42 protein-coding genes and 4 pseudogenes are annotated in these 48464 nt (G+C 60.6%); 25 read left to right on the forward strand and 21 right to left on the reverse strand.

Annotated elements, in window-relative coordinates; genetic code table 11:
- The first annotated feature begins 52 nt into the window (after nt 1-52).
- From GWG67_RS31295 to GWG67_RS31305, 3 genes are all read left to right on the forward strand, one after another.
- A complete protein-coding gene (locus tag GWG67_RS31295) occupies nt 53-988 on the forward strand; it encodes an MBL fold metallo-hydrolase (protein WP_275173302.1) in 936 nt (311 codons plus the stop codon).
- A 15-nt stretch (nt 989-1003) separates the two neighbouring features.
- Nucleotides 1004-2005 (forward strand): alpha/beta hydrolase, encoded by a 1002-nt coding sequence (locus tag GWG67_RS31300; protein ID WP_275173304.1) that lies wholly within the window; start codon nt 1004-1006, stop codon nt 2003-2005.
- Between the two features lie 355 nt (nt 2006-2360).
- Entirely contained in the window at nt 2361-3137 is a 777-nt protein-coding gene (locus GWG67_RS31305; protein ID WP_275173305.1) for an outer membrane protein, read from the forward strand.
- Nucleotides 3138-3217: 80 nt separating this feature from the next.
- On the opposite strand, the gene GWG67_RS39140 is transcribed toward GWG67_RS31305, so the two are convergent.
- The 4 genes and pseudogenes from GWG67_RS39140 to GWG67_RS31320 form a co-directional block, all read right to left on the reverse strand.
- Complete coding sequence (locus GWG67_RS39140; protein WP_369335506.1) at nt 3218-3394, reverse strand: LuxR C-terminal-related transcriptional regulator; 177 nt, start codon at nt 3392-3394, stop codon at nt 3218-3220.
- 63 nt (nt 3395-3457) lie between these two features.
- On the reverse strand, nt 3458-3769 hold the full coding sequence (locus GWG67_RS31310; protein ID WP_245313336.1) for a phasin family protein: 312 nt from the start codon (nt 3767-3769) through the stop codon (nt 3458-3460).
- Nucleotides 3770-3825: 56 nt separating this feature from the next.
- Entirely contained in the window at nt 3826-4689 is an 864-nt protein-coding gene (locus tag GWG67_RS31315; protein WP_275173306.1) for an alpha/beta fold hydrolase, read from the reverse strand.
- Nucleotides 4690-4698: 9 nt separating this feature from the next.
- Nucleotides 4699-7205 (reverse strand): annotated as a pseudogene (locus tag GWG67_RS31320) (alpha/beta hydrolase).
- Between the two features lie 135 nt (nt 7206-7340).
- On the opposite strand from GWG67_RS31320, the gene GWG67_RS31325 reads away from it, so the two are divergent.
- From GWG67_RS31325 to GWG67_RS31345, 5 genes are all read left to right on the forward strand, one after another.
- Nucleotides 7341-8267 carry an alpha/beta fold hydrolase gene (locus tag GWG67_RS31325; protein WP_275173308.1) on the forward strand — a complete coding sequence of 309 codons (927 nt, stop codon included), beginning with the start codon at nt 7341-7343 and terminating at the stop codon, nt 8265-8267.
- Nucleotides 8264-8857 carry a hypothetical protein gene (locus tag GWG67_RS31330; protein WP_275173310.1) on the forward strand — a complete coding sequence of 198 codons (594 nt, stop codon included), beginning with the start codon at nt 8264-8266 and terminating at the stop codon, nt 8855-8857. Before GWG67_RS31325 ends, GWG67_RS31330 begins: the two co-directional genes overlap by 4 nt.
- 90 nt (nt 8858-8947) lie before the next feature.
- On the forward strand, nt 8948-9595 hold the full coding sequence (locus tag GWG67_RS31335; protein ID WP_275173312.1) for a CoA transferase subunit A: 648 nt from the start codon (nt 8948-8950) through the stop codon (nt 9593-9595).
- Between the two features lie 3 nt (nt 9596-9598).
- Complete coding sequence (locus GWG67_RS31340; RefSeq protein ID WP_275173314.1) at nt 9599-10249, forward strand: 3-oxoacid CoA-transferase subunit B; 651 nt, start codon at nt 9599-9601, stop codon at nt 10247-10249.
- Nucleotides 10250-10260: 11 nt separating this feature from the next.
- Nucleotides 10261-10719, forward strand: coding sequence for a MaoC family dehydratase (locus GWG67_RS31345; protein WP_275173315.1), 459 nt, complete (start codon nt 10261-10263; stop codon nt 10717-10719).
- An 18-nt stretch (nt 10720-10737) separates the two neighbouring features.
- Here GWG67_RS31345 and fabI read toward each other — a convergent pair whose 3' ends face one another.
- The 6 genes and pseudogenes from fabI to GWG67_RS39145 all read right to left on the reverse strand — a co-directional run.
- The gene (gene fabI, locus GWG67_RS31350; RefSeq protein ID WP_275173316.1) at nt 10738-11526 is read right to left on the reverse strand and encodes an enoyl-ACP reductase FabI; all 789 of its coding nucleotides are present in this window, start codon (nt 11524-11526) and stop codon (nt 10738-10740) included.
- Nucleotides 11523-12737 (reverse strand): acetate/propionate family kinase, encoded by a 1215-nt coding sequence (locus GWG67_RS31355; protein ID WP_275173318.1) that lies wholly within the window; start codon nt 12735-12737, stop codon nt 11523-11525. The genes fabI and GWG67_RS31355 overlap by 4 nt, the downstream gene beginning before the upstream one ends.
- A gap of 5 nt (nt 12738-12742) precedes the next feature.
- Nucleotides 12743-13705 carry a phosphate acetyltransferase gene (locus GWG67_RS31360; protein ID WP_275173320.1) on the reverse strand — a complete coding sequence of 321 codons (963 nt, stop codon included), beginning with the start codon at nt 13703-13705 and terminating at the stop codon, nt 12743-12745.
- A gap of 23 nt (nt 13706-13728) precedes the next feature.
- Nucleotides 13729-15954 (reverse strand): DUF3141 domain-containing protein, encoded by a 2226-nt coding sequence (locus tag GWG67_RS31365; RefSeq protein WP_275173322.1) that lies wholly within the window; start codon nt 15952-15954, stop codon nt 13729-13731.
- 592 nt (nt 15955-16546) lie between these two features.
- A complete protein-coding gene (locus GWG67_RS31370; RefSeq protein WP_369335507.1) occupies nt 16547-17188 on the reverse strand; it encodes a ferritin-like domain-containing protein in 642 nt (213 codons plus the stop codon).
- An 86-nt stretch (nt 17189-17274) separates the two neighbouring features.
- A pseudogene (locus tag GWG67_RS39145) lies at nt 17275-17382 on the reverse strand (ferritin-like domain-containing protein); the annotation flags it as partial.
- Between the two features lie 31 nt (nt 17383-17413).
- Between GWG67_RS39145 and GWG67_RS31375 the strand changes: the two are divergent.
- A pseudogene (locus tag GWG67_RS31375) lies at nt 17414-17854 on the forward strand (integrase); the annotation flags it as partial.
- 425 nt (nt 17855-18279) lie between these two features.
- Nucleotides 18280-20142, forward strand: coding sequence for a sensor histidine kinase (locus tag GWG67_RS31380; RefSeq protein WP_275173325.1), 1863 nt, complete (start codon nt 18280-18282; stop codon nt 20140-20142).
- 488 nt (nt 20143-20630) lie between these two features.
- Here GWG67_RS31380 and GWG67_RS31385 read toward each other — a convergent pair whose 3' ends face one another.
- Nucleotides 20631-21092, reverse strand: a complete 462-nt coding sequence (locus GWG67_RS31385) for a DUF992 domain-containing protein (protein ID WP_342761068.1) — start codon at nt 21090-21092, stop codon at nt 20631-20633.
- 376 nt (nt 21093-21468) lie between these two features.
- A pseudogene (locus GWG67_RS31390) lies at nt 21469-21666 on the reverse strand (IS66 family transposase); the annotation flags it as partial.
- Between the two features lie 197 nt (nt 21667-21863).
- Here GWG67_RS31390 and GWG67_RS31395 point away from each other — a divergent pair.
- Both GWG67_RS31395 and GWG67_RS31400 read left to right on the forward strand, forming a co-directional pair.
- Entirely contained in the window at nt 21864-22073 is a 210-nt protein-coding gene (locus GWG67_RS31395; RefSeq protein ID WP_275173327.1) for a hypothetical protein, read from the forward strand.
- A gap of 122 nt (nt 22074-22195) precedes the next feature.
- The gene (locus GWG67_RS31400; protein ID WP_275173329.1) at nt 22196-22417 is read left to right on the forward strand and encodes a hypothetical protein; all 222 of its coding nucleotides are present in this window, start codon (nt 22196-22198) and stop codon (nt 22415-22417) included.
- 184 nt (nt 22418-22601) lie between these two features.
- On the opposite strand, the gene GWG67_RS31405 is transcribed toward GWG67_RS31400, so the two are convergent.
- The 6 genes from GWG67_RS31405 to GWG67_RS31430 form a co-directional block, all read right to left on the reverse strand.
- A complete protein-coding gene (locus GWG67_RS31405) occupies nt 22602-23237 on the reverse strand; it encodes a response regulator transcription factor (RefSeq protein WP_275173331.1) in 636 nt (211 codons plus the stop codon).
- Between the two features lie 156 nt (nt 23238-23393).
- Nucleotides 23394-24020: a response regulator transcription factor gene (locus tag GWG67_RS31410; protein ID WP_275173333.1), complete on the reverse strand. Its 627-nt coding sequence runs from the start codon at nt 24018-24020 to the stop codon at nt 23394-23396.
- Nucleotides 24021-24085: 65 nt separating this feature from the next.
- A complete protein-coding gene (locus tag GWG67_RS31415) occupies nt 24086-25279 on the reverse strand; it encodes an ATP-binding protein (protein ID WP_275173335.1) in 1194 nt (397 codons plus the stop codon).
- 671 nt (nt 25280-25950) lie between these two features.
- Nucleotides 25951-26763, reverse strand: coding sequence for an outer membrane beta-barrel protein (locus GWG67_RS31420; RefSeq protein WP_275173337.1), 813 nt, complete (start codon nt 26761-26763; stop codon nt 25951-25953).
- 201 nt (nt 26764-26964) lie between these two features.
- A complete protein-coding gene (gene arcA, locus GWG67_RS31425; protein ID WP_275173377.1) occupies nt 26965-28227 on the reverse strand; it encodes an arginine deiminase in 1263 nt (420 codons plus the stop codon).
- A 25-nt stretch (nt 28228-28252) separates the two neighbouring features.
- Nucleotides 28253-29686, reverse strand: a complete 1434-nt coding sequence (locus GWG67_RS31430; RefSeq protein ID WP_275173339.1) for a basic amino acid/polyamine antiporter — start codon at nt 29684-29686, stop codon at nt 28253-28255.
- A gap of 491 nt (nt 29687-30177) precedes the next feature.
- On the opposite strand from GWG67_RS31430, the gene GWG67_RS31435 reads away from it, so the two are divergent.
- The gene (locus tag GWG67_RS31435) at nt 30178-30681 is read left to right on the forward strand and encodes a DUF1269 domain-containing protein (protein ID WP_007601211.1); all 504 of its coding nucleotides are present in this window, start codon (nt 30178-30180) and stop codon (nt 30679-30681) included.
- Between the two features lie 6 nt (nt 30682-30687).
- On the opposite strand, the gene GWG67_RS31440 is transcribed toward GWG67_RS31435, so the two are convergent.
- Entirely contained in the window at nt 30688-31401 is a 714-nt protein-coding gene (locus GWG67_RS31440) for a Bax inhibitor-1/YccA family protein (RefSeq protein ID WP_275173340.1), read from the reverse strand.
- 626 nt (nt 31402-32027) lie between these two features.
- Here GWG67_RS31440 and GWG67_RS31445 point away from each other — a divergent pair.
- The 12 genes from GWG67_RS31445 to GWG67_RS31500 all read left to right on the forward strand — a co-directional run bounded on the left by GWG67_RS31445 (nt 32028) and on the right by GWG67_RS31500 (nt 46818).
- Nucleotides 32028-33467 (forward strand): basic amino acid/polyamine antiporter, encoded by a 1440-nt coding sequence (locus GWG67_RS31445; protein WP_275173342.1) that lies wholly within the window; start codon nt 32028-32030, stop codon nt 33465-33467.
- A gap of 30 nt (nt 33468-33497) precedes the next feature.
- On the forward strand, nt 33498-33737 hold the full coding sequence (locus tag GWG67_RS31450) for a hypothetical protein (RefSeq protein WP_275173343.1): 240 nt from the start codon (nt 33498-33500) through the stop codon (nt 33735-33737).
- Nucleotides 33738-33768: 31 nt separating this feature from the next.
- The gene (locus GWG67_RS31455; RefSeq protein WP_275173345.1) at nt 33769-34893 is read left to right on the forward strand and encodes an AI-2E family transporter; all 1125 of its coding nucleotides are present in this window, start codon (nt 33769-33771) and stop codon (nt 34891-34893) included.
- Between the two features lie 11 nt (nt 34894-34904).
- Nucleotides 34905-35504 (forward strand): hypothetical protein, encoded by a 600-nt coding sequence (locus GWG67_RS31460; protein WP_275173347.1) that lies wholly within the window; start codon nt 34905-34907, stop codon nt 35502-35504.
- Nucleotides 35505-35990: a DUF992 domain-containing protein gene (locus tag GWG67_RS31465; protein WP_275173349.1), complete on the forward strand. Its 486-nt coding sequence runs from the start codon at nt 35505-35507 to the stop codon at nt 35988-35990.
- 151 nt (nt 35991-36141) lie between these two features.
- Entirely contained in the window at nt 36142-36699 is a 558-nt protein-coding gene (locus GWG67_RS31470; RefSeq protein ID WP_275173351.1) for an HdeD family acid-resistance protein, read from the forward strand.
- 332 nt (nt 36700-37031) lie between these two features.
- Entirely contained in the window at nt 37032-37322 is a 291-nt protein-coding gene (locus tag GWG67_RS31475; protein ID WP_275173353.1) for a hypothetical protein, read from the forward strand.
- Between the two features lie 54 nt (nt 37323-37376).
- Nucleotides 37377-38621, forward strand: a complete 1245-nt coding sequence (locus GWG67_RS31480; RefSeq protein WP_275173354.1) for an efflux RND transporter periplasmic adaptor subunit — start codon at nt 37377-37379, stop codon at nt 38619-38621.
- Entirely contained in the window at nt 38618-41770 is a 3153-nt protein-coding gene (locus GWG67_RS31485; protein WP_275173355.1) for an efflux RND transporter permease subunit, read from the forward strand. Before GWG67_RS31480 ends, GWG67_RS31485 begins: the two co-directional genes overlap by 4 nt.
- A gap of 160 nt (nt 41771-41930) precedes the next feature.
- The gene (locus GWG67_RS31490) at nt 41931-43295 is read left to right on the forward strand and encodes an amidohydrolase family protein (RefSeq protein ID WP_275173357.1); all 1365 of its coding nucleotides are present in this window, start codon (nt 41931-41933) and stop codon (nt 43293-43295) included.
- Between the two features lie 129 nt (nt 43296-43424).
- On the forward strand, nt 43425-45140 hold the full coding sequence (locus GWG67_RS31495) for an alpha/beta-hydrolase family protein (RefSeq protein WP_275173359.1): 1716 nt from the start codon (nt 43425-43427) through the stop codon (nt 45138-45140).
- Between the two features lie 886 nt (nt 45141-46026).
- Entirely contained in the window at nt 46027-46818 is a 792-nt protein-coding gene (locus GWG67_RS31500; RefSeq protein WP_275173361.1) for a Crp/Fnr family transcriptional regulator, read from the forward strand.
- Nucleotides 46819-47098: 280 nt separating this feature from the next.
- Here the strand turns inward: GWG67_RS31500 and GWG67_RS31510 are convergent, their stop codons facing one another.
- On the reverse strand, nt 47099-47581 hold the full coding sequence (locus tag GWG67_RS31510; RefSeq protein ID WP_275173365.1) for a phasin family protein: 483 nt from the start codon (nt 47579-47581) through the stop codon (nt 47099-47101).
- 515 nt (nt 47582-48096) lie between these two features.
- A partial coding sequence (locus GWG67_RS31515; protein WP_275173367.1) for a hypothetical protein occupies nt 48097-48464 on the reverse strand: 368 nt, incomplete at its 5' end.

Genomic DNA, 48464 nt, shown 5'->3' on the forward strand with positions numbered 1-48464 from the left:
GCGGCGCTGGCAATCAGGCCGGCTCAGTCACGACCTGGAGTGGAGGACCTTGATGACGCAAGCGACGAAAACCTATCGCGTTGGCGATGCAGCCGTCACGCGGATCGATGAGTTGCGGCTTGCCGCATTCAAGTTCGACGCCCTCTATCCTGACGCCGAGCCGGACGCGCTGGAGCGCCATCGCGACCAACTCGAGGCAGGCTCGTTCGATCCTGCGACCGGCATCTTCATTCAAAGCATCCACAGCTGGCTGGTCAAAACCCCGCACCACACGATTTTGATCGACACGGCGACCGGCAACGACAAGAACAGGCCCGACATCCCGCCGCTCCATCATCTAAACGAGCCCTTCTTGGCGCGGCTGGCCGCGGCGGGCGTCACCCCGGAACAGGTTGACTACGTTCTACTCACTCATGTCCACGCTGACCACGTCGGCTGGAACACGCGACTCGTCGACAATCGCTGGATCCCGACGTTCCCGAATGCGACCTACGTCTTCTCCCGGATCGAGCAGGCCTATGGCGAGCGCCTCGCGGCGGGCACGGAGCCCGCAGGGGCAGCCCGCCCGGACCCTGCCCTCGGCCCGGCAGTGCGCAAGCCGGCTGACCGTGTCTATGACGACAGCGTGCGGCCGGTGATCGAGGCAGGGCTTGCCCAGCTCATCTCCGTGAATGGTGAGGAGGTCCTCGACGGCATCTCCTTCATTCCGACGCCCGGCCACAGCATCGATCACGCGTCGATCCGCCTCGTGTCACGGGGCGAGCAGGCGCTTTTTGCCGGCGACGTGATGCACCATCCGCTGCAGGTATATGAGCCTTCGCTCAATTCCTGCTTCTGCGAATTCCCTGAGGCCGCCTTGCGCTCGCGCGCCGCCGTGCTCGAGGACGCAGCCGAGCTTGGCGCAACCGTCTTCACCACCCATTTCGCACAATCGTCCGTCGGACGCATCGACCGCCGCGGCGATCGCTTCGCCTGGCACTTCGTCTGATCAAGGAGACCGATCATGGACCAACAAACTTACGCGCGGGCAGACGGGCCCGACATCGTGGTCGAGGATCTCATGATCCCGAGCGACACGGCCGGCATCTCGCTTCACTTGCGCAACAAGCGACAAGCGGCGCTCAAGACGTTTTCCGCCGAGCGAACCATCCTGATGATGCATGGCGCGACCTATTCGTCGGAAAGTCTGTTCGACACGCCGCTCGGCGGCGTCTCCTTCATGGATTATCTCGCCGGGCACGGCTACGACGTCTTTGCACTCGACGTACGCGGCTATGGCGGATCGACGCGTCCGCCCCAAATGGATGCGCCGCCGGAGGACTCCGAGCCGCTTGTGCGCACCGAAATCGGCGTGCGCGATCTCGCCAGCGCAGTTCAATACATCCTGAAGCAGCGCAACATCACGCGGCTCAATCTGGTCGCCATGTCCTGGGGCGGCTCCGTGGCCGGTGCTTACACGACAGACAATAACGACAAGATCGTAAAGCTCGCGCTGGTGGCGCCGCTATGGTTGCTGAAGGGCCCGGCTCCGATCGATGCGGGCGGCCGGCTCGGGGCCTATCGCAACGTCCCTGTTCTGGACTTCAGGGAGCGCTGGCTTTCGGCAGCGCCCGAAGCAGCGCGACCAAGTCTAATTCCAGCAGGCGGCTTCGAACTGTGGGCGAACATCTCGCTCGCAACAGACCCGCAGGCTACCGCAGGAGCTCGTCCGCTCATGCGTGCCGTGAACGGCCCGATCCTGGACATCCGCGAATACTGGGCCGCCGGCAAGGCCCTTTACAACCCCAGCGCCATTCGCGTGCCCGTGCTTCTGGTCCACGCCGAATGGGACCGCGACGTGCCCATCAGCTCGACACAGGATCTCTTCCTCTCGCTGAAACAGGCGCGATATCGACGATGGGTCGAGATCGGCGAAGGCACGCACATGGTTCTGCTGGAGAAGAACCGGTTGCAGGCATTCGCCGCAATTAGCCAGTTTCTCTCGGAACAGCACGAGCATGACTAGCGCGGTCCTGGCGCGGATCCCGCCGCGAGAACACAGTGCTTCGCCTGATACTTCCACAATGAGGCGCAATCGTCTGACGACTTCAAGAACAATCCGCGCATCGACATGCGGCTCGACCGCCCGGCCACGTGAGCGAGGGCCGGGGACGGGCCAAATGGCGACATCCAAGCGCAACTCCAGGACCTGGACTCCTGGTTGATTGGTCAATGCCTCTGTCACAACCACAGCATGCTTATTGCTGAATTTACCCGAGTGTTGCCGCCTGGGCACGTCGCATGCTCGTCGGATCAGCTAGATTCGAGCCGGGAATGCCGGACACCAGAAAAAGAACCGGTGTCGTTCGGGTGAAACGTGGATGGAGCGAAAATATGAAGAAGTGATGTTAAGCGGCATGGCCTTGCTGGCCGTGAGCATGGCGGCCCCCGCCTCAGCGGCTGATCTGGCTGCTAAACCTTACGTCAAGGCCCCGCCCCCGGTGGTCGCGCCGATCTATGATTGGACCGGATTCTACATCGGCGCAAACGGCGGTTGGGGGCAAAGCCACGGTTGTGTGGATTTCGTGACGCCCGCAGGGACAGTCGCAGGTGGTTGCGCGGATCGCTCCGGGGGTCTTGTGGGCGGCCAGATTGGGTACCGCTGGCAAACCAATCAATTTGTGCTCGGCCTGGAAGCGCAAGGAGATTGGGCCGAGATCAAGAACACGCGCGTCAGTCTGATCGATCCATTGATTTCGACCACAGGCAAAATTGACGCAATCGGTCTCTTCACGGCGCAACTCGGTTGGGCGTGGAACGCCTCGCTGTTCTACGTGAAGGGCGGCGCCGCCGTGACCCGTAACCGATTCGATATATTCAACAACGTCACCGGGGTCGGCCTGGCATCGGCTGGCCACACGCGCTGGGGCGGGGCCCTTGGTGTTGGCTGGGAGTACGGCTTCACGCCCAATTGGTCGTTCGGTATCGAATACGACCATCTCTGGATGGGGCGTGACAACGCCGGCTTCGCAGGCGTGGTTACTCCTGGAGGGTTTGTCCTCACCGGCGGTGGGATCAGTCAGGATGTGGACATGGTCACGCTTCGGTTGAACTACCGCTTCGGTGGATACGGCGCACCGGTCGCGGCCAGATATTGATGGCACCCACCTTGGCCAACCAAAAGCCCCGGCACGCCGGGGCTTTTTCGTGTTCGATCGCGTCAAACTGGTCACATTCGTTAAGCAAGCAATCCGAGCCGCTGAGCTATGGTGACCAGCTGTGCCAGAGACCGCACGTTCATCTTCTTCGTCGCTCGATGACGATGTGCCTTGATTGTCCGCTCCGTCGCTCCCACTTCACGCGATCTGCCTGTTGAGTCGTCCGCGCACGACAAGCTCGAATACTTGACGTTCACGTGCAATCAGTGTCGCCAGCATCGCCTGCATCTGCTGCAGCGCGCGTCCGCGACGAGCGTCGCTCAATTCTTCGGTGCAAACGCTTCGGTCGCCGCCTTCATGGCAGACTCGCCCATGCTTCTGGTTTGCTCGGTGAGCAATCGCATTTGGGCCTGGAAGAAATCAGACTGGATCTCGAGGGCGTCCTTCATGTCCTTGGCCTGCATGAGCTTGTCGCCGAGGTCGAACGTCGCGGTGACGTTGCGCTGCATGTAGCCGCAGAACTCCTTAGCGCCGCTTGCAATCGGCAGCTTCGAGGCACTTAAGCCCATTTCCAGCTGCTCGAAATATTCGGCGTTGGCCTTCCGCAGGCGAACAAGCGTCTCGGCGAGCATCGTGCGGATACCCGCTGCGGATGGATTGCTATCGGCCATGGTGTCATTCCTCCTTGTTACGCAGCAAGTCCCCCGAACCACGCACCAAAATAGCCGGCGTAGAGCGCGGGCATTTCAAGGTTCATCGAATGTCCGATACCGGGCACCACGACGAGGCGACAGTCTGGCATTGCCGCGGCCATCGCATGAAGATCGGCGGGGGGGATCCAGCCGTCCCGTTCGCCCCACAATACCAGATGCGAATGCCCGATCTGCGGCATGCGGCTCTCCAATTCCCGGCTCTCCCGCTCGCGCGTGAGATTGACGGGTGTCCCGATCCAGATGCCTTCGGAGACGCCGAAGCTTTGTTCGATAATCCGCTCGAACAGCGCCTGGATGTCCGCGCCCCCTGGACGGAATTGCGGGACCTTATTCGGCGCCATGCTTTCTGGGATAAACAGGGATGAGGCCGCGGTCGCCATCACCGAACGGGTCAACTCTTTGCTCGCCATCATGGCTCGGAACAGTCCGATCTGATCGGTATTGAAGGCCATCCCCAGCGGCGTGACCGGATCAAGCGCGAACACCCGTCCGAAACGGCGCGGTTGCATCAGCAGCATACGGGCCGCAATGATGCCGCCGGTCGAATGCGTTGCAAGATGGCAATAGTTGATATCCAGGGTGTCGAGCGCAGCCAGCATGTCCTTTGCGTGCTGCAGCATCGTGTAGTTGGTATAGTCGACCGTAGGCTTCGGCCGGTCGCTGTCGCCGCAACCGCGCCAGTCGATGCCGATGACGCGAAGACCAGAAGGAAACAGCGGGGCAGCGAGTTCGATCCAGTCCTTGCTGGCGAGATTGCCGTGGATGAAGACGACGGTGACGTCGCCTCGTCCCCACTCCCGCCAGCCCAGCTGGACTTCGCCTGCCTGCACCCTCGGCATCAACCGGCCCTACTTGTTGAGGCCGGCGGTAGGCGCGGCCCCGGGCGGTGTCGGAGCCACCGGCAAGGCCGAGACCACCGCCCCCTTGAGCATGCGGTCGGTCCCGAGCGGCGATGACGTGTCGACGCTTCCCCGCGTCACGAAATCACGACATCGGACGAGTATTCGACCGGATTGTCTGTGTGAATGAAATGCCCGCTCTCCGGATAGATCTTGAGGATCGGCCGATTGCCCGCATTGGTCATGCGCGTCATGAACGGCGTGATGGCGTCGCGTCCGAGGTCTGTCAGCCCGTTGAATGCCGGCGTCGGGATGAACGGCTCCTTGTCGCCGAATGCGAGGAAGATCGGCGCCTTGATCTGCGTGAGCCGCTCGTACAGGTTCTTCGGATCATCCTGCTGCAGCTCGGCGCCGATCGTGTAGATGTCGTAGATAAAGATGTTACACCACTGCTCCAGCTCCTTTGCATTGCCCTTGGTCAGTCCGACGCGCTGCTCGGTGTGGAGGCGGGCATATTCGCTGTCGCTGAAGAAATAGCCGCTTTTGGCAGCCGACACCGCGCCGGTCTCCGGGTCACGCTTCTTGAAGTAGAAGAAGTCACGGATGTTCTGCTCGTCACGCGCCTTCTCCGCGGCAAGGATGCCCGTCTGGTCCCAGGTCGCCCTCCATTTGCCGAAGTCATGATCGAAGGCCGGGTCGAACAGTGGCGCCTTTTTGCCCTTGGCGATGGTGATCTCGCGCGGATATTCCTCGAGACCTGACGGCGCCTCCAGCGCCAAGCCCTGCACTGCATCCGGCCAGGTCAGGGCATAGCCCATCACGAACTGACCGCCGAGCGAATGGCCGAGATAATACGCCTTCTTGACGCCGAGCTGGTTGACGACGAGGTCGTAGATGACCTCGCGCATGTCCTGCATCGTGCGCGCCGGACTCTTGTCGAGATTGCCGGGCCCGGACATGCCGTAATGCGGCAGGTCGGGCACGATCACGCGAAGGCCGCTGCGCAGCGCATACTGCATGATATTGCCGTAGTGACCGCCGAAAGCGCCTTTGCCATGGATGACGACGAGGACCTTCGGATCCTTGTCCGTGCCGGCATATTCATCCATGTAGCCGATCTGCCAGGAATTGCCGCCCTTGTCCTTGGCATTGGCGTATTTGACCGGATAGGGGTAGGTCACGAACTCCTTCCAGAACGACTTTTTGGGGTCGATGTTCTCTGCGACGCCGGGCACCCGATAATTCTTGTCAATGAATTTCTGCGCGCGGTCGAGGCTCGCCACATCATCCATGAACGCAACGAACTTCGGATCATTCTTGCGCTGGTTGATGATCGGAAACACACCATAGTGGGCGACCGGGCTTTCCTGAGCAATAAGGTCCGCGCCAGGCACGCGATCGACTGCCTTCTGAGCCAGCTTGAAGTTCAGCCACAGGTCATTCGTGATGTGCATCACCAGCGTCCGCGCCTGGATGCGGCCGAGATAAGGGTTGATGTTGTGCGTTTCGCCGACACGGTTGCGCCAGACCAGGTCGACCGCATCGTAAAGCTTGGCACGGTTGACGACGTTCAACGCCGCCTTTTCGTTCGGGGGGTCCCAATAGAAGATTTCGGGCTGGACGGCGCCCCAATTCTGGGTCGTACGGAAGGCAAAGTCATAGCCCGTCATGCCGAGGATCGACCAGCCGAACGCCACGCCCGGCATCGGATGCTTCTCTTTGGCCAGCTTGTAATAATCACCCTTGGTGTCCTGCCACACCGGATCGGATTCGATCGCTGCCGTCATCATCTGGAATGTCCAGTTGCCGACCGGATCTTCGCCATCCGATTGCGTGGTGCCGCCGATCGGCATCATTGCGCCGATATATTCGGGATGCATCACGCCCCAGACATAGGTCTGCGTGCCGCCCATGGAAACGCCGGACACCAACGCAACGCGCGCGACCTTCAGCCCGTCGCGCAGCATCCGGTAGTTGGCCTGGACCATGTCGTAGTAACTGTACTGCGGAAACTTTACGCCGAGACCGTCCGAAGGTTTGCTGGCGCCCCAGGTCCCAAGCGGATCGACCATGATGACATAGTAGCGATCCGTATCGATCGGCCGGCCCGGGCCGATAATTGGCACGGTGCCTGACAAGGCTGCTCCTTTGACCCACTGCTCGTACATGTCGGTGGAGTCGCCGGAATAATATGAGTTGATGACAACGGCATTGGTGATCTCACCGGCGGCGTTGCGGCGCGGCGTACCGACCGCGATATAGGCCGTGTGCACTTTCCCGGCGCCAAGCGATTCCAGGGTGACACCGCCCTCCCCGCCATTCTCCCACTTCGAGGGATCGGCGAGATCGTACTTGCCGCCAAGTCGGAAATTCGCGATCTCATAGGTCTTCTTCAGCCCGTCATGCTGCATCTGCGATGAGCGGCGCGTGAAGGGCTGCGCGACCGCGAGCGATGTCCCGATCAACAGCAACAGCAGGCTGATGAGATATCGCCGCATGACATGTCTCCCGATCATGGCGAATTCCTCCGGCAGGCTTTGATTTTTGCCGAAAGCTAGGAGCGGACGCGGCGCGACCTTTGATCTAGCGCAAGGGAATTCGAACTGCCCGCGCGAGAATTTTGAGGACGAATTACATGCCGGGTCGCCGCGATGCCTTTCCTCACCCACGGCTCCTACCGGATCCGGTATGAGCTCGACGGTCCTGCGACGGCACCGGCCTACGTGCTGGTCAATGGACTGACTCAATATTCCGAACTGTGGACCGCTTATCGCGACGCGCTCATCGCACGGGGCTTTCGCGTCGCGACATTCGATCTGCTCGGCCAGGGCGCCTCCGACAAGCCCACGCTTTTCATCAATCAGGACGACCATGTCCTTGCGCTGCATCGCTTGATCGAGATGCTCGGTGAAGGTCCGGTCTTCCTCAGTGGAATCAGCTTCGGCGGCCTGATCGCGCTGCGCTACGCGATCGAGCATGGGGCGCGCCTCTCGGGTCTGGTGCCAATGAGTTGCTTTGCCGAGCTTTCGCCTCAACTTCTCCTGATCGGCAACGCACTACGCACCGGCCTAATTCTGGGTGGAACCGGCTATCTCCAGGATCTGCTGCTGCCGATGAATCTGTCCGATGAATGGTTGAAGCCGCTGTTGGACAAGCTCGACGGGGTCAAGCGGCAGGGCTGGCTGGTAAATGACCTCTACGCGTTGCAGAACCTGATGGAGTCGTTCCTCGACTTCCAGCCGCTGACGCCGCAACTCGCCTCGATCGCCGTCCCAACCATGATCCTGAACGGAGAGTTCGACTTCCTGACGCCGCGCGCCCTCCACGAGACCCTGCGAGTCGGAATCCCCAACAGCGCGCTCGTGATCATCCCGGGCGCCTATCACGCTTTCACGTTGGAAAAGGGTGCACTCACAGCCGACCTGCTCGCGCGCTTCGCCGATGACGTGCTGGCAGGACGCTGGGAGGGTAACAAGGCGGTCCGGATTGCGCCGGAAGATCCTGGCGGTGAGCTCACTCCATTTCCCGCCGGGTACGACCATCTGCGCGCCATCCCCGTTCAGAAGACGCTGCGATGAGCGGATTTCTCGGACCACTCGACTCCGAAGGTCGCGTGCCGCCGAGCCAGCAGACCCGCATCGCCGCTTTCCTGATCTCGGCCCATGGCGCCCTCGCAAGACAGTTCGCCCTCGCCCTGCCGGCTAAGTTCGAGGCCGGCTGGCAGACAGAATTGAACGCTCAGTTCTACCGCGAAAGCGAGATCGTCTCGCTTTTGATGCGGGCAACCGCATGGGTGCCGGATCTCACCCTGGGTTACATGGCCGTGTCCTGGGAGGCCGCCTGGCTTCCGACGCCGAACGAAGGCATGGCCGATCGCTCTCTCTGGCAAGCAGTCCATCTTGCCACGCTCGCGCACGCCCTCCACGCCGCAATCCGGCCAGCGGCGTTGTTACCGGTCGAGGCAAACGCGAATGACCCCTTCGTGATGGCGTTGCGCCGCATCGAGTTCGAGAGCGGGCGTCTGTTGCAGGCACAAATCCTGTTCCTGAAAGGTCCCGACCTATTACCCTTCCGCGACACCGTCAGTACAGTCCTGGAAAGCCGACACACCGAACTGCGCAAGCTCTGGCACGACACGCTCGCGAGCCTGGGAATCGTCCGCGAATGATGCGGAGCCTTGACGCAGATCAAAGCACCGCGACTTCCGCCCTCCAGCATTCATTGACCGTCCTGCACGCGCCGACCGGAGTTCTCCCTCATGAAGGCCATTTCCCTCGAAGAAGCCGTCGCAATGATCCCGGCCGGCGCGAGTGTCATGGTCGGCGGGTTCATGGGTGTCGGAACACCAGAGCGCCTGCTCGACGAGGTGGTTCGGCAGAAGAAGAGCGGCCTCTCGCTGATCTGCAACGACGCGGCGATCCCCGGCAAGGGCGTCGGCAAGCTGTTCGATGCTGCGCTGGTCGCGCGATTGACCGCAACGCATATCGGTCTGAATCCGAAAGCACAGCAGCAAATGTTGGCGAACCAGATCGTCGTCGATCTGGTACCCCAGGGAACCTTCGTCGAGCGCATTCGTGCGGGTGGATGCGGGCTGGGTGGAGTTTTGACGCCAACCGGCGTCGGCACGCTGGTTGCGCAGGGCAAGCGCGAGATCGAAGTCGACGGAAAGCCTTTTCTGCTTGAGACAGCCTTGCGTGCACAGTTTGCGCTGGTGCACGCCTTCCTTGCCGACTACCTCGGCAACTTGGCGTACGCGCTGACCTCGCGCAACTTCAATCCAGTCATGGCGATGGCCGCCGACACCGTGATCGTCACGGCTGAGAACATCGTGCCTATCGGCGTGATCGCGCCCGACCACGTCGTGACGCCGGCGCCGCTGGTCGACTACCTCATTACAAACGGGTGACGCATGGATCCGCAGACCATCATCGCCCGGCGCGTCGCCAAGGAACTTCGGAGCGGCGACCTCGTCAATCTCGGCATCGGTATCCCGACGCTGGTCGCAAGCTACGTGCCAACGGACTTGAAAGTGTTCTTCCAGTCGGAAAACGGTCTGATCGGAACGGGGCCCATCCCCGAGCAAGGCCTGGCGCATCCAACGCTAACGGACGCAGGGGGGCGCCCAATCAGTGCGCTGCCCGGGGCCTCCACCTTCGACAGCGCGATGTCTTTCGGACTGATCCGTGGCGGCCATGTCGACGTCACGGTGCTTGGCGGCCTTCAAGTCGATGCCCATGGCCATCTGGCCAACTGGATGATCCCGGGCAAGATGGTTCCTGGCATGGGCGGCGCCATGGATCTCGTCAGCGGCGCCAAGCGGGTCATCGTCGCCATGCAGCACGCAGCAAAGGGCAAGTCGAAGATTGTTGCGAAGTGCAGCTTGCCGCTGACCTCGGCGCGGCCGGTGAATCTGGTCGTCACCGACTTGGCTGTGATCGGCTTTGCCGACGGCAGAGCGACGCTTCTTGAGACCGCGCCGGGCGTCACGATCGGCGAAGTGATGGCTGCGACGGAAGCCGACCTCCTCGTCGGCGACCATGTCCCGGAGATGATGATCTGAAGGTGAAGGACATGCGGATAATTGGCGATTTCGATGAGATAAGATCCGCGGTCGGCACCGAAATCGGCGCCAGCGACTGGATCGAGGTGACGCAGGACCGGATCAACAAGTTTGCGGAGGCGACCTGCGATGAACAGTGGATCCATGTCGACCAGGAGCGCGCAAGGACGGAAATGCCCGGCGGCACCACCATCGCCCACGGCATGTTGTCCCTGGCGTTGGCGCCGATGTTCATCCGCTCTGTGATGGGGTTGAAAGGCCTCCGAAATACCCTGAACTACGGCGCCGACAGGATCAGGTATCTTTCGCCGGTCCCGGCGGGATCGAAGCTGCGCGGCCGCGTTAGCGTTGCTGAGACGGAGGACGTGCCTCCCGATGGGCTGCGCGTGAACTATCATCTGGTCATCGAGATCGAAGGCGGCAAACGACCGGCCTGCGTCGCCGAGTTGATCGCCCTGCACTATCGTTGAGTCGCGTTCCCGTCCTCATCAATCGATGATGTGATAACCGCCATCAATATAGAGAACGCTTCCCGTAATGAGCTTGGCGCCGTCGAGTGCGAGAAATGCCGTGGCGTTGCCGACGTCGTCAATGCTGACGAGACTGCGCGCCGGCGCCTTGGATTGCGCCTTGTCCATCAGTTCGTCGAAGTCGGGAATGCCTGATGCCGCTCGCGTGGCCAGCGGTCCGGGCGAGATCGCGTGCACGCGGATTCCCCTCGGACCCAGCTCGGCGGCGATGTAGCGCACCGAGGCCTCGAGCGCTGCCTTGGCTACGCCCATGACATTGTAGTTCTCGACCACCATCTGGCTGCCATAATAGGTCATGGTAAACATGGTGCCGCCGTTTTTCATCAGCGGCTCGGCCAGATGAGCCATGCGCATGAAGGACCAGCAAGAGACCTCCATCGTCTTCAGGAAACCGTCGCGGCCGACGTCCACCACACGTCCGTGCAAGGCTTCCTTCGGTGAGAAGGCGATCGAATGCAGCAGGAAATCGAGTTGGCCCCAGTCCCTCTCGATCCGGGCAAACACGTCTTCAGTCTGCCCCTCCGTCATGACGTCGAGGGGCATGAAAATAGACGCCTCGAGTGCCTGCGCAAGAGGCTCGACGTGCTTCTTCGCGCGCTCGTTCAGGTAGGTGACGGCGACATCCGCGCCGAGGGCGCGAAAGGCCTTGGCGCACCCCCATGCGATCGACTGGTCGTTGGCGATGCCTACGACGAGGCCTTTTTTCCCCTTCAGGGCAATCTTGGAATCTGGAAACACTGGAATCATGATGCCCTCTCCTGCCTTTGATTGTTCGCTGTTCTCTTCATCAGCAGCGCCAGTGTGTGCTGCGCGATCATCAGCTCCTCGTCGGTCGGAACCACATAGACTGGGATGCGACTGTCGGAGCCCGAGATCAGCTGTGCGTCGCGCAAATTCTCGGCGGCGCTGAGGGTGACGCCGAGCCACGCGAGCTGGCGAACGACATGCGCGCGAATTGTTGCGGAATTTTCGCCGATACCGGCTGTAAAGACAAACGCGTCCAGCCCCTGCAGCGCCGCGGCAAGCATCCCGGCATTGAGGCCGATGCGATAGCTGAAATATTCAATCGCCAGTCTAGCTCTCGGATCCTCACTGCTCTCCAGCTCCCGCATATCGTTGCTGACGCCGGATAACCCTTTCAAGCCGCAATCGCGGTAAAGGAAGTTCTGGACGTTGGAGGCTGACATCCCCTTCTCGGAAATGAGATAGAGCACGACCCCGGGGTCGACCTGACCAGGGCGGGTTCCCATCGGAAGCCCATCGAGAGCGGTGAAGCCCATGGTGCTTTCGACGCTTTGTCCCGCGCTGAGAGCGCACATCGAGGCGCCGCTTCCGAGGTGAGCGACGATCACCCGACCATTCGCGATTTTCGGCGCGACCTTTGGCAAGGTCTTCGCAATGTATTCGTAGGAGAGACCGTGAAAGCCGTAGCGGCGCACGCCCTCAGCATAGAGCTGATGCGGGATCGCATAGTGATCGGCGACCGCGCTGTGCGTACGATGAAATGCCGTATCGAAACAGGCGACCTGCGGAAGCTCCGGGAAATTGGCCAGGATCGATCGGATCGGGGCCAGATTATGCGGTTGATGCAACGGCGCGAGCGAGATGAACCGCTCCAGCCGGGTCACCACACCATGGTCGACTAGAATCGGCCGGTCGTAGTCCGGGCCGCCGTGAACGACGCGATGACCGACCGCGATCGGGTGAATGCGCATCTCGTCCCGCAACCAGGCGCCGGCGATGTCCATCGCGGCCGGAACATCGGGCACCGCCTCGATCGGATAGGCGCGATCCGCAAGCGGATCGCCGGTGGAGCCACTCGCACGCAGACGCGGGCGGCTGCCGATCCCATCCATCTGCCCTTTCAGCTGTCGCCGCAATATTCCGTCACCCTCGATCGAGTAGACCTGGAACTTGACGCTGGAGGAGCCGGCATTGACCACAAGGATGGTGTCCATGGCGTTCACGCGGCAATCGTTGGAGCACGCCGGCGCCGGGCATGGGCATACAGCGCTGCGACCGCGCACGAGGCCATCCGCGCGCGCGCCGAATCCGCGCGTGACGTCAGGACGACCGGGACCCGGGCTCCGAGCACGATGCCCGCGCCGTCCGCCTTGGCGAAATAGGCGAGATTCTTTGCCAGCATGTTGCCGGCCTCCAGGTCGGGAACGACGAGGATCTGCGCGCGACCGGCGACCTCGGACCTGATCCCCTTGATCCGCGCCGCCTCCACGTCGATCGCGTTGTCGAAAGCCAGAGGTCCGTCGAGGATCCCTCCGGTGATCTGCCCGCGGTCCGCCATCTTGCAGAGTGCTGCCGCCTCGATCGTAGACGGAATCTTCGAGGTCACGGTTTCAACCGCTGACAGGATTGCCACGCGCGGCGATTTGCCGAACCCAGCTTCCACATACAGATCAATCGCGTTCTGGATGATGTCGCGTTTGGCGTCCAGATCAGGGAAGATGTTGATGGCCGCGTCCGTCACGAAGATGGTTTCCGCATAGGCCGGCACGTCCATCACGAAGACATGGCTGATACGGCGGTCGGTGCGCAGGCCTCCGGCCTTCGCGGTGACCGCGCGCATCAACTCGTCCGTATGCAAGCTGCCCTTCATCAACAGCTCACCTCGGCCGGCGTGGATCAGCTCTACCGCCTTTGCAGCGGCTTCGTCGCTATGTGCTGCGTCAACAAGCTCGAAGGCCGCGATGTCGAGACCATACCTGGCGGCCGTATCCCGGATCTTCCTTTCAGGTCCGACCAGGAGCGGCCGGATAATGCCGGCCTGTGCACTATCGACAGCGCCGCGCAATGAGCTTTCATCGCACGGATGCACAACGATGGTTGGGGCCGGCGGCACGGCCTGCGCGGCCGCGATCAAGCGGTCGTATTTGCTCGGGGACTGTGCCTGCGACGTGTCGGCCGACATGAGCCGGTTCCTTCCAGACAGTGTTACGATGCCTTCGCCTTGGGGTCGAAAGGGGCAACGTTCGACGCCCTCCCCGACGTTTCGGCGTCGAGACCGAACAGCTGTGCGACACGCTGCAGGCGGCTGGCGCGCTCGCCTGTGATGTCCTCGCTGGCCGACAGCACCTCGCTCATCGTCGTGAAAGCCGCGCGACGTTGATTGACATCGTCGGGAAGCAACTTCGGGATAACGGCTAGCGCCGCCTCGCAATCGAGCAGCAGCATGAAGAACTGCTCGCGAACCAGCATCTTAAATTCGGCAAGCGTTAATCGCGCTCCGCTGTCGTCGCGACGAGCCTGACGCAACGCCTCGATGCTGCGTTCATCCACCATTCCTCTCGCCGAGCCGATATAAAGCAGGGCACGGATGGCCGCCTCGCGAAGCCCCCCTTCGCCAATCCTGGATCGGAGCTCGGCGATCCGTTTGTCGAGCATGGCACGGTGTTCGGCCGTCATCTCGCGCCGGCGCGACGGTTCAGCTTTCGGATCTATGCCGACCGCCGCCTGTAGCGCCGGCGAGCCGTAGACGTTGAGGAAGATCGCCTCGCTCATCGCTTCCTGCGAATCGCGCCAGCTGTCCAGCGCATGAACGATCTGCTTGGAGACCTGCTCCTGAAATGCCAGGAACGGATTGTCGTTCGAAACCGGCTTGCGGTTCTCTTCTAGCTCTTCCGCTGCCGATTTCACCGCTTTCATCCACGGATTTTGGCTGCTGAACGCCTCGTACTGCGTCCGTAGCGGATGCAGATTGCGCATCATCTCCGCCGTCTGCGGCGCCACCATGCCCTTGATCCAGGGCTGCACGAACTTGCGGTAGGCGGCAAGATTGAGCTCCGAGACGCGTTTTGCCGCGGCAAAGCGCCGCTCGTCCTCAGGCGAATTGCCACCCATGGCCCGAATATCGTCTAGCGTCCGGGCCTCACAGCGCATCACCCACTGGCCTACAACGAGATCGGAACTAGTGGTTTCTTCGTCCTTGGCTTCGAACGTCGCTTCGTAAAGGCCGGGCGGGAGTACATCGATCAGATCGATGTTGCTGGAAAATTCAGCATGCTCCTTCTTGGCGACGCCACCTGAAACGAAGATGCCGAGATGGCCGACGTTCTCGTGAACTGTATAGACGATCGTCTGCCCATAGGCCCTGATGTCATCCACATCGGCATAGCATTCGAGGACCCAACCCAGCGCCTGCTGTGGCGGAGTGATGTTGTCGCCCTTGGAGCAGAACACCACGATCGGCGAACTGATGTTGCGCAGATCTACCTCCTGCCCGTCGGACATGGTGATATTGCCGGCGGCCAAGTTGTTGCCGACGAAGAGTTCGTCGACAATGAATTGAATCTCCTCGGCGTTGAGATTGACGTGCCCACCCCACCAGCGCTCGAACTCCAGGTAGCGATCGGCTTCGGTATCGACCTTCGAATAGACATTGTACTGCTTGGTCCAGAGCGTGTTCGAGGGGTTCTGGCTTTCGAAGTTCTGCACCAGCCAGGCACCATCGAACTTCCCGCCGCCGAGATCGCTAACGAGCGCGGTTAGCCAGCTGCCGCCCAGCAGGCCGCCCGAATATCGCATCGGATTTTTGCCATGCACGCCCGCCCAGTACGCGAGAGGCGCACCGGCGATGATCAGCGGCCCGAACAGTTCGGGCCGCACCGAAGCCAGGATCATGACCGCCCAGCCGGCCTGACAATTGCCGATGACGCAGGGTTTCCCGTCGGCTTCCGGGTGACGACTGATCACTTTTTCGATGAACAGTGCCTCGGCACGCGCGATACGCTCGATCGTCTGGCCCGGCACCGGCTCCGGCAGGAAGCCGATGAAGTAGCAAGGATGTCCCGCCTTCATCGCGACGCCGATCTCGCTGTCGGCCTTGAACCCGCCGATGCCTGGACCGTGCCCGGCGCGTGGATCAATCACGATGAACGGCCGCCGCGTGGAATCGATCTCGAGACCGGCTGGCGGGACGATGCGGACAAGCGCGTAATTGACGGGGTCGTCCAGCTTGCGGCCATCGATGATCAGTTCGGCCGCATATTGCAGAACGTGTGGCGCGGTTTGGGCGACGTGCTCCCGATATTGGTCGCCGCGCCGGCGCATCACATCGAGGAAGAGTATGCTCCGTTGCCCAGCATCGACCATGTATTCAACCGCCGAGGCGACGAGACCAGACATCGGACCACCGGGCAATCCAGGTACTTCCATCTGCATGCTCCGACCTCAGTGTCGTATGAATGCATCCAAAGCCTGCCGCAGCTGCAGGCCCTTGATATAGGTCAATGCTTGACGGCCGGTACGCCGGCCCAGTCGTGTCACGTCCGTCATCCCGCCCGAATGTGTCGAGTTGACTGCCGAGATTCAGGCCGCCCGCCTTTTGCGGTGCCCTTGATACAGATCAAACGGGCAGCCGACCGCCCCGTTCATAGACGAGCCTCAGGCCGATGTGTTTTCCGGCTTCCGAACCGAGACCTCGCATGTCGGACATCGCTAAATACGGCGTGATGGAGCACTTGCGGGACGGCAGCACGGCCCAAATCCGACCGTTGCGGCCGGCCGACGAGGCCGCTCGTCCTCGACGCGCTGGATCAGACCAGCGACAAGGAACGCGCCTTCTTCATGGATGCCGACTTTAGAAATCACGGCGCGCTAGTGTCCGAAGTCGGGCAACGCGGGGCGGTTCACTTGCGAGCGCGCCGGTATCGATGGCCTGACGTTTCACGATCTGCGCGGCACGGCCGTGGTTCCCTTGCGATCGCGGGCGCCAGCGTGCGTGATTCATGTCGCTGTCGTCTTCTCGTTCTGCTCAGAATCGCCGGAAACGTGTCCTGCGAGCTGGCCGACAATCGCCCCTCAGGCGACATACTTGAAGCGCGGGCCTCCGTGCAGTCCCTGGTGTGGACCTGACTCGATCGGCGCGCCCAGGGACGTCCTTGATCGCCTGTTCAAGTTCGTCGCGCATCAGACCGATGGCGTCCTCGATTTGCCCGGGAGCGCCGTCAAAGACGCCTTGCAATGCGCGCAGCAGCTTGGAATAGGCGGCGTCGCAAGCATCCGCCAATCCGCCGACTTTCCCATCGAACTGCTGAAGCGGGGGGTCATCGACCATCTGGATGACGTCTCTCGCATCATCAATGGCGATGGTTTGCGCGGGATCAAAGCTGAATTTGAGTGGAGAGGCCGGATCCGGCATGATCTTCATCCCCTTCGCCAGTTCCTCGAATGTGTAATAGTGGGCAACGCCGGTTGCGCTGGCCGGCGAGGTCGGCGTGCCCTCCCCTTGCTCCACGATCGTGTTGATTGCCACCACGGCACTATCGACGTCGGTGACGGCCACCGCTCCGAGTGGCCCGGCCACCTGCCTGCTGGGGTTTCCCGTGAAGATGGAATTACCTTGCCGCACGATCTCCGCGCGGATCGCTGCATAGAACTGTCCAATCGTCCTGATCTGCGGCGGGAACCCAACAGTACGGTTTTGACCGGAATCTTCAGGGGAGTCTCCGGCTCTTCGATCACCATGAAGGTCTGCTCGACCAGATTCCTGGAATAGCGCTTGAGGTGCACCACCAAGCTCGACTCGATTCCCATCGGCAGATGGTCCGTATAGCTTGGGACGAATGATGCGTTCGCAATTTGCGGCACCCCGCCGATTGCATTGAGGATGTTGCAGGCGAAACCAAAGGGAGGCAAGAAGAAGGCCTTCGATATTCCGCTGTCGCGACAGATGATCCTTTGCCTCGTCCGCGCAATCCGGTTCGGCAGACAGATGTATCCTGGGCAAGCACAGGAATTGGTCTTTCCGGCCGACAGCGGATCGGGGCATTTAGCGGAAACAAAAGAACACCGGGACATGCTATCGAAGTGGGGCAACGACCTCCGCCAAGCCTTCCGTACGATCGCAGCATCGGCAGGTGTCTCGGAAATCGACGCCAAGCTGCTGATGAACCATGCCATTCCCGGAGTAAACGGAGGCTACATTACGCGGCACAAGCTTCTCGAAGATCATCTGCGAAGCCAGCAGCGGGCGATCAGCAGCGCCGTATTTTCTGCGTTGGGCGCATCGATGATTCAAGAACGTTCCTTGCAGGCATGGCTCGGAAGAGGTGGCAGCCGACTGGGACTCAACGGGCCCCTTCCGATAGAAAACAAGGTGCAGCTGTACCGGCTGCTCGAATTGAACAGGGATCAATCTGGATCTCTGCGCGTTGAAATTTCGACGGTTCTGCGCTGGCGCGTGGATCGGTCCAATCCATCATGGGCAAGTTTGAGCTAGCTCCAGCTAATACGGTCCATGCTCACGGTGCCGACAACCACGCCTGCACACCTTCGGCCCACACTGGCCGATCGGCACCTGAGAATCGCTGGTTAATCGCAGACAAGACGAGGACTCGCTGCCCGCCAGCTTCCGCTTCTGGAGACGTGCTCCAGCTTGGGACGCCCCAGTGCTTTTCCAGATCCGACTTTCCGGTAGCCCTCTTTCGTCTGTCAATCGTCTGGTCGAGCCGTTACGGTTCCTATTCAATCGGAGAACGGAGCACCATGCGTTTGGCGGCACCATGGCGACCTTTTTTTGCGCGGACCTTCACCGCTGCGCTGGCCATTGCATGGTTGCTGGCGACCCCGTGTCAAAGTCAAGCGGCTGGTCCAACGCCGAAACGCATTCTGATGCTGCATTCATACGGTCTTCGCTTCCAGCCGTGGGCCGACTATTCCGAGGCCCTTCGCGCCGGAATAAGCCAACGTCCTTTCGTGACCTTTCAGGACCATTCGCTTCTGAATGCCCGGACGGCCAGCGACAAATCAGACGCAGCATTTGTCGACTACCTTCGTGCGCTCAACCATGATCAGCAGCCCGACCTTATCATCGCTATCGGCTCGCCCGCCGCGAATTTCGTGCAGGCGCACCGGAAGGACCTTTTTCCGACAACCCCAATGCTCTTCACGTTGGTAGAGCGTCGCCGGGTGGACCTCGACAAGCTGACCGAATACGACACGGTGGTGGCGGTTGCCAACAACGACGTCGCTTTTTTTGATAACGTTGTGCGCGTCCTGCCCCAAACAAAGACCATCGCCATTGTTGTGGGAGCTTCGCCGGGCGAAACATTTTGGCGGAACGAATTGGCCAAATCCACCGCGCTGTTTGCCGACCGCGTGCAGTTTCGGTGGTACGATGAGCTTTCCTTTGAGGATATGCTCAAAGACGCGGCCAACCTCCCGCCACACAGCGCCATTTTTTGGCTTGGCTTGACTATCGATGCGGCGGGAGTGGCCTATGAAGGCAATAGCGCGTTCTCACGGCTTTTTGACGCCGCCAACGCACCGATCTTTTTCCACGATTCGATCTTTTTCGGTAAGGGCATCGTCGGCGGTCCAATGCAGGTCATTGCCGGGCAGGGCAAGAAGGCCGCGGAGGTCGCCCTCCGCATCCTTGACGGTGAAAGGGCCGGCGACATCAAGCCTACATTCGTCGTCCCGGCAGCGCCTATGTTCGACTGGCGACAAATGCAGCGCTGGGGAATTTCCGAGAGCCGTCTGCCGCCTGGCAGCACCATCTACTTCCGCGAGCCGTCGGTGTGGGACCGGTATTGGTGGCAGATCTCGTTGATCACCGGAGTTATACTTTTGCAAGGCGGGCTTATATCGACCCTGCTTCGCGAGCATCATCGACGTCATTTGGCGGAAGTGCAGTCCCGGCAACGCATGGCCGAACTGGCCCATGTTAATCGCTTCTCGACGGCTGGCGAACTGACCGAAACAATCGCGCACGAAATCAACCAGCCGCTCGGGTCCATTCTGACTAATGCCGAGACCGCGCAGTTAATCTTAAAATCTCAGAACCCTGACATTTCGGGGCTGGCCGAGATTGTTGACGATATCTTGCGGGATGACCGGCGCGCTAGCGAAGTCATCCGGAGGATGAGGAGCCTCCTTAAGAAGGCACCTTTCGAGCTGAAAAAACTGGATCTCAATGATCTTGTTCGTGAGACCATCGAATTTCTTTCGATGCTGGCCGTTGGACGAAAAGTGGAGCTGATTGGACAGATCATGCCGGAGGCGCTTCCGATCCTGGGCGACCGCATCCAACTTCAGCAAGTCATTCTGAACCTTGTCGTGAACGCGATCGAGGCGATGAAGGACACTCCTAGCGAAAGCCGCATCATCAGCATCGAGACCTCGCGCGCCGAGGGCTCTGCCGAGCTGTCCGTGTCGGATCGCGGATCGGGCATTCCAAAAGACGAATTAAAGGAAGTCTTCGAACCCTTCTTTACCAGCAAAGCGGAAGGCATGGGCATGGGCCTGTCCATCGCCCACACTATCGTTGAAGCGCACCAAGGGGTGATAGCCGCAAAAAATCGAGATCACGGCGGTGCAACGTTCACGATCAGACTTCCTCTTGTTTAATCGGGCAGGACGGTCGGAATCAACACAAAGGCCCTCTTTGCGGACGGCACTTAGATGCCCAAGGCTCCAGTTGCCGAATTCACTAACCATTGGACTGGCGTGGAAATGAAACGCGAGGACTTATTGGCGAGGTTACAAAAGTTGGCCGTCGCGGCTGCTTTGGGGATGCTTGGATCCGAATTGGTGATCACAGCCGTCTCCGCCCAATCATCGGCAAATTGTCGTGCCTAGGCCGAGGACTACTCTCTGCGCTACTCGATGCACGCAAGGTCCAATTTCAGAATCGGGGGCCGTCGCGCTGGCGTTAGCACGTTGGCCGCCCATAGGTCCCGCGCCGCTCAACGGTCCACGCTCTTTGACAACGCCTATGCACGTTGCAAGCGCGGCCGATGGCGTAATGGGCATCGGCACGGCAGTCGATCCGGGGGACTCGGTGCAGCAGGCTATTCTCTCTTCGAGCGATCCAGGCGGAAGAACGAAAGTGAAGCCTAGTAGAGCCTTAGGCCCGCTACGCCCAACGCCAGATTGATGCCGAATACGCCCTCGACCGACAGCGGTTGCAGCGAGATCGTGCGGTTGGATCCTCCTATAAGCACATTAGCGCCGAGTCCGATACCGAGCGACGCGTTTCCGCCTGCCCCTACGAAGGTCCCTTGCAACGCGCCTGGACCGATATGGCTCGTCGGCGCAAAGACTCTCCAGAATAATCTTCCCGCGCCGGTGACGCCTACATCCAAGCCAAGGCGAGTTATTCTCCCCCTATAGCGATACAGCTGGCCTGCATCTGCGCGGAAGACACAATTCATCCGCTGTCGTGAGCCAATCAGCAATCCAACTCTCGGCCTAGTCTCGCAAGTAAGTCCACCCACTCGGACCGGCTGTCTTTGCGCATGCGCCGGCGTGGCGAATTCGAACATGCATATCGCCAGCAAGAGAAGACTTTTTATCATCAATCTCTCCAAAAGCAGGGTCGCGGTGACGCGGCACGCAACTTCTGTCGTGGTCTGTCGTTAATCTGGTTGATTGGAGCTCAATGTTGTCGTCCCAGATCGACGCAGTAAAAGAGCCTTGAATGTAGCGCCTTGCCTGGCTCGGTCCATTCGGCAAAACCCTGAACAAGTATGTGGGTCTTCACAAGCTTACGCATGCGGCGAAGACTGTCTGACTGACGCATGCGCGCGGGGGCCCGGTTGGCGATGACGCGCTGCGTGAACGTTAGGCAGCTTGGTGATCGTTGGGTTTGACGCGGGAGCTTCCATTCGCAGGGCAGGACTTTCTGCAGACGGGAATCGGGAAGATCTGCGATCCGGGCGAGGACGCCGACTGAAAGAGGGGCACGACGGCGAAGGTTCCGTGGCCGACCTGGTCAGCGAGCGTCGACAATGGGGTCGCTGATTTCGCTCTTAAGCGCGCCGTCTGGCGCTTGCCGCGCGGCATGATATGGAACGGCGCCGGCGGCTGGGTGATCTTGTCGTGGAAATTGAACTTCCCGCGCACGGTCTCGATGACCTTGAACCGGCGCGGATAGCGAGCCTTCCGGCATGTCCCACTCCAAACGGGCGGACCGCGCTCCCGAGGATGGCATTTCAGGGCAGGTGCACGCGCTATCGAGTTGATCTGACCACGGCAAGCCTACAGCACCGACAAGGGTAAATACCGATTTCGCGGCACACCTGGCGCGTTAACGTAACACGGACAGGTACCGACGCAGGAAGTCCATCATGGCTGCCAACACTGCTAACGGCCCGCTACTTCTCGTGAAGAAGCTCGGGGGCGTCATGCTCATCCTTTTCGGCATCATCGGCATTGCCGTTGGTCTTGAATATCGTACCACCGGATTCTCGACCGGAATAACTGGAGCGGGTATTGTAGCGCTTCTCTTGGGCATGGCGCTTCTCGCGCTCAAGATCATCCGTCGTAACTCCAGTTAGTCGGTCATCTCGTACCCGGTGTGGCGCCCCGCGATCCGCCATGATCGCCGCGACGCGCATCGCGTCGATATGACGGTCCAGGAGCAGAGCGACCGGTGGATCTCTCGAAGGGGAGGAAAAGGATGGATCAACGCCAAGTGGACGCGTCCGCGATCATGATCGCACTCACGTGTTTTACAGCCCCCATGGCTGCTGCGATGCTCGGATATACCGCTCATTACAATTTTGGGCTGACTAGACAGGAAATCCGCACCTTAGCGATAATCGGCGCAATCAGCATTGCAATTGCTGTTGCCACGCTAATGGCGATCGATTTTTTCTATCGAAGGCTGCGCAAACCATGATCCATCCCATGAGGTTAGGCATCCCTGATCGCGCTGGTGATTTTGGTTCCCAGCCCAGTGAGACGGCTCGACGCCTGTGAACAGCCGCTTCACATTGGATTTGCCTGCGAATGGAACAGCACAAAGCAGCCCAAGCGGACAGCCACCCACCGAACTCGGGCATTCAGGACAACGGCGGAATCCCTTAGGGCGCCACGAGTTTCTTCCGAATGGCATAGCGGACTAGTTCGGCCGTGGAAGACATCCCTAGCTTGCGCATGGCCGATGCACGATGGGTCTCGACGGTCTTTACGCTCAACTGCAACAGGTCACTTATGGATCTGTTGGTGTGCCCTTCCGCAATCAACTGGACCACGCTCTGCTCGCGCGACGTTAGTAGGATGTCTGACCTGCCCTGCTTGTTGAGCTGATAGTCGTGGAGCAGCTTCTCCACCAGAGCACTGGTGAAGTAGGGCCTGCCGTCGAGCAACGCTTCGATTGCGGAAATCAGATGCTTCTTAGCATCCGACTTGAACAAAAAACCGCGGACGCCCGCCAGAATAGCTTCAGTCAGCAGTTCCTCGTCCTCATGCATCGTCAAGATCAGCACTTCCGTATGCAGATCGAGTGCCTTCAGCCGGCGGCTGACCTCCAAACCGTTCATGAGCGGCATCGAGTAATCGACGATCACGGCGTCCGATCTCGTCTCGACAGCCAAACTGACTGCTTGTTCACCGTTCGTCGCTTCGCCGGTGACAATCCAGTTGGATTGCGTTTCAACAATCGCGCGAAGTCCCGAACGTACGACCGCATGATCATCCGCAATCAAGATGCGTTTCATGGCGCCGTTCTCGATTCCGGCCGCACCCCTGGAGACGCTCAGTGCGGCTAGGTCAGACGATCATGCCGCTCATGGTTCTAAGCGCCATCCTGCAAAACCCTGAGCCTGCCACCGCGAATGTACCGACGTGGCGGTCCTCAAGAACATCATACGCAGTCACGCCTCGACCAGATGCGAGCGAACAGCGTACCGAACCAAACCTGCGGCTGAGTTCACCTCCAGCTTGCGCATCGCAGCCGCTCGATGAGCTTCAGTCGTCTTGACGCTGAGGTTCAGGATCGCGCTAATGCCTTTGTTGCTGTAACCCTCCGCCACCAGTTTGACCACAAGCTGCTCGCGTGGCGTAAGCCTCCGGCGCCCATCTACGCCCTCGCCGCCGTGATCGAGCTCGTCCCGACAGCTTTCGCTGCAGAACCGCTTGTGCGCCAGAAGTGCGTCGACGGCCGCCAACAGCAATCTGTTAGCATCCGACTTCGCGAGAAACGCGCGGGCGCCTGCCTCAAACGCCTGCTGCGCCAGCAGACCCGACTTGTGGACCGTGAAGATCAACACCTCCGTCTGCAACGGATAATCCCTGATCCGCCGTGCGACCTCCACGCCGGTCATCCGCGGCATGGAGAAGTCGATGATGGCCACATGCGGCCGGCTTTCGATTGCCGCCGTCAATGCCTTGCTGCCGTCGTTCGCCTCGGCAACGACTTCCCAATCGGCCCGCTGTTCGAGCACCGCTCGCAAGCCCGATCGCACCGCTTCGTGATCATCCGCGATAAGAATGCGTTTCATGGCAGAGCACTCCAATGTCGTTACGCAGTAGCCACCCGCCACCGGTAACCCTTCTTCTTCTTCTCTCAGTGGGCCCCTGCGCGGACCCTCACGGAGGTCGTTGCCCTTCGCCGGCTATCCGCATTCGTCGCGAGCTCACGCGGAAGTACCGCTCGCAAGATGGTGCCGGGGCGCCGTGATGCCGGATCGGATCTGATGTCCAGCGTCCCTCCAATCTGCTCGAGCCTTGCCCTCATCGCCGGAATCCCGACGCCGATTGAAGTCGCCCTTGCTCGTTGCTTGCCGTAGTCTGCGCCAAACCCCCGCCCGTTGTCGCCGACCGTCAATCGAAATTGGTTATCGACCGCGTCGATGACGATGCTCACTTCTGTCGCTTGCGCATGGCGAAATATGTTCGTGAGCGCTTCCTGGACGATCCGCAGCAATGTCCGCTGCTTCTCGTACGGGAGACGATCGACCTCGGGCACGATCCTGCTCGTGACCCGCAATGAGGTCCGAACCGCAAATCCATCGGCGTAGTTTTCTATCGCGGCTTTAAGCTTGTCGACCGTCAGAGTTCGGGGGTGCAGCAGATACGAGAAGGCACGAATTTCTCTGAGGGCCTCGTCGATTGACGCATCGATGTCATCGCAAAGCCGTTCGGCGTCGACCGTATCGCTGATGCTTCGCCGGATCCGCATCAGGCCGAGGCTCGCGGCAATTAAATGCTGACAAGTCGAATCGTGGAGATCGGAAGCAATCCGTTGCTGGATTCCCTCCTGGATGGACGCCAAATCGAGGTCGACATGCGCGTTGTCCGATCCGTGGGTCGCGGCGTCGGGTGCGCTATTGTGCACGCGACGATGGCTCCCGATCAGCCGGTTCGCGCCACTGCCGGCCGGATCCACGACGGGAACAATCGTCGTTTCCATATTTTGCAGCGGGCCCGCAAATGCGAGACGGTGGCGAATCTTCACTTCCGCTCCTTCTGCGAGACAGGCACGGAGAGCTTCGCGGGTAGATCTGGCGTCGTCCCTGCTCATGCACTTGGACACGTCCATCTCCCGGACGTCGTCGGCCGAAATGCCAAGACGCGACTCGAAGGCCGGATTGATCCCCTCATAGACGAAGCGTCCGCCAGGCAAAGGGCGCACGACGAAAAGAAAATCCGGTGAATACATCCAGTACAGGCGGTCGCTGGCTTCTCCAAACCCGAGCGGCAACCACCCTGTACTGCTGGTACGAACTGATTCGCGGGCGGGAAAGCTACGGAGCTTCACGGTACGCACTCACTTTGCTGCGGCAACATCCGACATTGCAGCTCAACATCAAGACGCGCCGTCCTGCGCGCGCGAGGCGTCCATTGTTAATCAGAGTACGGACGCCGTTGCGGGCCCGCCGGATTATACACCGTCTGGTCGACTGTACCAGAGGTAGTAATTGTCATAGATTAAAATCGCGGATCCATGAGGTGGAACCTGGAGGTGATCGAATATGAAACTCATTCCAGACTAGGCAGCACTGGATTCAAATGAAGTGCAACAGATGCTAAAGTATCGCAGAAAGCCTTCACGAACTGCTTGTGGCGACAACAGCTCCCCGATGCGCAATCAGCGGCTTCCGAGACTCGTGAAGTCGTTCTCGGGTACCGCCACGGCAATCCGACCGCACCTGCGTCCGTGCGCTACCGGGCTCCAACTCCGCTCGCGCTGGATTTCTTTTTCTTTCCCGCCTTCGCGCTCGGAGCGGGTTGTTGAGGCGGCGAAAGCACCAGCGGATGAGACGGCACCTGGAGGCGGTTAACGCCGACATCATCCCTCAGTGCATCGGTATCCAGGCGCTGGCTCCGGTCAGCAGAATCGCGGGGATCCGCAGAAGCCACGGAGGCGGCTGTTAGACCAACGATGATTCCCACTAATACACACCCGCATCTTGTCATCTTCCGAGCCCTTCAAAACGCGAAATCAAGTCGGGGACCAACCCTGAGATCCCTGTATCGCCGCTCCGGAACGTTCGATGTTCGCGCCTCGTACAATACACTGGTCGTGATCGACACGTTGCTGGCGAAACTATACCTCAGCCCGACGTCCGCTGAGTAGATTTGATCCTGTCGGCCCCTGTTCAACCCGTCCGTGAACCAAAAGGCTTCGAACAATGGCGTGCTCACAATCGACCATTTCGGGTCCAGCTTGACTTCGATACCCAGCACCGCGTCAAAGCGCCAGCGGCGGGTTTCCGCAAGATCGGAAAACCGGTAGGTCAGGAGCAACAGTGGCGACAGCGTGACATTGTTCACGCGGAAATCGCGCGCTACCGATCCCATCACGTCGTGGGACGTGAAAGCAAGATCGCGATAGACACCGTCGAAATCGTACCGGTTCTCATAAATAGCGGAGAAGCGCCAGCCGTCCCAATTCTCGGTCAAGCGCGCTCCCATTCGCGCCACTGCGGCGTTGCCGTCCTTCTCGGTCGCAAAGGCCTCGTATTGGGCGCGAGCATAGAGCCGGTACGAGAGGTCGTTTGTGAGGTTCCCATCCAGCCTGAGGCTGACGTCGGGCTCATAATAGAGATCCGACCTGCGGTTGCTCCGGCTGAACAAGGCATTGTCAGTGAAGGTTGGCGCGACGGAGCCAACGACGCTCCATGACGGAGCGGAATAATACGGCACAGGACCGCTCGCCCTCAGTTCGGTGAGATCAACATCCGCCGCCCGAGCGGCTCCAAACAACCCAACGACCAGACAAAGAACCGTCAGCGCGCGCATGGTGTCCCCCGATGGCTTCCGCGTACACCAGGAATCACGGCAGCGTGGGCGGTGATTGTGGCGTGTTAATGATCAGTAACTAAATCTGTGATTGAGGCGGCTGATGCCGTCTGCGGAAGCTCTCCGGAGACTACCCAGCAACAGCCAAATGCCAGCGGCTTCGACGCCCTGCCTTCGGAGCCGGAGCACCCGCAAGGTCGGCTAATAATCCACCGCGTCCCTGGTGATCGGACAGGTCATGCAATGACCGCCTCCCCGGCCGCGTCCCAGTTCTGCACCGACTATGGTGATCACCTCGATCCCCTCCTTGCGCAGCAAGGTGTTGGTGTATGTGTTGCGGTCATAGGCGAAGACCACGCCCGGAGAGGCGCAGACCAGGTTCGCACCGCTATCCCACTGGGTCCGCTCGCGCATATACGCGTTGCCGCCGGTTTCAATCACGCGCAACTTCTTCAGGCCGAGCGCTTCCGCCACGACATCCACGAACGGCTTTTCATCCCTGCGTAGATCGAGGCCCGCGGAATTGTCGGCGGGCCGGTAAGAAAAGGCCGCGATGTTGTTGACGATATCCGGATAGAGCAGGACGCAATCCCGATCTGCGAACGTGAAGACAGTATCGAGATGCATCGCCGCGCGCAGCTTCGGCATGGCCGCCACAATCACACGTTCGGCCGCTTTTCTCTTGAACAAGGCTGCGGCAACCTGGCTGATCGCCTGCCGCGAGGTGCGCTCACTCAATCCGATCAGAACGTTGCCCTTGCCGATCGGCATCACGTCGCCGCCTTCCAGCGTCGCGAGGCCGTGATCGCGCGTCGGATCGCCCCACCAGACGTTGACCTTGCCGGCGAAATCCGGATGGAACTTGTAGATGGCTGTGGCGAGGATCGGCTCTTCGTGTCGCGCCGGCCAGTAGAGCGAATTCAGCGTGACGCCGCCATAGATCCAGCATGTGGTGTCCCGCGTGTACAAGGTGTTGGGAAGCGGCGGTAGCAAATACTCGGTCATCCCGGCTGCTTCGCGCACCAGCTTGAGCATCTCGCCGCCATGGGCATCCGGAAAGTCGTGAGTCGATACTCCGCCGATCAGCGTTTCCGCCAACTCGCGCGGATTAAGACTTTCCAAATAGCCGCGCAGCTCGTCGATCAGACCGAGACCGACCTGATCGGCAACAACTTGGTTGTCCAGGATCCACTTCCTTGCCTCGGGGATCGCGACCGTCTCGGCGAGCAGATTGTGCATCTCGACGACTTCGATCCCGCGGTCACGCATTTTCTGAACAAAGTCGAAATGGTCGCGCTTGGCATTGTCCACCCACAGCACGTCATCGAACAGCAGAGTATCGCAATTGGAGGGCGTAAGGCGCTGATGGGCCCGCCCTGGCGAGCAGACCATCACCTTCCTCAACTGGCCGACCTCTGAATGGACGCCGAAGGGAGCCGAGGTGTCCGATGTCTGCTTTGCCATGGGAGTTCTCCCGGGAGTTGCCTGCCTAGATGGTGATGTAGCCGGTGGCCAGTCCGTGTATTCCAACAGCAGCGCCGAGGGCGGCTGCAATGAAGAGGCCCCACTCGATGGCTGTAAAGACCCGCGCCTTCTGTTCCAGGCGCGCCCAGAAATAGAGTGCAGTGCCTGGCGCGTAGAGGATCAAGGACAGCAGCAGGAACTTCATCCCGGCGGCATAGATCAGGAACAGGGTATAGACCAGGGCGACGCCGGCAAAGATCATGTCGCGCTTGCGATCACGGCTGCTTTTCTCATAGGTCTCGCCGCGACGGACGAGCAGGAGCCCGTAGGCTGCGACGAGGAAGAACGGAATGAGTGACATCACGCTCGTGAGATTGAGCATAAGCGCAAATGCATCCTGCGACCAATAGGTGCTGATGACGAAGAGCTGAACGATCACATTGGTGAGCCAGAGCGCCGCAGCCGGCACCTTGTTCGCATTTTCGGTGCCGAACAAAGCCGGCATATCCTTCGTTCGTCCGGCGGCGGAGAGCACCTCAGCGCAGATTAGCGACCATGCAAGATAGGCCCCCAATACCGAAACCAGGAGCCCGATGCTGACGAAGATCGCGCCCCAATGCCCGACCACCGCCTCCAATACCGTTGCCATGGACGGCTGTCGCATGTCGGCGATCTCGGCGCGGGGCAGCGCGGCATATGGCAGCATGGTCACGAGCACCATCAGGGTCGTAACGATCGCAAACCCTAAAATGGTCGCCGCGCCGACATGCGCTCGTTCCTTGGCATAGCGTGAATAGACGCTGGCGCCCTCGATGCCGAGAAAGACAAACACCGTCACCAGCATGGTCGCGCGAATCTGGTCGAACAGACTCTTGTCCGGCATCCCCTCGCCGCCCCAGAAATTGGCGCGGAAAAGATCGGCTTTGAACGCAAAGACCAGGATAGCAATGAAGACCAGGATCGGCACGATCTTCGCAATCGTGACGATGGTGTTGATCGCCGCGGCCTGCTGCACGCCGCGAAGAATCATGAAGTGAAACAGCCAGATTCCTATCGAGGCGACGATGATAGCGGTGACCGTATTGCCGTCTCCAAAGACAGGAAAGAAGGCGCCCAAGGTCGACTTGATAAGGACCCAATAGGATACGTTGCCGATGCAGCTGCCGATCCAGTATCCGAACGCCGATAGGAAACCAGGATAATCACCAAATCCCTCTTTCGCATAGGCATAGACACCAGCATCGAGCTCTGGCTTTCGTTCAGCCAGCGTTTGGAACACCCGCGCGAGCGTGTACATGCCGCCTCCGGCTATACACCAGGCGAGGACCGCTCCGAACGGACCAGTGGCGATGCCGAATGTTCTCGGGAGCGAGAAGATGCCCGAGCCAACCATCGATCCGACCACCATCGCGGTCAACGCGAACAGGGAGAGCTTCTGGACTGACGGCGTCCCAGTCATGTGAAGACCTCGCGATAGTGCGGGTGCGCAACATCCTGGCCGATCGACTTGCCGGCACTTCACCATGCACCTCGGTCGGAGCCCGGAATATCAGGTGAACTCCTAATCCCGGGACAGGATTCCCCTCGCCGGAAACCAGCGACTTAGCCGACCGATTGAGCGGAAGCCCCTACCCGCCCCTTCTCTCCGAACCAACTCACATACAATGTCGGCAGCAAGACCAGCGTCAAAACGGTTGCAACCAGCAGACCGCCCATGATTGCGACGGCCATCGGGCCCCAGAATACTTTTCGGCCGGGATAAGGTCAGCCTCAGGCGCCCCTCCAGCAACAACGATCAGGAACATTCATCCCCACGCCTCAGGGTTTTCTCCGATCCCAAGCCGACCGATCGAAAGCTAGTGTTCGAAAGCGCGTTCCGCCAGTGGCACGGTTGCACCGGGTGGCGCATCGTGTTGGCCGCGGCGCAGCTTAATCCAGCAGGAGGTTTGCATGTCCGATCTAGTAGCGATCGTGTATCCATCCGAGGCGAAGGCCGAGGAAGTACGTCAGCGGCTGCTCAAGCTGCAGAAGGAATATCTGATCACCATCAGCGACGCAGTGATCGCCGTGAAGACGGATTCAGGCGGCATCAAGCTCAATCAGCTCGTCAACACGACGTCGATGGGCGCGGTGACCGGCGGTTTCTGGGGACTTCTGATCGGCATGATCTTCCTCAATCCGATCCTCGGTGTCGCCGTCGGCGCAGCTTCCGGCGCACTTGGCGGCGCACTGTCCGATTTCGGCATCGACGACTCCTTCATGAAGGAATTATCAGTATCACTTCACACGGGCAACGCCGCCTTGTTCGTGCTGATCAAGAATATGACTGCGGACAAGGTCTTGAAGGAGATCAAGGACGCCGGAGGGACCGTGCTGAAGACGTCCCTCGACGATGCCAAAGAACAGGCTCTGCGCGACGCACTCGCAAGCGCCGCGGAGCGGCCGGCGGCCTGAAGCCACTTAGCGGCGGTTTCCGGCCAGACGCAGCAGCATCATGAACAGGTTGATAAAGTTGAGATACAACGACAGCGCCGAAATTACCGACTTGCGGCCTCTGGTCGTTTCGTCGTCCCGGCTGTCATGCATCGCCTTGATCCGTTGCGTGTCGTAGGCCGTCAGCCCGGCAAACACGCCGACGCCCACAATGGAGATCAGCCAATCAAGCCCGCTGGATTGCAGGAACAGATTCACCAGGGTGGCGATGATGATCCCGACAAGGCCCATGAACAGGAAGGTGCCGAGACCGGATAAGTCGCGTCTTGTGGTGTAGCCAAAGACGCTGAGCGCCCCGAACGTCGCCGCGGTGATGAAGAAGACGCGCGCAATCGAGGCGCTGGTGTAGATGTGGAGCAGCGTCGAGAGCGACACGCCGACCAGCGCCGCATAGATGAAGAACAGCAGACGCGCGATCGACACCGACAGCGTATTGATCCGTGAGCCGATGAAGAAAACCAAACCCAGCGGCGCCAGTATGAAGACCCACATCAACGGGCTCTGCAGCAATGCAGGACTGGTGAGCTGATAGGTGAGCCACGCGACAACAGCCGTTAGGCCGACGCCGGCAGCCATATAGTTGTAGATGCGCAGCATGTAGCTACGCAGTCCAGCAGCGACCGCGATTGCATGGCCGCCGCCCGCTCCCACCATCGTCACGTTCGGATCATAGTTCGACATTGCCTGTCTCCTGCCAGAGCTCGCTAACCAGGTCATGCTATCTCTGGGTATCAGTAGACGGCATCGGACAATCACCCGAGAGCTGGCAAGGACAATCACCCTATCGCACAGCTTTTTCGGTACTGCGCACCTGAGCACGGTGATTACGAACCGGTAATCGAAACCGCCGGAAGTGTCCTCCTTTGGTCGGAGACGCATTACGTGTTTGTCACTTGGAAAATGGCCGCGATCCGGCCTAATCCGGCCGGTATGCGCTTCTACTTTCATATCGTCGACAGATACGGTCTCTCGCCCGATGGGACCGGATGCGAGCTCGCCAATCAGGATGCAGCGTCCCTGCATGCCCGATGCATAGCAGCTGAACTCGCGAAGGCGGGCGAGTTCTGCCGTTTCAGCGTCGTGCTTTTGGCGACCGCTTCCGGGCCATCATCCAGTCCCGGTCAAATCGCGACTGCCCCTCCCCCAAAACCTTGAGGGCGATGCCCAACCTTATAGTACGTCAATTTCCTGCCCTCGCTCCCTACAGAGAATCCCGGATGTGCGAAGGGGAAAGCCACGTCTAAGGTCCTCTCCAATGCGGCGGGCATCAATGCCCGTCGCATCCCGGATTGGAAGGCCATCCCGTCATGGCTCCCCCGCCGAATGCGGCCGACCAGAAACTCTCGCGGAATGCTCTCATCGCGCTCGTGATCGGCTCGATGGTGGGGTCCGGCATTTTCGCACTACCTGCGGCGTTCGGACGAGCCACGGGTGCGCTTGGAGCAATGATCGCCTGGGCTATCGCGGGCAGCGGCATGCTGATGCTGGCTTTCGTGTTCCAGACGTTGTCACACCGCAAGCCCGACCTCGATGCCGGGATCTATGCCTATGCCAGAGCCGGATTTGGCGACTACATCGGCTTTGCTTCAGCCGTCGGGTACTGGATCGGTTGCTGTCTTGCAGACGTCGCCTGTCTCGTCTTGATCAAGGCAACGCTCGGGCAGTTTTTTCCCATGTTCGGCGACGGGACAACTCCGGTGGCGATCGCTTCGGCGTCTGTCCTGCTGTGGGGAGTGCACATCTTGCTGCTGCGCGGCATCAAGAGTGCAGCCACGCTCAATACGATTGCGACCTACACAAAGATCATCCCGATTTTGCTGTTCATTGGCACTGCCGTCATTGCTTTTAATGGCGATCTGTTCGGCGTTAATTTCCACGGAGCGGAGCAGTCGGATGCGTCGAGTGTGTCTTCTCAGGTTCGCGGCACGATGCTGCTGACCGTGTTCGTTTTCGTCGGCATTGAAGGCGCGAGCGTCTACTCCCGCTACGCTCGGCGTCGTGCCGACGTCGGGTTCGCAACCCTCGCCGGGTTTCTGACGGTGCTGGGCCTGCTCGTTCTCGTGACGCTCTTGTCCTACGGCGTGTTGCCGAGGGCTGAACTGGCCGATCTTCCGACGCCATCCATGGCTGGCGTGATGGAAGCAATCGTCGGCCGCTGGGGCGGCGTATTCATCAGCCTGGCGCTCCTGATCTCGGTTCTCGGCAACTACCTATCTTGGTCACTGCTGGCGGCCGAGATCCTGCATTCCGCGGCGATCCACCGCACCATGCCTTCCTTTCTTGCCAGGGTGAATGCGCACAAAGTCCCTGCCGGCGCGCTCTGGCTCACAAATTGCGTCATCCAGATCTTTCTGCTGGTCGCCTGGTTTGCGGAGTACGCGTTCACACTCGCGTTGAAGATGACGAGCGCGATGACGCTAATCCCGTATTTCTTTGTCGCGGCGTACGGCTTAAAGCTTGCCTGGTCGGGCGAGACCTACCGCGCGGGCGAGCGCGCTCGCACCACCGACTGGATCCGATCGGCTATAGCAACGATCTATGCAGCTGGCATGATCTACGCAGGCGGACCGAAATTTCTCTTGCTGTCGTCCATCCTGTATGCACCCGGCACTCTGCTGTTCCTACTTGCGAAACGCGAGCGCAAGGAAGCAATCTTCAGGCCATTCGAAGCTATGCTTTTTGCAGCGATCACGATTGCCGCGTGCGCCGGCGTTTACGCACTCGCAACCGGAGCCATATCGATTTGAATCTTTGTCCCTAGTTGCATGGAGGCGAATATGAGCACACGAGCCATCTGTGGCGCCTTGATCATGTGCGGATCGATGGCGGTCTGCGCCTTTCCAACCGTGTCGCTGGCCCAGTTGACTGAGACCGGCGTGTCTGCCCAAAGCGGCGCCGGCGCGTCGCCACCGGAGAAGGCAGCTCCCAACACCAATACGAACCCGACGAAGCACCGCTACTGGCGTCATCGCGGCGGAAAGCATCCGCACTTTGGCAGCCGGCGCATCCGGACCTAGGTTTCAAGGCGACGGCGATTGAACCGATACCATGAACGAGTCCAGGACAGCACCGGAGAGACTCTGCGAGATCGCTCCACGCGATGAGGCCGCCGTCGTGCCGGAGAACGGCACACGGCGCGGCATTCTCGCAACCGGGCTCGGCCTGGTGGCCGCCTGCGTCTTGCTGTTTCTGGTGTGGCAGACGGTCTCCAGTCTCCTGCTGATCTTTGCAGGCGTGTTGTTTGCCGCGTTTCTGGATGCTTGCGCAAGAGCCCTGGCGGCCGTCCTCCCGCTCAATCGCGCCGCACGGCTGACGCTGGTTCTGTTGCTGTTCTCCGCTCTGTCGGGATTTGGACTGATCTGGGGCGCGGGAAAGCTGCCGGAGCAGACGCGTCTCTTGCTGAAGGTCATGGACAACCAACTCGACATCCTGCAGCAGCATCTTCTGTCATACGGCGTGGATCTGCTCGGTCCGGAATGGGGCCGCGACTTTGCGCAGTGGCTGTTCTCGGATCAAGGCCGGTTTCTCAACCATGCTCAGTTCCTGCTTGGCGGAGCGTCGAGCCTTCTGACCAGTGTCCTGGTGGTCCTGTTCCTCGGGATCCTCTTTGGTTTCGACCCAACCAGCCACCGTGAAAGCCTGATCATGCTGGTGAAGCCCTCCCAGCGCCAACGGACGAGAGCGATCATGGACGAGATGGGTAATGTCATGCGGCTGTGGCTCGTCGGGCAGTTCATCCGCGTCATACTCATGACGGTGTTGGTCTGGGCCGCACTCTATCTCATCGGATTGCCCGGACCCTTCGTGCTCGGACTGCAGGCGGGCCTGTCGAATTTCATTCCCTATGTCGGACCAATCGTAGCCGCAATACCGATCGCACTGGTCGCAATGCCGCTCGGCAGTTCCCTGCTGATCTGGGCCGTCCTCATTTACTCGATCATCCAGTCGGTCGAAGGCTATGTGATCGGTCCGCTGATCCAGCGTCAGGCCGTCGAGATCCCTCCTGCCTGGACGTTGGTCGCCATCGTCCTGCTCGGTGCGCTGTTCGGCGTCCTGGGCATCGCGCTCGCCATGCCCCTGGTGGCGATCGGCCGTGTCGCAATCATCCGATTCTATGTCGAGGACTACCTCGGCGACGAGTTCAAGCAGACGTTCAATAGCGGTGAATCGTGAGTGAGGAGCCTATGAACCAGAGCGGTGCGCCACGGCAGGAGGGTACCGATCCTCCCTCGCCTCAATCGACAATGGCTCGATTCCTGTGGCAGCAGCTTCCTTATGTCGTGGCGCTGGTGCTTGCCATCGCGGGCGTCGCCTATACCAACGTTTCCCACCAACCTCTCGTCGGCTACTGGGAATTCCTGGCGCTTGCCATCTGCATCGTGTGCGTCGTCACCAAATGGCCGGAAACCCAAGGCAAGGAGGCCCGGCTCCGCTTGATCTGGACCCAGGCGCTGCATTGGGTCGCCGTGCTGGTCACGATGAACATCATTCTGATCTCGGGCGTTCAGCAATTGCTTCCGACCCCGGCGACCGGCCTTGTCCTGCTGACTTTGCTTGCGCTCGGCACGTTCCTCGCTGGCGTCAGCCTTCTATCGCTGCAGATCTCTTTCCTCGGCCTTGCCATGGGCATTGCCGTCCCGGCGATATCCTGGCTGAAGCAGTCCGTCTTTTTCTTCCTGCTGGGCGCAGTGCTGCTGATCGGACTCGGCATCACATTCTGGCTCCGCCAGGACAGCCGACCGAGGAGCGCGCTCTCCGATACCAACAGTCAAGTGGAGGCCTGAATGCGAATGATCCGGTTTATGGCAGTCTTCGGCGCGTCCGCGTTGCTATGCGGCGCAGCCCTGCCGGCGCGCGCCGAAACGTTCAGGGTCGGCCGGCTCCTGTGCTTCAGCAACCCGCGCGTCGGGCTTGTGCTCGGATCGGTGCAGTCGTTGCGCTGCACATTCTTTGCGAGAAATCCGCCGAGGCAGTTCATCTATGAGGGACGAATCCGGCGTGTCGGCCTTGATATCGGCGTGACCAGCGCAGGCACCTTGTCTTGGGCCGTGCTCGCCAAAAACTCGCGGATCGGATCCGCCACCTTGCGCGGCAACTATGTCGGCGCGAGCGGCAGCTTTGCGTTCGGCCCCGGGCTCGGCGCGAACGTCCTGATCGGTGGCTCGCGACGGAGCGTGATGTTGCAACCCCTGTCGATCGAGCGATCGATCGGGATCAACCTGGCCGCCGGCGTCACTAACCTGACGCTGGGTCCGCGCGGCCAGCGATAGCTTGCAAAGGCGATCGAGCACACAATCGCTCCGTTCGTGGCCCACGAGAACATTCCCGCCCCATCGCTCAGGGTTTCGTCGGATGTCGATAGCGGAGGTTCGACGCTAGCGTCCCAAGCGTGCCGACCATCACGCAGACCAGGAGGATGGGATGACAGCTTATGATGACCGCTCCGATATCGAGGCTTTGGGCGCCCCTCCGCTGTGGGTCTGTGCCCTTCTCGGAATCGTGATGATCGCCGCCGGCTTCGCAGCTCTCAGCGACGTGGCGTTCGCAACCATCATCAGCGTCAAGTTCATCGGACTGACGGCCATCGCGGCCGGCGCGTTCGAGATCATCCATGCATTCTGGACCAAGGGATGGGGTGGGTTCCTGTGGCAGATCTTGCTCGGCGCACTCTACGCCGCGTTCGGCCTTGTGCTGCTTACCCAGCCCGCCTCGGGTGCCCTGATCCTCACCTACCTCCTCGGCGCGGTGCTGTTCGCCTCAGGCGTCATTCGATGCGTGCTGAGCTTCGCCCATTGGCGGCAAAACGGATGGATGATGCTGATCTCGGGCATTTTTGGGCTGCTCGCCGGCGTGCTGATCCTATTCGGCTTTCCGACCATCAGCGTCTGGGCCCTCGGATTTCTGCTTGGCGTCGATCTGATTTCGCACGGCCTCGCCTGGCTGCTTTACGCTCTTCAGGCGGCGCGGCGAACCGCCTAACAAAGGAGAAGAAACATGATGGACACACCGAGCCGTCGGGCTTTCCTTGGCCTTGCTCAGAATGCCGTCGCTGCCGTGGCGATCGGCGCCATCGGCGTTCGTTTCATTGAGGCCGCGGACGCTATGCCTATTGCTCACGATCTCGGCCAGACCAGCGAGCGATCGAATCACCTGACGCAAGCACAATGGGGACCACCCCCTCGCCCAGGCTGGGGTCCGCCGCGATCGCCGCGGCGCCGGCGTCGCTGGGTGTGCTGGTGGCATCGCGGTCGTCGCCGTTGCGGATGGCGGTGGCGCTAACAACGCGTCCTCGCGCAATCCGCGGTCGACAGATGCGCCGCGAAGCCGGCACCAGTCCCAATCAGACGAAGGAGGCAGCCTTGCGCATCACGAATAGATGGGTCGTTGGGACCTTTCTGGCAGCTCTTCTCGTTGCAGCAACCTGGTATTGCGTGGCGGTATGGCAGGCAACGCCGTCTATGCCGCTTTACCGCAACGTCATCCTGGGAGGCGCTGCAATCCTGATGCTGGTCACCGGCTGCGGCCTGATCGCGCTGATGTTCTACAGCCGCCGCAAGGGCTACGACGAACCCGCGCGCAGCAATCGCATGCGGCGGGAGTAGCGAGGCGCCGGTGAAGCACTGACCCGGCTCCAGATCCGTTGCAAGGAGCGGACAATGAACTTTGCTGGCGTCTCGATCAGCCTGCCGGGGGCAACTCTCCTGATGGTCATCGCCGGCGGATCGGCCCAAACCCAGTCGACTTCGGCCGCGCCACCCGCGGTCGGCATCGTGGAAGCGGCCAGGCGGCCGATCACGGAGAGCAGTGAGTTTCTCGGGCGGATCGAGGCGATCAATCGGGTCAACCTCGTTGCTCGCGTCACTGCATTTCTGGAACGGCGCCTGTTCGAGGAAGGCGCCGAGATCAGCAAAGGCGATGAGCTCTATCGGCTTGAGCGTGGCCCCTTCGAATCGGATCTCGCATCGAAACAGGCGCAGGTGTCCCAGCTTGAGGCCACACTCGAGAATGCCAAGCTGACAACCGAACGCGCGCGGACCTTGCTCGGAGGCCCTGCCGGGCAACAGTCCACCTACGACGCAGCAATCGCGAACCAGCGCAGCCTCGAAGCCCAGGTGCGAGCCGCGCAAGCCGGGGTCCAGGCCTCTCAGATCAATCTCGATTACACAGTGATCAGCGCGCCGATCGCCGGCAAGATCGGACGAACGGCGGTGACGGTGGGCAACGTCGTCAGTCCAAGCTCGGGGGTACTGACCAGCATCGTCAGTCAAGACCCGATGTATGTCACCTTTCCCGTGCCGGTGCGTCAGGGACTGGAGCTGCGCGAACGATACGCGCCGCAAGGCGGTCTGGAAGCCGTGGTCATCAGGCTGCGACTGCCGAACGGGCGAATGTACGGAAATACCGGCAAGCTGAACTTCGTCGACAATACCATTGCCCAGAGCACTGATACGATCACCGTGCGTGGCGAGATCGCCAATCCGATCCTGCGGGCGCCCTCGGCGGCCGGTGTCTCCGTTCACGAGTTGACCCATGGCGAGTTCGTGACCGTAGTGCTTGAGGGCGTTCAGCCGGTCGAGGTGCTGGTGATCCCTCGCTCGGCCGTGCTCTCCGATCAGCAGGGCAACTATGTTCTCGCTGTCGGCGCCGACAACGAAGCCGAACAGCGTCGCATCCAGCTCGGGCAATCGACCCCGACTGTCGCGGCGGTGATCGCCGGACTTGCGGCCGGCGACAAGGTGATTGTCGAAGGCCTGCAGCGGGTTCGTCCCGGCCAGACCGTGTCGCCAGGACCAGCCAGCGCGCTGATCCTGTCGAGCATGAAAGCCGCCGCAGATGGCACGGCTCCGCAAACGGATCACGGCCCCTCCGGCAAGGCTCGTCCGGCGGATAACAAACCATGATGTCCGCCGTCTTCATCGATCGTCCGCGGCTTTCGATGGTGATCGCATTCATCATCACGATTGCCGGCGCACTGGCGCTGGCGCAAATCCCGGTGGCGCAATTTCCAGACATCGTGCCGCCACAGGTCACGGTCGCCGGCATCTTCCCTGGCGCGTCCGCCGAGGTTGTAGAGAGCAGTGTCGCCCAGCCGCTGGAGGCGCAGATCATTGGAAGCGACCGCGCACTCTACATGAAATCGACTAGCGCCAATGACGGCAGCTACACACTGACGGTTTCGTTCGCGCTTGGTACCAACCCCGACATCAATACCGTCAACGTCAACAACCGCGTGCAGAGTGCTCTCTCGCAATTGCCCACCGAAGTACAGCAGCAGGGCGTGACGGTGCACAAGCGCTCCTCGTCGATCCTGCAGTTCCTCGTACTCTACAGCGGAAATGGCCAACAGGACCCGCTCTTCATCACCAACTATGCAATCATCAACGTGCTTGATGCGATCGCCAGCACGCCGGGGGTCGGCCAGGCGAACCTGTTCGCGAAGATGAACTACTCGATGCGGATCTGGTTTGACACGCAGCGGCTCACCAGCCTCAATCTCACGCCGTCGGACGTCATTGGCGCGATCCGTACGCAAAGCGTCCAGGCCCCGGTCGGCCGCATCGGCGCGCGCCCGATCAGCGACGACCAGCAGTTCCAGTTCAATGTGCAGACCCTGGGCAGGCTCGCCACAGTCGATCAATTCACCCAAATCGTGCTGCGCGCCAATCCGGACGGTTCATCGCTGCTCGTGGGGGACGTTGCACGTGTCGAAATGGGCGCCCAAAATCTCGACAGTGAAGCGCGGATCGATGGACGTGCGGCCGTGCCGATGGCGATTTATCTGTCGCCGGGTGCCAATGCGGTGACCACCGCACAGGCGGTGACAGCGACGATGCAGCGGCTGTCGCAGCATTTTCCCACCGGGCTGAGCTACCTCGTCCAATACGACTCAACGAGCTTCGTGCGTGCCACCATCGCGGAAGTGTTGCAGACGCTAGGCGAGGCCTTCCTGCTGGTCGTGATCGTGGTGTACCTGTTCCTCGGCAATCTCCGGGCCACCGTGATCCCGGCCGTTGCCGTTCCGGTGAGCCTGATCGGGACCTTCGCCGTGCTGCTGGTGCTCGGATATTCGGCCAACACGGTGTCCCTGCTCGCCATGGTGCTCGCCATTGGCATCGTGGTGGACGACGCTATCGTCGTCGTCGAGAACGTCGAGCGGGTTATGGAGGACGAGCCCTCGCTTTCTCCCGCCGAGGCAAGCAAGAAGGCTATGGCACAGATCATGGCGCCGATTATCGCGATCACGCTGGTACTGCTCTCCGTCTTCGTGCCGATCGCTTTCATTCCCGGCATTTCCGGCACGCTGTTTCGCCAGTTTGCAGTGACAATCAGCGCCGCGATGATGATTTCGGCACTGAATGCACTGACGCTGTCGCCGGCGCTGTGCGCGCTGTTCCTGCGCCACACCGGGCCGCGGCGTGGCCTGATCGGTCGTGTGCTTGGCGGCATCGACTGGTTGCGGGACGGCTACAGCAGCGGCGTGCGCCGCTTGGTGCGGAAGGCGGGGCTCTCGCTCGTGCTGATTGCCCTATTCGGCGCAGGCATCTTCGGCATGTCGCTGATCACGCCGACGGGTTTCCTGCCCGAGGAAGATCAGGGAGCCTTCTTCACCTCGGTACAACTGCCGGACGGTGCGTCGGTGGCACGAACCAGCGAAGTCACCCAACAGCTCGAACATATCTTGAAGCAGATGCCCGCCGTCGATCACGTCCTTGCCATCATCGGCTTTTCCCTGCTCGACGGCGCATCCGAACCGAACAGCGCGCTGGTGGTGACGCGCCTGAAGCCGTTTGCCGATCGCAAGACAGCAACGGATTCTGCGCGAGCGCTGATCGGCCAAACCTTCGCCGCTGGCGCGCAGATCCGCCAAGCCAATGTCCTCCCGTTCAATCTGCCGCCGATCATCGGGCTCTCCACCGGCGGCGGGTTCGAATACCAGCTCCAGGCGTTGGAAGGACAGAACCCGGCCGAAATCTCCAGTGTCACGGGTGCGCTGATCGGCGCCGCCAACGCCGACCCACGGCTCACGCGCGTCTTTTCGACCTTCACTGCGACCAATCCGTCGATCTATCTCGATATCGACCGCCGCAAGTCCCAGGCGCTCGGAGTGACAATCAGCGACATCTTCACGGCCCTACAAGCGACGCTCGGCGGCATCTACGTCAACAACTTCAATCGGTTTGGCCGCACCTGGCAGGTCAACGTTCAGGGCGAAGCGCTCGATCGCGCCGATATTTCGGACATCTGGCGGATCTATCTGCGTAATGCCACCGGCCAAATGGTGCCGATCAGATCGGTTGCCGGGATCAAGATCGTGACCGGGCCTCAGGTGATCACCCGCTACAACAATTATCGGTCGGTGACGGTAAACGGTAGCCCGGCGCCCGGTGTCTCCTCAGGTACCGCCCTCACAGCGATGGGCGACGTCTCTCATGCCGTACTGCCTGCGGGCTACGGTTTCGACTGGACCGGCACCGCCTATCAGGAGCAACAGGCCGCCGGCCAGACAGGCATTGTGCTCGCACTTGCCGTGCTGTTCGCGTATTTGTTCCTGGTCGCGCTCTATGAGAGCACGATTATCCCGATCCCGGTCCTGTTGTCGGTCCTGGTCGGCGTACTCGGCTCCTATGTCGGCATCAAGGTCGCTGGCCTCAATCTCGATCTGTACGGTCAGATCGGGCTCGTGGTGCTGATCGCACTCGCCGCCAAAAACGGCATCCTGATCGTCGAGTTTGCGAAGGAGCAGCGTGAGGCGGGCGTGGCGCTCGAGCAAGCCGCGATCCAGGGCGCACATATGCGTTTCCGCGCAGTGATGATGACTTCCGTTGCCTTCATCCTTGGTCTCCTGCCGCTTGTGATTGCGACCGGCGCCGCCGAGCTCAGCCGCAGGGCCGTCGGCACAGCCGTGTTCGCAGGCATGCTTGCGGCGAGCTCTGTTGGGATCTTCCTGGTGCCGATGCTCTACGTGACGTTTCAGCGCCTGCGCGAGCGGGCAAAGGGGAATTCCAAAGCAACCCGTGGGCCGACATCACCGATCGATGAGACGGTCTAGGCAATGGCAAGCAATCGAAAAGGCTGGCTGATCGCCCTTCTCGGCCGTGCTCCTCGTCGCGGTCGGATATTTCGCCCCAGCCGCTGTCCGCAAAGCGATCAATAGGGCTGAACTTCGAGGCCAGAGTGACCGTTAGGCCCACAAAGCAGGAGGTAACGACATGCTCTCCGAAGTCGTTGTGCGGATGCAAAAAGCCGCGCGCGTGGCGACCATTCTTGCGTCATGCGCCGCTCTCGGTCCTGGGCTGGCGCAGGAGCGCTCTGCCGTGACGTTTTTTGAGAACGTGCGCATTTTCGACGGGAAGAACCAGACCCTCTCCGCTCCGTCGAACGTCCTCATCCGAGGCAACACAATAGAGCGTATTGCGATCGCTCCCATTCCGGTCGATCGTTCCCTGGATACCCGCACTGTAGCAGGCGGCGGACGCGTGCTGATGCCCGGGCTCAGCGACATGCATTGGCATGCGACGATGGTTCGTCCAACCCCTGCTCAAATGCTTTCAAGCGACTTGGGTTACACGATGCTGCTCGCGGGCGCGGAAGCCACTGCTACGCTGATGCGCGGGTTCACCACCGTCAGGGACATGGGCGGCCCAGCTTTCGCGCTGAAGCGCGCCATCGATGAGGGGGTCGTTGCAGGCCCTCGCATCTATCCGTCGGGGGCCGTCATCACAGTCACCGGCGGCCACGGCGACTTCCGTGAGCTCTGGGAGCTGCCACAAAGTCTCGGCGGAACGAGCCGCGTCGAGCAGCTTGGTGGAAGCATGATCGCGGATAGTCCCGACGAGGTTCGCAAGCGCACGCGCGAACAGCTCATGCAGGGCGCATCGCAGATCAAGCTGACGGCAGGCGGCGGCGTTGCCTCGCCTTTCAGTCCACTCGATGTGACCACCTTCAGTGAGGCTGAGCTGAGGGCCGCCGTCGAAGCAGCTACCGATTGGGGAACCTATGTGGCGACGCACGCCTATACGCCAAACGCCATTCGACGCTCCGTTGCTGCAGGCGTCAAGGTGATCGAGCATGGTCATTTGATGGATGAGCCGACCGCACGTCTCCTTGCGGAGGAGAAGATCTGGCTGAGCACACAGCCCTTCGTGGACCTTGGCGGCGCAGCCATGCTTCCTGCCGCGCAACAAGCGCAGATGCGCCAAGTGGTTGCGGGCACCGACACCACGTACGGGTTTGTCAAAAAATACAAGATCAAGACGGCCTTCGGGACTGATATTCTCTTCTCCAAGGCGTTGGCTGAGCATCAGGGTCAGGGTATCGTGGATCTCACACGTTGGTTCACTCCGGCGGAAGCATTGGCAATGGCGACTTCGGCAAACGGAGAGTTGCTGGCGCTCTCCGGCGCGCGCAACCCCTATCCCGGCAAGCTCGGAGTGGTCGAAGAAGGCGCGTTGGCGGATCTCCTTCTCGTGGACGGCAATCCCCTGGACGACATTCGCCTCATCGCGGATCCGGAGAATAAAATCTTGGTCATCATGAAGGATGGCATCATCTATAAGGACGTTGGTCCGAAATGACCCTCTCCTGACTGGGCGGGATGTTTCGCGCGCGCTGCCGGCTTTGCTCGCACCCGCAATTCACGTCCGCAGGTTCAATTGCCGCTGTGGGCTTCCCGATCACAAGCCCGCATCGGAGAGGGGGGCCAAATGAACATCGTCAAGAGTCCCGCGCAGATTGTCTGGCGGTACGTGGCATCTCTCTCAGGCGTTGGATTGGCGTTGGGAGCATTGTTCTTCGCAGCCGCGCTTACGCCGACGCTCGTCCCAAGGAGCTATTTGATCCAGGGAGTCCTTGCCGGCACCTGCTTTGCGATCGGTTACGAGCTGGGCGTGCTCTGGCGCTGGCTATGGCGCTATCTCGAACTTCCCGAGCCATCGCCACGAATCCGATCGGCGGCCAACGTGGCGGTTGCGGTCGGCTGCTTCGTCACGGTCATCTTGTTTCTCTGGCGGGCGGCGGAATGGCAGAATTCGATCCGTAGCGCCATGAACATGGAGCTGGTTGAAACCGCCCATCCCGCCAAAGTCTCCGTGATCGCGCTCATCACGTTTTTCGCACTGTTTTGGCTGGCGGAATCGTTCAAGCTGGTAACCAGTTTTGTCTCCGGCCGGATCCGGCGGTTCATTCCTAGGAAGATCGCGAACTTCGTCGGCCTTCTCGTGGCCGTCCTGCTGATCTGGTCGACCGCCAACAATCTGCTTATCCGCGCCGCCTTTAGCGCGTTGGATTCTTCGTTCCGGGAATTTGACGCCCTATTTGAACCGGAGCGACCTCAGCCGGGCGAAGCCACCAGAACGGGGAGTGCAGCGTCGCTGGTGAAATGGAATGAGCTCGGCCGTGCCGGACGGGAGTTCGTGGCTTCCGGACCGACCGCCGCGCAGATCGCCGCATTCACCGGCCGTCCCGCCCGGGATCCGCTCCGCGTCTACGTGGGATTGCGCGGCGCAGACACCGCGCGTGGGCGCGCGGAATTGGCACTTGGCGAGCTCAAGCGCCAGGGAGGCTTTGAGCGGTCCGTGCTCATCGTCGTTACTCCGACGGGAACCGGCTGGATCGACCCGGCTGCAATGGATACGATCGAGTATCTCGCCGATGGCGACGTTGCCAGCGTTGCCGTGCAGTATTCCTATCTCAACAGTCCCTTGTCCCTGCTGTTTCAACCGGAATACGGCGCGGAAGCCGCACGTGCCCTGTTTGCCGTGATTTATGGGCACTGGACGACGCTGCCGAAGGAACGCCGGCCAAGATTATATCTGCATGGCCTTAGCCTCGGCGCCATGAACTCGCAAGACTCCGCTGAGTTGTTCGAGACGATCGGCGATCCGATCGCTGGGGCTCTCTGGAGCGGCTCACCTTTTACGAGCCGGATCTGGCGCTCGATCACCGCGAACCGCAATGCCGCCTCTCCTGCCTGGCTGCCGGAATTTCGTGACGGCCGCTTCGTGCGGTTTATGAACCAGAACGGGCCGACGGTCGCCCCCAGTACGCCGTGGGGGCCGATGCGCGTCGTCTTCCTTCAATATGCAAGTGACCCGATCGTATTCTTTGACTATCACTATGCCTACCAGCGCCCGACCTGGATCAATGCACCGCGGGGTCCGGACGTTTCAGCGGAACTGCGATGGTATCCGGTCGTGACTATGCTGCAGATCGCCGTTGATATGGCGGTCGCAACGGGCACGCCACTCGGTTATGGCCATGTCTACGCGCCAGAACACTATGTCGATGCATGGGTTGCCCTGGCCAATCTCCGAAATTGGTCGGGCGAGGCACTTGGAAGACTTAAGATTCATCTCGGAAGGGCTGCGAACGTCTCTGCCGGCGCCAGCGGCGACAATCCCTACTTCGACAGGGGAGGATAATGGCCGCTCGCGTTGCGCTCTGTTGGCCGTGGGCTAAAGAAGACCGTTTGAAAAATCAGATGCTCAAACGGCCTTGGTGGCTAAGGCATTGATTTGGTGGGCGCACCAGGGCTCGAACCTGGGACCCGCTGATTAAGAGTCAGCCACCGGTCAAATACAATCAATGGCTTATCGGTCGCACTGTTGCGCTTATCCGGCCGTAGATGGACATTCGTCGCACACCACATTCCACGCCCACTTACAGGGGCCGATTGGAGGCGGTCAATATCCCTTGACGATCTTTTTAGAGCCGGTTTGGTTCGGCTGGAATCGCAATCGCCTCCGCGGATTTACCGTCGACGGCGGATCAGTCGCATTGACATGCGTCGAGGTTCGAGCCGGGAGACCGCTACATGGCTAAACACACTACCATGGAGGCGCTGTTCTCTTACCGCAGGGCAGCTTAACTCCCGACCTCGCGCCTTGATGGCCCGGCAGTAGCCGCCGTTCTTACGCGGTCCACGCAGGCCGGTGCGTCGACGTAAAATTCACGATTCCGACAGAGCCGCTGATTAAGAGTCAGCCACGAATTAGGAACGACCAATGATTAGGCGGTCGCCCTGAACATATCGAAATTGGCATCCATCGCATAAGTCCTTCCATGACACTTTCCTATTCCCGGAAGACGAACGAACGATAGGCTTGGCAGGGATCAGCTGAGATGTCCGCGAGCCTGCCGAACTCCAGTTAGCCGGCTGATTGTGCTTTGCAGTGCCGTCGGACAGGCACACCTCCACAATGGGAACCATATCTGGCGTAACCGGTTGGACTCCTGTTGAGTTTTGCAAACAGCTGGGCACCAGCCGGCACGAGGCCTAGCGCCGGACATCCGTGGGGGACGAATCCCATGATGGACCACGCGACCAGAGTTGGTAATCGATTGTTAGCAGCGTTGCCGCCGGCAGATTTCGCTTTACTTACGCCTCACCTGCGGAAAATCGTGCTCGAACGCGACGCCGTACCGATCCGATCGGGTGATCGGATCGACCACCTTCTCTTCCCCTGTGGCGGTGCTGTTACGTTTATCGTGGACTTGCCGAACGGTCAGAGTGTCGCCGTAGCGGTGATCGGTCATGAAGGTGCGATCGGCCTGACGTCGGCGCTTGGCACATCCCACTCACCCGTGACGGTGGTGGTTCGCGTACCAGGGCCCGTGCTGCAGATTCCGGCGGCGCAATTTTTGTCAGCTCTGGGTCGCAGCCCCGCGATCGCATCCATGGTGCAGATTTTCACGAGATCGCTGCTGACACAGGTTCAGCACGTCGCGGCTTGCAATGCACTACATTCCGTCGAAGCCCGGATGGCCTGCTGGCTGCTTCAAATTCACGACCGGGCGAATGGCAGCACCCCCCTCCCTTTGACGCAGGAAACTATGTCGGAGCTACTGGGCGTCCGGCGCACCACCGTCACGCATGTTGTGAGGGCGTTGCGCGCGTCAAGAGCGTTGAAATCCAACCGCCGCGGTCAGCTCGAGATTGACCGGCCGCGGCTCGAAGCCGTGGCGTGCGAGTGCTACAAGGTGATGAGCCGCAGGATCGATCGGATAATTTCGCGTGGCGGAGCAGGACTTCTTCACGCCGCGCCAGCGCGAGACGCGCGCCAGCCGCCCGGCAACCGACTATCCAGCGCAGGCTCGTAGACCCAGGCCTCTCGCGCGAACCACTCGTGTGTAGCCGCACAGACCCGACAATAGGTGCGCGAAAAGAATACCGCGCTGCAGCGAAACCTTTCGCGATCAATTTCGATACCCGTCGAAATAGCGTCGCCCGTTTCCGGGCACTTGATCATCACCACACCCATCTTGATTTCCTGCAACTAGTTGCGGACTCTGGGCACGCTGGCCCGCCATCGACTGGACCGAGCGTCCCCTCGTCGCGGAGACGCCCGTCCAGTCGATCCGCGCGGCCGGTAGCCTCGGTTCAGACGGTCTTGTGCAGCACTCTGTTGAAGCTGGACTTGATGGGCTCGGTCGTCTCGATCGCAACTTTTTGCGCGAGATCCCAAAGTTCCCGATTCTGTGCGGAAACGACTTCGAAAGCCTCGCGGCTTCGGGCGGTCGAAAGATGCACGATATCCAGCAGCGATCTGGTCTCAGCGAGCCGGGATAAAAACTCCAGGGTGGCGCTGGTATTGTCTTTCGAAATCTCGATGAACTTGGCGCCGTAATCGACGGCCCCTCTGGCGTTCATAGAGCAGGCTTCACGGAGAATGTCGCTGATCTCCTCGGAAGTCGCTTTTATGCTCGCGATATTTTTCTTGGTCTGTGCGGCGCCCTGCTCGGCGAAGCCACGGAGGAGTTCCTGGAAATTCAAAAACGGCAAATCGAACCTTGGTTTTGCACCATTCGTGTTCTCATTCACCGCATCGGCCTGCGTTTCGACTTTCACTTCGGCATCATTCACGAGCTTTCATCCTTTCAAGCGAAACTGGTTAATGGATTGAAGACTCCCCGCTCCCGGCACGTACTGCGCCAGGAAACCAGCGCCCCTGTTCTCGGCGTGACGGGAGGCTGCTGCGGATGAACCGCTCGCCCTCCGCCGAAGCCAAATATGATCGATTAAATTCGAACCATCGGTTCGCTTTCGGACTCTCGCTGAAATAATTTGATGGGTTGCGACCAGGCGGAGCAGGCATAAGCTTTAAATATGCGACGTTGCAGCGGCCGCTCGGTTGCACTCTGAGCTCGCGCGCCGTCCGAGATAGCGCGACCGGCGCAGCTCGCGCTGATGGTTCTCTTCTCGATCCACCCGGTCCCTGAGACTCTCAAGTTCTGCGAGTTGGGAGGCAAGCGCTTCGAGACGCTGGCGAAGAACAGCAGCGGGGTTGTCCACTCGAGCGCAGATTTTCATGTGAGGTCTCCTTGCAATATGTCCGCGAAAATTCCGCCGGCTTCGACGGTGGGCAAAAAAATATGCAATCACAGGAAAACGCGACTAGCATTCGGCGTGCTGCGTCGCCGATAACGATGCGGCGGCGCGTTAAGAGAGTACTCATGTGCCCAGGCGCGCGGCACGCTCCATTGGGCCAGGCTGCTCAGCATGCGATAACAGCGGGTCGAGCTGTTTTTAATGCTCGGAGCGGGTTGCGCTCGAAAGTCGAGTGGCGGCTCGCTCGCACTCGGGATTGTGGCTCCGCTCGTCGTCTTCATCTGCACAATCGACCCCTCCATATGCGGTCGGATTTCCGGAGTTCCCTCCCGTCGCGAAAGGTCCTTTGCCACCGGCCGCTCCGCCGGATCCGCCGCCACCACCGGATGGCCCTCCAGCAACAGATGCCCCACCACGC

It is taken from the genome of Bradyrhizobium sp. CSS354, from assembly GCF_029051725.1.
In the GTDB taxonomy this organism is placed as follows: Bacteria; Pseudomonadota; Alphaproteobacteria; order Rhizobiales; family Xanthobacteraceae; genus Bradyrhizobium.

Bases quoted from the DNA above. Each gene is read 5' to 3' on its own strand.
- GWG67_RS31295 (WP_275173302.1), top strand. From the start codon at position 53: ATGACGCAAGCGACGAAAACCTATCGCGTTGGCGATGCAGCCGTCACG.
- GWG67_RS31300 (WP_275173304.1), top strand. From the start codon at position 1,004: ATGGACCAACAAACTTACGCGCGGGCAGACGGGCCCGACATCGTGGTC.
- GWG67_RS31305 (WP_275173305.1), top strand. From the start codon at position 2,361: ATGGAGCGAAAATATGAAGAAGTGATGTTAAGCGGCATGGCCTTGCTG.
- GWG67_RS31310 (WP_245313336.1), bottom strand. From the start codon at position 3,769: ATGCTCGCCGAGACGCTTGTTCGCCTGCGGAAGGCCAACGCCGAATAT.
- GWG67_RS31315 (WP_275173306.1), bottom strand. From the start codon at position 4,689: ATGCCGAGGGTGCAGGCAGGCGAAGTCCAGCTGGGCTGGCGGGAGTGG.
- GWG67_RS31325 (WP_275173308.1), top strand. From the start codon at position 7,341: ATGCCTTTCCTCACCCACGGCTCCTACCGGATCCGGTATGAGCTCGAC.
- GWG67_RS31330 (WP_275173310.1), top strand. From the start codon at position 8,264: ATGAGCGGATTTCTCGGACCACTCGACTCCGAAGGTCGCGTGCCGCCG.
- GWG67_RS31335 (WP_275173312.1), top strand. From the start codon at position 8,948: ATGAAGGCCATTTCCCTCGAAGAAGCCGTCGCAATGATCCCGGCCGGC.
- GWG67_RS31340 (WP_275173314.1), top strand. From the start codon at position 9,599: ATGGATCCGCAGACCATCATCGCCCGGCGCGTCGCCAAGGAACTTCGG.
- GWG67_RS31345 (WP_275173315.1), top strand. From the start codon at position 10,261: ATGCGGATAATTGGCGATTTCGATGAGATAAGATCCGCGGTCGGCACC.
- fabI (WP_275173316.1), bottom strand. From the start codon at position 11,526: ATGATTCCAGTGTTTCCAGATTCCAAGATTGCCCTGAAGGGGAAAAAA.
- GWG67_RS31355 (WP_275173318.1), bottom strand. From the start codon at position 12,737: ATGGACACCATCCTTGTGGTCAATGCCGGCTCCTCCAGCGTCAAGTTC.
- GWG67_RS31360 (WP_275173320.1), bottom strand. From the start codon at position 13,705: ATGTCGGCCGACACGTCGCAGGCACAGTCCCCGAGCAAATACGACCGC.
- GWG67_RS31365 (WP_275173322.1), bottom strand. From the start codon at position 15,954: ATGCAGATGGAAGTACCTGGATTGCCCGGTGGTCCGATGTCTGGTCTC.
- GWG67_RS31380 (WP_275173325.1), top strand. From the start codon at position 18,280: ATGCGTTTGGCGGCACCATGGCGACCTTTTTTTGCGCGGACCTTCACC.
- GWG67_RS31385 (WP_342761068.1), bottom strand. From the start codon at position 21,092: ATGATAAAAAGTCTTCTCTTGCTGGCGATATGCATGTTCGAATTCGCC.
- GWG67_RS31395 (WP_275173327.1), top strand. From the start codon at position 21,864: ATGGCTGCCAACACTGCTAACGGCCCGCTACTTCTCGTGAAGAAGCTC.
- GWG67_RS31400 (WP_275173329.1), top strand. From the start codon at position 22,196: ATGGATCAACGCCAAGTGGACGCGTCCGCGATCATGATCGCACTCACG.
- GWG67_RS31405 (WP_275173331.1), bottom strand. From the start codon at position 23,237: ATGAAACGCATCTTGATTGCGGATGATCATGCGGTCGTACGTTCGGGA.
- GWG67_RS31410 (WP_275173333.1), bottom strand. From the start codon at position 24,020: ATGAAACGCATTCTTATCGCGGATGATCACGAAGCGGTGCGATCGGGC.
- GWG67_RS31420 (WP_275173337.1), bottom strand. From the start codon at position 26,763: ATGCGCGCGCTGACGGTTCTTTGTCTGGTCGTTGGGTTGTTTGGAGCC.
- arcA (WP_275173377.1), bottom strand. From the start codon at position 28,227: ATGGCAAAGCAGACATCGGACACCTCGGCTCCCTTCGGCGTCCATTCA.
- GWG67_RS31430 (WP_275173339.1), bottom strand. From the start codon at position 29,686: ATGACTGGGACGCCGTCAGTCCAGAAGCTCTCCCTGTTCGCGTTGACC.
- GWG67_RS31435 (WP_007601211.1), top strand. From the start codon at position 30,178: ATGTCCGATCTAGTAGCGATCGTGTATCCATCCGAGGCGAAGGCCGAG.
- GWG67_RS31440 (WP_275173340.1), bottom strand. From the start codon at position 31,401: ATGTCGAACTATGATCCGAACGTGACGATGGTGGGAGCGGGCGGCGGC.
- GWG67_RS31445 (WP_275173342.1), top strand. From the start codon at position 32,028: ATGGCTCCCCCGCCGAATGCGGCCGACCAGAAACTCTCGCGGAATGCT.
- GWG67_RS31450 (WP_275173343.1), top strand. From the start codon at position 33,498: ATGAGCACACGAGCCATCTGTGGCGCCTTGATCATGTGCGGATCGATG.
- GWG67_RS31455 (WP_275173345.1), top strand. From the start codon at position 33,769: ATGAACGAGTCCAGGACAGCACCGGAGAGACTCTGCGAGATCGCTCCA.
- GWG67_RS31460 (WP_275173347.1), top strand. From the start codon at position 34,905: ATGAACCAGAGCGGTGCGCCACGGCAGGAGGGTACCGATCCTCCCTCG.
- GWG67_RS31465 (WP_275173349.1), top strand. From the start codon at position 35,505: ATGCGAATGATCCGGTTTATGGCAGTCTTCGGCGCGTCCGCGTTGCTA.
- GWG67_RS31470 (WP_275173351.1), top strand. From the start codon at position 36,142: ATGACAGCTTATGATGACCGCTCCGATATCGAGGCTTTGGGCGCCCCT.
- GWG67_RS31475 (WP_275173353.1), top strand. From the start codon at position 37,032: ATGCGCCGCGAAGCCGGCACCAGTCCCAATCAGACGAAGGAGGCAGCC.
- GWG67_RS31480 (WP_275173354.1), top strand. From the start codon at position 37,377: ATGAACTTTGCTGGCGTCTCGATCAGCCTGCCGGGGGCAACTCTCCTG.
- GWG67_RS31485 (WP_275173355.1), top strand. From the start codon at position 38,618: ATGATGTCCGCCGTCTTCATCGATCGTCCGCGGCTTTCGATGGTGATC.
- GWG67_RS31490 (WP_275173357.1), top strand. From the start codon at position 41,931: ATGCTCTCCGAAGTCGTTGTGCGGATGCAAAAAGCCGCGCGCGTGGCG.
- GWG67_RS31495 (WP_275173359.1), top strand. From the start codon at position 43,425: ATGAACATCGTCAAGAGTCCCGCGCAGATTGTCTGGCGGTACGTGGCA.
- GWG67_RS31500 (WP_275173361.1), top strand. From the start codon at position 46,027: ATGATGGACCACGCGACCAGAGTTGGTAATCGATTGTTAGCAGCGTTG.